A 57,671-nucleotide genomic window follows, 5' to 3' on the forward strand; every position below is an offset into this window, starting at 1 on the left:
GCGGTTTATCTTTTGCTAGCGGGTATGAGCGGCGGCGCTTTGATAGTCGCGATCCTCGTTAAATTTTATAAAAAACAGACCCAAAGCACACCGCTGTTTAAGGCTGCGTCGTTGCTATCTTTCGTAACGATCCTTCTAGGCATGGTTTGTCTGGTAGCCGACCTTGAGAGGCCGCTTCTTTTTTGGAAAATTTTGATTAATTATAATTTCACCTCGGTTATGTCCGTGGGCGTGGCGGCGCTTTGCGTCTATATCCCGCTTACCTTCGTAGCTTGCCTTTATGCGTTTGAAGAGTGCCTTAGAGAGTTTTTGACGCGCAATCTTAGCTTTTTAAAAGGGCTTTTCACGCTCGTAATGAAAATTTTAAACGCGCTTCGCCCGCTACTTCTTGCGCTTACGCTTGTTTTTGCGGTCGCGATCTGCGCCTATACGGGCTTTTTGATCTCGGTTTTAGTTAGATTTCCTATCCTTAATACCGCCGTTTTACCTGCGCTTTTCGTGGCGTCTGGCTTATCGGCAGGCATCGCGGGATCAAGCCTAATAGCCGCGCTTTTCTTTAAAGCCGACCCGCACAGCAGCGATCTAAAAACCTTGCACGCCGCCGAATGGCCGGTTTTGGCGATGGAAATTTTACTAATCGGTATGATTTTCGTCTCGCTCATCACGGGCAGCGACGTGCAAAAAGCCGCCAGCGTCGCCTTTAGCGAAGGCGTTTACGCTCAGCTGTTTTGGCTAGGCGTCGTTGGCGTAGGCTTTTGCGTACCGCTAGTTTTAAATTTCGCACTGGGCAAAAGGGTTGCGCATTCGCCGTTTGCGTTCTACGTTAGCGCGCTTGCTAGCGTGGTCGGAGTATTACTTCTTAGGATGTTTATACTATACGCAGGGCAAACTTACGATATAATAATGTGAAAACCGGGAGAGTAATTTGAGTGTAAATTTACTTAGATTTTTTACCTCTTACAAATTTGCGCTCTGCCTCCTCTTTATCCTCGCCGCGGGTGCCGGCGTCGCAACCTTTTTAGAGAGCATTTACGATACGCAAACGGCTAAAATTTTAGTCTATGAGGCGCGCTGGTACGAGTGCGTCATGAGCGTGCTCGCGCTTTGCTTGCTCGCTATCATCGTAAAAACCAAAATGTGGCGCCGCTTTGGCTCCTTCGTCCTTCATGCGGCATTTATCGTTATCTTTGTCGGCGCGGCTTTGACGCGGTATTTGGGCACCGAGGGCGTATTGCACGTAAGAGAGGGCGAGAGCGAAAACGAGATGGTGAGCGTCAAGCCGTTTTTGCAAATACGCACAAAAGACGCATTTTTCGAGTATCCGCTAAATTTATCCCAAATCGGCGATAATAATTTTAGCTTCACGCAAAGTATAAATTCCAAAAATTTCACCGTCAAATTTGACTCGTATAAACCCGCGCCAAAGGGCGAGCGAGGCACTCTCGTAGTAAAAGCCGGCTTTGAAGGGCAGCGCGAGCAAACTGCTAAAATCCACGGCGGCGCAGGCTGGCTGGGCGAGCCTAGCACGCTAAATTTTGACGGCGAGGAGATAATGCTAACTTGGGGCTCAAAGCTAGTTAGCTTGCCGTTTTCGATAAAGCTTATTAAATTTGAGCTTGAGCGCTATCCAGGCTCGCAAAGCCCGTCCTCCTACTCTAGCGACGTAGAGGCGCTCTCAGACGCGGGCGAGGTTTTAACGAGATATAAAATTTATATGAATCATCCGCTAAATTTACAAGGCTTTAAGCTCTTTCAGTCATCCTACGACGCGGACGAGCAAGGCACGGTGCTAGAGGTTAACCGCGATCCGGGTAAAATTCCTACCTATGTCGGATATTTCTTGCTTTGCGTCGGCGTCATCGGCAACTTTTTTACCAAAAACAGCCGATTCTTAAAGCTCATAAATTTCATCAAAAACAGCCGCTTTTCGCTCATTGCGGCATTTATCGCGCTCGGTTTTTTAAATTTTAACGCAAACGCGGCCGAGCAAAACCAGAGCGAGATCTTAAAAACTTTCGCCGCAAACACCGCCGCTCACGCTAACGGCGAATTTGCAAAGCTTCTCGTACAAGACTACGCGGGTAGGATAAAGCCGCTTAGCACGGAAGCCGGCGAAATCGTAAATAAAATCTCGGGCACGGACTCGCTTTACGGCCTAAGCGCCGAGCAGATCGTGCTTGGGATGAATCTAAATCCCGCGCTGTGGCAAGAGATCAAAATCGTAAAGATAAAAAACGGCGAGATCAAAAAAATGCTAAATTTGAGCGGAGATTACGCGAGCTTTAGGGATGCGTTCGATGCAAACGGCGAGTACAAGCTAGCCGCGCAGGTCGAAGCCGCGAACGGAAAACCGATCTCCAAAAGAGGCACGCTTGATAACGACCTCATCAAATTCGACGAGCGGCTAAACATCGCCTATCTCACGTTTAAGGGCGCGTTTTTTAAATCTATCCCGGCGGCGAACGACCCGCAGCACGCGTGGCTCTCGCCAAACGACGCCTTTAATGACGAAAGGATAAGCATCGACGTAAAAAGCGCGCTAAACGACTATCTTGTTGGTCTACAAGAAGGCATCGCGGATAACGACTGGAGCAAGGCCGACGCGGCGCTATCGGAGTTAAAAAACTACCAGCGAAAGGCCTCGAGCGAAATTTTACCAAGCGTTAGCAGGATTGATGCCGAAGTGTTTTATAACCGCGCTTCAGTGTTTAAAAAGCTCGTTTATTTCTACTGGATTTTGGGCTTTGCCTCGCTTTTGCTGGGGCTTGCTTCGGTATTTTTATCTAGAAAGATTTTACCGCTTGAGCGAGCGATTTTAGCGGCGTTTGCGCTAGGTTTTGCGGTGCATACGGCGGCCTTGGCGCTACGCTGGTACGTCTCGGGGCACGCGCCTTGGAGCGATAGCTATGAGTCAATGATCTACATCGGCTGGTCTGGTATGCTTGCGGGGATGATATTTTTTAGGCGTTCGCTGCTTGCGCTTGCGGCGGCTGCTCTGCTAGCGGGCATCGTGATGCTGGTAGCTCACATGAGCTTCGTAAATCCGCAGATTACCAACCTTGTGCCGGTGCTAAAGTCGTACTGGCTCAGTATCCACGTTTCTGTCATCACGGCTAGCTACGGTTTTCTGGGTCTTGGCTGCGTGCTTGGGCTGATCGCGCTAGGACTCATGGCGTTTAAAAACAAAGCCAACCAAACGCGCCTAAACGAGCAGATCAGATATATCGCGGCGATCGATGAGGCGAGCCTGATTATCGGTATTTGCCTACTGACGCTTGGAAATTTTTTCGGCGGGGTTTGGGCGAACGAGAGCTGGGGGCGCTACTGGGGCTGGGATAGCAAGGAGACGTGGTCGTACGTATCGATCCTGGTTTACGCGATCGCGCTGCATCTGCGCTTTATACTGAAGCTAAATTCGCTATACGTATTTTTGATCGCATCGGTGTTTTCTTACGCTTCGATCGCAATGACTTATTTCGGCGTAAATTTTTACCTAACGGGCATGCACTCTTATGCCAGCGGAGACTTGCCGCCGGTGCATATTAGCGTATATATCGCGCTTGGCTGCATGCTTTTGATAACCGCGCTAGCCTTTAGAGGGCGCGACGTAAAAACGATTTAAAAGGAGAAAAATGTATAAAAAACTACTAACGGCGGCGGTTTTATGCGCTAGCGCAAACGCGGGTTTTATAAAGGAGGGTATGCAAGCTCAGCAAAGCGGCGACCATAAAAAGCTCATAGAAATCTACGAAAAAGCCTGCCGCGAAGAGAACAAGGCTTCGGGCTGCTATAATCTTGCCGTGGTGTATTTTGAAGGTACTGGCGGCGTGGAGAAAAACTACGAAAAATCGATAAATTTATACCAAAAAGCTTGTAACGCCAAATTTGCGCTTGCTTGCAACAACCTAGGCTACATCTACGAAAGCGGCAGCGGAGCGACGCAGGACTTCGCCAAAGCCGCCGCATACTACGAAAAAGCCTGCGAAGATAACGAAGGCTGCACTTCGCTAGGGCTACTTTACGCAAACGGAGCGGGCGTCAAAACCGATATCAAAAAGGCGATCTCGCTCTATACCAAAGCCTGCGACTACGGCGATATGATGGGCTGCAATAACCTAGGCTATCTACACCTTGAAGGCATGGGCGTAGAAAAAGACTACGTCAAAGCAAAAGCCTTTTATGAAAAGGCCTGCGCGGGCGGCGTGGGTATCGGCTGCGACAACCTAGGCTTTTTGTATGCATTCGGCCAAGGTACCGAGCAAGACTACGTCAAAGCTAAAGAATTTTACGAAAAATCCTGCGCTCTAAACTATGACAAAGGCTGCAACAACCTAGCCATAATGTACGCCGAGGGCAAAGGCGTCAAAGCCGACAACGCCAAAGCAAGAGAGCTTTTTAGCAAAAGCTGTGAAAAAGGGTTAAAAATAGCGTGCGAAAACGCGGAGTTTTTAAAATCCATAGCGAAGTAAATTTAAGAAAAAGGAGAAAAGATGAAAATTTTAAAGATATTTTTAGCGCTTACGATGCTTGTTGCAACTGTGACTGCGGTCGATTCGGCGCAAAATACGCAAAAATTAATCAAAGAGAAAAAAGCCGAGCGTATAAGACCGCCCGAGGGCGCGCGCTGCCCTATTTGCGGTATGCTAATCGGTAAAAACCCGCAGTGGGCGACGATGATGAAAACAGATAAAGAGGAGCTTTACTTTGACGGCGTCAAGGACATGATGAAGTATTATTTCGAAAAAGGCAAAAAAGACGATCAAATTTACGTTAGCGACTACTACAAGCTAAACAAAATCGACGCTAGAACCGCCTACTACGTAACCGGCTCAAATGTACTCGGACCTATGGGCAACGAGCTCATACCGTTTGCCAGCGAAGAGGACGCTAAGACCTTCGCCAAAGACCACGGCGGCAAGCAGATAGTCAAATTTGACGAGATCACGACTCTTTTAGTAGAGAGGCTGATGTGAGGCTCATCTGCGTTTTAGCGGGCTTTTTTGCGCTTCTTTACCTTTGTATCGGGGCGCATTACCTAGGTTACGATAGAGCGGGCAAGGAAGCTCAGCTAAATTTGATCCAAAAATCCGTCAAAGACGCGCAAATTTCGACGAATTTTATTTCAAAAGAGTACGGGAAGTTTGTCTATGCCGAGTAAAAATTTTATCGATTACGCAGTTACGCTGCTCTATAAAGACCGCGCCGATCACGCTTTTAGCTTTTTTATATTCGCTTTTATCGTGTTTATCTTAAGTGCGGTTCTTTTTGTCTCAAGCTCTATCCAAAGCGACCTTACGAATTTGACCCGCTCAAAGCCCGAAGTCGTCGTCGAAGCTCTGCGCGCGGGCAAACGCGACTTGATGCACGACGGCTACATCTACGACGTCTCAAAGATCGCGGGCGTAGCTAGCGTAGAGGGCGCAGTCGAGGGAGAGTATTATTTCGCGCAAAAAAGAGTTTGGTTTCACATCGTCGGCAACGAAAATTTAGACGAAAACGAGATGATCGTGGGCGAAGGCGTGAAAAAAGAGATGGCGGAACTTTATTACGAGGACGTTTTTAACTTTTTAACCGAGCAAAAGTTGATCCCGATAAAGATTAACAAAACCGCGCCGCATGAAACGGGCATCGTCTCAAACGACGTCATCTATATGAATCCCGCCACCGCGCGCGAAGTGCTAAGCCTAAAAGAGGGCGAATACACGAGACTCTACATCGAGGTGCCAAACGTCAACGAGATCAGCGAAGTAGCTCTAAAGATCCAAAACGTCTATCCAAACACCGAGGTTACGAGCATCGAGGACACAGTAGCCAAGATAAGGCACCTTTACTACTACAAAGGCGGCATTTTTATGGTGCTTTACGTCGTGGCGATGGTTTCGTTTTTTATCCTGCTGAAAAATCAAATTTCGCTCGCTTACGGCGAGAAGAAAAAGGAGATCGCGATATTGCGCAGTATCGGCTTTAGCGCGAGAAATATCATCGCGCTTAAATTTATCCAAAACATCGTCGTTTCTTTTAGCGCCTATTTGCTAGGCGTCGCGGGAGCGTATCTATACGTGTTTTTATTCGGCGCGCCGTTTTTACGCGATATATTTTTGGGCAGCGAGGTGGCGAATTTTACCGATTTCACGCCGATCATCGACTTTAACATGCTGTTTTTGATCTTCGTTTTTAGCGTGATTCCGTTTTTGGCATTCGTCATCATCCCGTCGTGGCGCATAGCCGTTAGCGACATGAGCGAGGCGGTGAAATGAACGCGATAGAAGTAAAAAATCTCTGTAAAATTTACAATCAAAACAAACCCAACGAATTTCACGCGCTAAAAAATATAAATTTGACGGTAAAAAGCGGCGACCTAGTCATCCTAAAAGGCGTCAGCGGTAGCGGCAAAAGCACGCTGTTAGGAATACTCGGCGCGCTTAGCAAACCAAGCAGCGGCGAAGCGCTGATCAGCGGTCGCAACGTCTCAAAGCTACCAGACATCATGAGCTCAAATTTTAGACATAGAGAGGTCGGGTTTATATTTCAGTCCTTTAACCTTATCGAGGGCCTTAGCGTCTATCAAAACGTACTAGCGCCGCTAAGCCTAACAAGCCTTAAAAAAGCCGAGCTAAATTCGCAAATCGATCGCGCGCTAAATCTCGCCAACATCGCGCACAAAAAAGATCAAATCATCTCAAAGCTAAGCGGCGGCGAGAAGCAGCGATGCGCGATAGCAAGGGCTCTAGCGATGGATCCTAGCGTCATACTAGCCGACGAACCGACGGCAAATTTGGACAAACAAAACTCACTCATATTCATCGAAATGCTGAAAAAATTCAAAGAGCTAAAAAAGACCGTCGTCGTCGCCACGCACGACATTTTGTTTGACGATCTGGACTTCGTGGACGGCTACGTGAGGATGCAAGACGGAGAGATGCTATGAGCGTATTTTTATCCGACGTTGTCATCGCGTTTTTGCTGATCGAGCTTATAATCATTGTTTTAATGGGTATTTCGCAGTATTTCGTCGTGCGCATTATGCGGTTGTGGGACTTTAACTCGACGTCAAATTTACAATACGACCTCGAAAAACGCAACTACCTCGTAAATACGATTTTGTTTTTTGCCGTGGTTTGCAAGATCGTTTTGTTCGTATTTTTCGCGCTATCTCTAAACGAGCTGGCAGACGTAGTGCCGGGTGCCATGTGCTCGGCGGGCGTCATCGGATCAAACGAATTCGGCGGTATTTTGCTACTGCTAAAGCTACTACTCATCTTTGGCTTTGGACTGTGGCTCATTATAAATTCGCTTGATTTAAAGGCGACGAATTTTCCGTATTTAAAACGAAAATACGTCATCTTTACCGCGCTTTTTATCGGCGTTTTGGTCGAATTTGCCGATGAGATTTTGTTTTTTAGCAACGTACCGTTAAAGGTGCCCGTCTTTTGCTGCTCGGTCGTATTTCAGGCGCCAAAACTGCCGTTTGGCTACACGAAGTTAAATTTGGTCATATTTTACTACGCCGTTTTTGCGGTCATTTTGACGCTAAATTTACTCAAACAGACGATGGCGAGCTTTGTTTGCAATCTGCTGTTTTTATTTATCGCATACTACGCGATTACTTATTTTTTCGGGCTTTACGTCTACGAACAGCCAAATCACAAATGCCCGTACTGCATGCTAAAGGGCGAGTATTTTTACGTCGGCTACCTCATCTGGGGTTCGCTGTTTTTGGGTATTTTCTACGGCATATCGGCGTTTTTGGTCGAGCTAATCGTGAAAAAACCTTACGAGCATTTGCTCAAAATTTCATCTTTTTGGCTGATCGTAAATGCTCTTGTTTGTAGCTTTTTCGTCGCTAAATACTACCTTTTGCGAGGAGTTTTACTATGATAAGGCAAATTTTCGCCGCCGTGCTACTCATCGGCGTGGTGGCGCTGCTCGCGTTTTCGGTGGATACTAGCGAGGGCAAGATCGTCGTTCGCCACGGTAACGTAGAAAAAAAGCCGCTAGAAATCGAGCTAAACAAATATCTCTGTTTTGAAAGCAAGGTGCTCATCAGCGACCTAAATAACACAGCTCAGGCGGTGATGCCAAACGGCGACACGTACTTTTTCTACGACATCTCAAACTCGTTTACGTGGCTCATGCGGCAAAAAAATAAAGACGACGTCGTGCTGTGGGTGTATTCGCAAGATACAGGCCGCTATATCCCAGCTAAAGACGCCTGGTACTCGCGCGTGGATATCACTCCGATGGGATACGGCATCGGCGCGTACGAATACCACGTTTACGGCATTAACGATAACTATTTCGAGGACGTTTTGCTCTATGCCGCACGCGGCGAAACGCTGATAAATCCGCTCATTTTTATTTTACTCTCGGAGAATAAAATTTAGGTTTTAGAGCCTGTTTGGCCATTTTACTCTCCGAGAAGCAAATTTCCTCTCCAAAGTAAAAACGGTTAAATTTGAGCGTTATTTGGCGCTTGCGTTAAACTATGTTGGGGGGGGGCAGTTGCTACCGCGCCGCAAATACTCAACAATCAGTCCATTGTATGAAATTTGACGAATATTTTACCGCTACAAGAAAGATGGCCGGTTATAGCAAAGGTTAAAATTTTATATTTGCTAGCTAAATTTGCACGTATCGCCAATTTTTATAAATAATTTTAAAGCGTTTTAGGTGTTTTTGTTAGTTTAGAAATTTGACAAAATATCGCTAACGTTATTTTTCAAAAACCGATATTGATATTCACGAACAAGTGATTTTATAGTACCACAAAATAAAACACGGCTAATTTTGGCCGCGATAATAACTAACAGTAACCCGCCTTATAAAAGGTTAGTATCTAACGTTATTAACCTTCAAAAAATCCCTCAGCGCTTCATATTCGCCGTTTTCAAAGTATCGCCATTTGCCGGGCTTTAGCATACCAAGATCGACACGACCGAAACTAACGCGTTTTAGATCCATTACCTCAAGGTCAAAATAGCCGAAAAAGCGGCGTAGCTCACGGTTTTGTCCCTCGTTTATCACAACTTTTAGCTTTGTAAAACCGCCGCTGGCACCAAAAATTTTATAGTCTAAAAACGGCTTAAATTCCATCGATTTTATCGCGGTTTTAGCATGAGCGCCCTTGGTGGCGTCCGCGGCAAAAAAACCCTCGTTCATCGCCGTTATCACCTCGGGCGTTATCTCGCCTTTTACCTTTAGATAGTATTCGCGCTCTACGTCGCTGTTCATCAGCGCAGTTGCGATCGCCGGAGCATCTGTTAGTAAAAGTAGCCCCTCGCTAGCGTAGTCAAGTCGCCCGATACTAACAAATTTAGCAAACTGTCGGTCCAAACTATCATAGATAGTTTTGCGTCCGCGGTCATCCTTTTTACTAACCAGCTCGCCTTTTTGTTTGTGATAAACGATCACGGTAAATTCTTTTTTTAGCCTCACCATTCGGCCGTTTATCTTTACTTTATCCTCATCGCTAACGCTAGTAGCTAGCTCGCTAACGACGCGGCCGTTTACGCTAACTTTACCCTGCTTTATGAGCTCGTCGGCCTCTCTGCGCGAATAACTAGTGTTATGCGATATAAATTTGTTTAGTCTGCTTTTTTGCATTTTATAGTCCTAAATTTGCAAGGTCATGGATGTGCAAAACGCCTATGGGCACGCCGTTTTCCACGACGGCTAGTAGCTGGATCTTGTAGCGCTCAATGAGCGCTAACGCATCTATCGCTAACATCTCTTTATCATTTAGCTCTTTTGGCTTTAGCGTCGCGTATTTGATCGCGGCATCGTTTAGATCAAAGTCCTCTCTCATCAGCGCCCGTCTAAGGTCTCCGTCGCTTAAAATAGCGTCCAAAACTCCGTCTTTATCCACGATGAGAACGGTGCCGAGTTTGCCGTGCGTCATAGTATCGATCGCCTGCTTTAGGCTCGCATTCCAGCGCACTATCGGTAAATTTTCGCTTCGCATCACGTCTTTTGCCTTTAAAAATAGCCTCTTGCCGAGGCTTCCACCGGGATGAAAATTTGCAAAATCCTCTTTTTTAAATCCGCGCTTTTTCATCAAACAAACGGCTAACGCATCGCCTAAGGCTAACGTTAGCGTCGTCGAGCTAGTCGGCGCGGCGTCCAGCGGGCAGGCCTCCTTGCTAATGTCAAGCTTCACGAACGCGTCGCTAAATTTGCCCAGCGTGCTAAATTTATCCCTAGCCATCGCTACTATCGGTACGCCGAAACGCTGCACGTGAGGCAGGATTTTGGTTAGCTCCTCGCTCTCACCGCTAAAGCTGATAGCTAGCAGCGTGTCGTCCTTACCGATCATACCTAGATCGCCGTGCATCGCCTCGGTCGGATGCATGAAAAAGCTAGGCGTACCCGTACTAGCAAGCGTCGCGGCGATCTTGGCGCCCACGTGTCCGCTCTTGCCCACGCCGGTAACTACGACTTTGCCTTTGGTTTCGTATAAAACCTCGACCGCTTTTTCAAATTCGCCGTCTAAAATCTCGGCATTCCTCGTTAGCTCGTTAGCTTCCGTTTTTAGCACGTTAGCGGCTATTTTGATTGTATCGATCATTTTGCGCCCTTACATCAGGTATATAATCGGCACGATGGTCGGGTATTTTTTGACTTTCCTAAATATATGCTTGCGGATAACTTGGCGGATCTGGCCTTCAAGTATCCTGCCGTCTTTCAAAAGCTCCTCTTTGACGTTGCTTAGATACTGCTCTAGCACGCCTTCCATCTCTTTTCTAAACTCGCCGTCTTGCTTATCGCCAACCAGACCGTAGCTGATGACGCGAGGCTTGTTGATGAGCTTAGCGCCGTGGCGGGAAATTTGCGCGATGATCATCACGACGCCCGCTTCGGCCAAATTTTGCCTGTCAATCACGACGTCGTCTGAAATTTGCTTGTTGATTTGGTTATCGATAAATACCTTGCCCGTTTTTACCGTCTTGGCGCGCTTCATGTATTTTTGGCAAATTTCTATCTGATCGCCGTCGCTCATCAGATAGATGTTTCGCTCGTCCACGCCGCAGGCTACGGCCGTTTCTTTATGCTTTGCGATGTGGTTGTACTCGCCGTGGACGGGAAGGAAAAATTTAGGCTTTATTAGGCGCAGCATCAGTTTTTGCTCCTCCTGTGCGGCGTGACCGCTCACGTGTATCTCGCTAAAGTCCTGATACGCGACGCTAGCACCTGATTTGATGAGGAAATTTAGCACCGTAGAGACACTGCTTTCGTTGCCAGGGATTGCCTTTGAGCTGATGATGATCTGATCGGTCGGCTTTATCTTTATATATTTGTGCTCGTCGGTAGCCATTCGGTATAGCGCGCTCATCGTCTCGCCCTGAGAGCCGGTGGTGACGATCAGCACTTCGTTATCTTTAAATTTACCGACCTCGTTAGCATCGATAAAAATTTTCTTATCGAGCTTGATATAGCCAAGCTCCATCGCCGTGTAGAGGTTGCGCTCCATGCTGCGGCCGATGACGCAGACCTTGCGGTTGTATTTTAGCCCCCAGTCGATCGCCTGATAGACGCGGTGGATGTTGGAGCTAAACGTACTCATTATCACGCGGCCTTTGGCTTTTGAGAAAATCGCATCAAAGGTCTTGCCAACGCTGCTTTCGCTTTTAGTAAAGCCCTCTCGGTAGCTGTTTGTACTATCGCTCATGAGGCACAGTACGCCGCGCTCGCCGTAGTATGCGAGCCTGCCAAGGTCTGTTGGGTAGCCGTCGATCGGCGTATGGTCGATCTTAAAGTCGCCAGTGTGGATAATAGTGCCCGCCTTTGTCGTGATGGCTAGCGCGCTAGCGTCGATGATGGAGTGCGTGATGTGTATCCACTCGACCTCAAAGTCCCCTATCAGATACGGCTTGCGCTTTTCGACCGAGCGGAAAAGCGAACGCTCCTGCTTTAGTCCGTGCTCTTCAAATTTATTATTTATCATACCAAGCGGTAACGGCGTGGCGTAAATCGGAAATTTAAACTCTTTATAAAAGTAGGGCACCGCGCCGATGTGATCCTCGTGTGCGTGCGTGATGACGACGCCTTTTATCTTGTCTTTTATCTTACGTACGTAGTCAAAGTCGGGGATCAGGATATCCACGCCGTGCATACTCTCGCTAGGAAAGCTCATACCGATATCCACGATGATCGCGCTCGTGTCGGTCTCAAATATCGTCATATTTCCGCCGATCTCGCCCAGTCCGCCAAGAGGCGTGACTCGGATCCTGTGATCGGTCGAGTTTAGGTATTTCATCGGCTCGAGGCGTAGTTCGTGGACGGCTTTGTTTGCCTCCATGGCGCTAGCTATATCTTGCTGCCACTGCTCATTTCCGCTTAGCTTGGCGGGTAAATTTTTCTTCGGTTTTCTCTGTTTTTTAGGCTTAGCTTCTGCTGTTTGATTTTCGGCGTTACCGGCTTGCTTGTTAGCGTTTTTATTTTCGCCTTGCGCGCCGTTTTGGGAGTTTTGTTTGCTATTTTTACCGCGATTTTTTTTGCCGTTTTGTTTGTTAGCGTTAGTATGTTCGCCGTTTTGCGCGTGCTGTTCGCCGCCGTCAAAAGGCTCTAAAAAGAAATTATCTATCACGCTTTGACTGGCTTTTTGCTCGCCGTTTTGCGCGCTTTGATCTAAATTTTCTTGTTTATTTTTATTTCTCGGGCGAAATCTGCGTTTTTTATTGCTCTTGCCCTGAGAAACCACCGCTTTTTCTTCGTTCTTGTCGTTCATTATCTTCCTTTAAATTTTTAAATACTTCTAGATAAAGATCGACATTTAGCTCGTGCGGACGGATATTTGCGCTCAAATTTAGCAGACTGAAAATTCGCTCTATTTCAGGCTTTTTATAGCTTGAACTCAAATTTTTCATTAGCGTTTTTCTAGGCGCGCTAAAGGCGATTTTGAGGTAAGCTTTAAATTTTTCGTATTCAAATTTACTCCCAAATATTCCGGTTTCGCCTATTAAATTTTTACTTTTTTGCAGTTTTATAACCGAGGAAGTTACTTTCGGCGGCGGGTTAAAGTAGCTCGCATCCACGTCAAAAAGCAGCTCGCAGCCGCCTTGAAGCGAGGCTAAAATCGCCAAAGAGCTAAAATCTCTATCGCCGCTTTTTGCACTAAATTTGAGCGCGACTTCCTTTTGTATCATCACGACCAGGCCGCGACATTTCTCGTCTTCGATCGCATTTAGGATCATCTTTGTAGCGACGTAGTAGGGCAGGTTTGCCGCTAAAAAATACAGCTCATCACTTAGGCCGTCTTCGCTCCACTGATCCAGCGCGTCTTTGCAAAAAAGTTTCAATCGTCCGTTTTGAATTTCGTTTGCGAATTTTTTCTGCAGCAGCGCAAAAAGCTCGGTGTCTATCTCGTAGCTAGTTACGCCGCAAATCCGCAAAATTCTAAATGTCAAATCACCTAAGCCAGGCCCAATTTCAACGATATTTTGCGTATCTTTGGGAATCGCTTGGATGATTTTGTTTAGCGTCGCTTCGTCGTGTAAAAAATTTTGCCCGAAGCATTTTTTTGCTTTAATATTTTCCATTTTAACTCCGCAGAGTAGCGAAGCCACTCTTTACGGGCGGGAGCAAGCTCCCTGCACCCACCTAAAGCACACCGATGTTTGCGGCATCGGCGTAAATTTACCTTAAATTTCCGCCGATTTTACCCAAAAATATCTTATGTAATGATTAGATAAGTCAAATTTAGCTAAAATAAAGCCAAATTTTAGCTAAAGAAGAGCGATGAACCATTTTGCAAAACGCATAATCCCATGCCTAGACGTCAAAGACGGACGAGTGGTAAAGGGCGTAAATTTCGTAGGTCTTGTGGATGCGGGCGATCCGGTCGAGATAGCCAAACGCTACAACGAGGAGGGCGCGGACGAGCTGTGCTTCCTCGACATCACGGCGTCGCATCTGGGGCGCGATACGATCGTGGATGTCGTAGAGCGGGTCGCGCGCGAGCTTTTTATCCCGCTGACCGTGGGCGGCGGCATACGTACGATCGACGATATCTCGCGCCTGTTAAATGTCGGTTGCGACAAGATTAGCCTTAACTCGGCCGCGATAAAAAATCCAAATTTGATAGACGAAGCGGCGAATAAATTCGGCTCGCAGTGCGTCGTAGTCGCAATCGACGCGAAGAGGACGGGCGAGAGTTATAGGGTTTTTATAAACGGCGGCAGGCTAGATACCGGCAGGGACGCGCTTGCTTGGGCGAAAGAGGCGCAGGAGCGCGGCGCGGGCGAAATTTTACTTACGTCGATGGACTGCGACGGCGTTAAAAGCGGCTTTGAGTTAAATTTGACGCGTATTTTCAGTGCACTTGATATCCCCGTCATCGCAAGCGGCGGCGCGGGTAAAATGGAGCACTTCAAAGACGCATTTTTAGCAGGCGCTGACGCATGCCTAGCGGCGTCGATTTTTCACTTTAGAGAGATCGAGATTAGGGCGCTTAAAACATACCTCAGACAAAACGGTATTGAGGTTAGGCTATGAAATTTGAGCTCAAATTTAGCGCACAAAAGGGCAGGGTGTGATTATTTCAGCGGGACGAAACGAGATATTTCCTTTCGCGCTACCGATGGGCGTAGGGCTAGTGGATACGAGCATAAATTTGACGGCGCTTTTACAAAAGCGAGCTATGGTTGATGGTCGCGGCAGATACGAGCAAAATTTGACGGCTGATAGGCAGCTTGACGGAAGGCTAAATTTGATAGATTCGCCTATTTTGCAAAGCACGAAATCCGCACAAAATCCGGATAAAATTTTAAACGCGTTGCCGAGAGAAATCATTTTTATAGGCTCGGCAGGACTTTATAAATATGGCGAAGTTTTTGAAATTTACGAGAGCTCGGCCGCGGCAAACATCGAGATTTCAAGCCTAGAAAATAAAAGCTATTCGCCGATAAAAAACGAAATCGCTTCTATTGTTCCACGTGGAACATACAAGGTAAATTCATCAAATTTCATCACGACCGATAAAAATTTAGCTCACAAGCTTTTCGATCACGGATATTTTTTAGAAAATATGGAATTTTTTGCCGTACTTAAAGTCGCGCAAAAATTTCAAATCCCCGCTTACGGCATATTCGTAGCGACGAATTTTTGCGACAAAAACGCACATGCCGATTTTATAAAAAACCACGAGCAAGCCAAAAAAGAGCTCGAAAAATACCTAAAACAAAAGGAAATCATTTGAAAAATTTGCTTGATTTTACATTAGACGAGCTAAAAGAACAGCTCTCGCCTCCGTTTCGCGCAAAGCAAATTTTCGAGTGGCTATACAAAAAAAACGCAACGAGTTTTGACGAGATGCTAAATTTGCCGAAGGATCTGCGCGCAAATTTGGCGCAGGAGTTTTACCTCGACCCGCTAAAATGCGTCAAATTCGAGCAGAGTAGCGACGGCTCGATCAAATATCTTTTTGAGCTTAGAGACGGGCTACGGATAGAAAGCGTGCTGCTGCCGATGAAAGAGGAGCTCAGCGATGAAAACGGCGAAGTAGCGCGTCACGCTCGTTATACGATCTGCGTTAGTTCGCAGGTAGGCTGCCGCATGGGCTGTTCGTTTTGCCTAACGGGTAAGAGCGGACTAACGAGAAATCTAACGCCGGGCGAGATCGTAGGGCAAATTTTGTGGATAAAAAGAGAAAATAAAATCCCATACGAACGCCGCGTAAACATCGTATATATGGGTATGGGCGAGCCGCTAGATAACCTAGAAAACGTTAGTAAAGCTATAAAAATTTTAAAAGAAAACGACGGATTAGCTATCGCGCCGCGCCGCCAGACCGTTAGTACGAGCGGGTTAGGCAGCCAGATAAAAAAGCTCGGCGAGATGGATCTGGGCGTGCTGTTAGCGATATCTTTGCACGCCGTTACTAACGAGCTCCGCAGTAAACTGATGCCGATAAATAACGCCTACAAAATCGAGTCCGTTATGGAAGCAGTGAGGGGCTTTCCGATCGATATGCGCAAGCGAGTGATGTTTGAGTATCTCGTCATAAAAGACATGAACGACGGTATAAAAGATGCCAAAAAGCTCGTTTCGCTACTGCACGGTATCAAAGCGAAGGTAAATTTGATCTACTTTAACCCGCACGAAGGCAGCGAATACGGACGCCCGAACACGGCCGATATGGAGGCATTTCAGGCATATTTGCGAGATCACGGCGTGACCTGCACCATCAGACAAAGCAAGGGTCTTGACATCAGCGCGGCGTGCGGTCAGCTAAAAGAGCGCGACAATCAAACAAGCGGCAAAACGCTAGCCAAGACGGCAAAATGACGCTACTTGATATATCCCAGATAGTTTTCGTCTGCGTTGTGGTTTTTGCGGGGCTCGGTCTAATCATAAAGACGGCTTTTTATGACGAACGAAACCGATGAAATAGCATTTTTAAGAGAGCAAATAGACAGAAATAACGACGACTCGTTTTTCGTTTTGCTCTATGATTTTTGCTATTTCGATAAAAAAGTTTTTAAGAAAATCCTAAAAATTTGCCTAGAAACCGAGATAGAAGATAGAAATTTGCGTGCTGAAATTTTAGATATTTTACACTTTACGACCTATTTGATGCTCTGTCATCGCGATAAAAAGGATATGTATAAGATAAAAAATTTCAAAAAAGTCAAGAAAAAATTCGGCGATTATTTTCAGATCGTAAGGCAGATCGGTAGGAAATTTATAACGGAGTAACAATGAACGCGCAAAAAATAATGGACGAAATCGACGTATTTTTAAGCAAATCGCTACTTAAAAAATCAACGATAACCAAAGCACAGATCGTAAATTTCATAGAAACAAAATGGGCGGAAGCAGACAAGGAAAAGTACAAAATCTACGATGCATACATCTACGCGCATCGCATGATAGACGAATACGAAGAGCTGAAAGACTGCGCCAACGTCCTGCGCTGGATCGATGAGATGTATAAGTGCGATAAGGCAAAAGATTGGCCGTCCTACGTGAAGGACTATTATAGGGGCGAGCGCTGTCTAGCCTGCGGTCAAAAAGAAGCGGCGATAAAATATCTGCAAAAAAGCTACGAAGCGGACAGGGACCATGTCTTTGCCGGAGACGAACGCATCGCTAAATTTTTTAAAGATTATCTTGCAAATCCCGAAATTTTGCCTGAATTTATAGAAGAAGAGTATGGTGAAGATGAATTTGACGATTTTGGATTTGAGATAGAACTCGAACATTTCAGTAAAATTTTAGAGCAAGAGGCAAAATTTTATTGCACATTTCTAAACAAAAAAGGCGATGAGGTATACGAGCCAAGCCGCACGCACTCAAATGCAGTTGATTTTTTAAGGCAAAATCAAGAGAAAGTTTTAAACGAAATTCTGACCGAGATTTTCAAGAATTATCCAAAATGGCAAGAAATTTACGACTATCCGAGCAAGACAAAGAATGATTTTATACCAAATATCTGCGCGCCTCACGAGCTTGGCAGGCTTGTGGAGCTACAAAATATCTATATTTTACTTAGTGGCAAAACCGCGAAAATAGGCTTTGAGTTTAGCTGCTCGTGGGATATGGAGCACGGCCTAGGCGTGATGACGCAAGGCGGTAAAGTCCTAAAAATCGGCAGCGGCGAGACGGCATTCGGCTTTTAGCCTTTGGCTATAAATTTGCCCGGCCGCCGCGCGCAAATTGATTTTTACTCGTCAAAGGTTTTATTTTCGTGTGATAAAAGTATATATATAAAAGCCCAATCGGTGCGATAAAAACAGCAAAACTCCAACAAATAAGCATCGTCACGATTTTAGCGACAAGTAGAAAAAGAGCATTTACAAAAAAGACGTTTTTGCTAAATATGAAGCCTATGATACTTTCATAAACAAAGCGAGAATATGGATACAAAAAGGTGTTTGCGATAAAGATAATATAGCTAAAAATTCGCTTATCGCCTCCGTTATACATAAGCGCTATAAACGAAGCCGTAAAGATAGAGTCGAAAAATAGCTGCCGCAGGTAATAAGGCGCGCTAAGTCCGCCGAAAGTCTTTTTAATAAAACTCATGAAAAATATCCTTGAATAAAATTTGCGTGATTCTTCTCTATAAATTTCCGCTTAATCCAATCGGTTGGTGCTAAAGCCCGTTTCCAGCCGTCTAAATTTAACCGCGCGATAACTAACAAGACCAAATTTACTAACGAAATTTACGTTAGTTTATCTTTTGAGCTTTTTATGCGAGCATATCGTGTCTAATCGCAGCTAAATTTTGCGGCATCTTTTGTGCTTGACGCTGTCGCTGGCGAATGTTGCATATCTAAAATTTACCGTTTTTATGCCGCAAGATTTTATAAAACTAGCGAACGGAAAATAAAACACTGATAATAAAAACAGCCTGACAAATCGGTTCAAAATCTATCCGTGCTTTACGAGTTTATAAAATTCTTCTTGCGCATCAAATTTGGATTTTATTTTGTACTCTACGCCGTCAAATTTAAAACTAATTTCATCCGAATGCAGCAGCAACCTCGGCGCGCCGGTCGTTAAAATTCGCTCACTTTCGCTCATCTCTTTATCTAAAATTTTCTCGATTTGCGGTCGCGATAGACCGTAGAGCGGTTCGCCTAAAATCTTATGTTCCACGTGGAACAAATGTAAACGAATTTGATGCTGTCTGCCTGTGAGCGGTACGGCTCGCACCAGAGTCGCATCGATATCGGCAAAATACTCTATCGGCAAAATCTCCGTCACGGCGCTTTTCCCGTCCTCGCAAATTCGCATTCGCATTTTCACGTCGTCATAGTCGTTTGCTAGATCCATATTCGCATCGATACGCAAATTTTCGCTTATTTTGCCGTGTGCGAGCGCGACATAGCTTTTATAAACCTGCCGATTTTCAAAAAGTTTTTTCAAATTTACGACCGCATTTTTATCTTTACCCACGACGATGAGTCCGCTCGTTTCGAAGTCTAGACGGTGCGCGACCGAGGCTTCACGACCGTAGAGCGACCAAATTTCGTCATTTAACGAGTACTCGCAGTGCCTACCGCTTGGGTGACTGAGCACGCCGCTAGGTTTATCAAAAACCGCAAATTTATCGCACTCAAAAATCGGCTTTAGTCCGCGCGGACTCGTTTCGTACTCTATCAGACAAATTTCGCCGCTTAGCAAGGCATTTTTCTCACTGACGACCGCGCCGTCGCAGATAAGCCTACCTTTGTCGATTAGGCGCTGGGCTTCGCGCATTTTATAGCCGTTTTGCAATAAAATATCATACGCTTTTTGCCCTTTTGCATGCGTGATAAATTTATGAATATAAGGCAATTTTCACTCTTTAAATCTAAAATTTAAGGGCAAATTTAGCGGATACTAACCGCGATTTCAGCCCAGTTTTTATATAATCTTTCCTTAAAAAATTATACAAAAATTCACATAAAAAAGGCTAAAAATGGTAGAGAGATATTCGCGCGAGCAAATGGCGCAAAAGTGGGATATGCAGGCAAAATACGGTGCATGGCTGGAGGTCGAAAAGGCCGCGGTTAAGGCGTGGAATAAGCTGGGCTTTATCAGCGATGCGGACTGCGAGAGAATTTGTAAAAACGCAAAATTTGACGTAGCACGCATCGACGAGATCGAAAAGACGACCAAGCACGACGTGATCGCATTTCTAACGAGCGTGAGCGAGAGTCTGGGCGAGGAGAGCCGCTTCGTGCACTACGGCATGACTAGCTCAGATTGCATCGACACCGCCGTCGCGCTTCAGATCAAAAGTAGCATGGAGCTCATTATCGAGGACGTAAAAGACCTAATGAGCGCGATCAAAACCAGAGCGCAGGAGCACAAAAACACGATGATGGTCGGTCGCAGTCACGGCATCCACGGCGAGCCGATCACCTTCGGGCTCGTGCTTGCGGTGTGGTACGACGAGGTGGCGCGCGCGCTAAAGCTGCTACAAGACGCCAAAGAGGTCGCCGCCTATGGCAAACTAAGCGGCGCGATGGGAAACTTCGCTCACGCGCCGCTAGAGTTTGAAGAGCTAACCTGCGCCGAGCTTGGTCTAAAACCTGCTCCCGCGTCAAATCAAGTCATCCAGCGCGATCGCTACGCCCACGTCATCAGCGCGATCGCCGTGCTAGCCGCCACCTGCGAAAAGATCGCCGTCGCCGTGCGTCACTTCCAAAGGACGGAAGTTTACGAGGCCGAGGAGTACTTTAGTCCAGGTCAAAAGGGCTCCAGCGCGATGCCGCACAAGCGCAATCCCGTGCTTAGCGAAAATATCACCGGCCTTTGCAGGATGCTGCGCTCATACGTGACGCCTGCGCTCGAAAACGTCGCGCTCTGGCACGAACGCGACATCAGCCACAGCTCGGTCGAGCGATTTATCCTGCCTGATGCTTTCATTACGGCCGATTTCATGCTCGCGCGCATTACGAATTTGATCGCAAATTTGGTAGTTTATCCGGAAAATATGATGAAAAATCTAAATTTAACGGGCGGACTCGTCTTTTCTCAGCGCGTGCTTCTACAGCTTCCGCAGCGCGGGATTTCGCGCGAGGATGCATACAAAATCGTACAGCGCAACGCGATGAAGGTTTGGGCTGATCTACAGGAGGGCAAAAAAGCGATAAACGAAAACGGCGAGAGCCTGTTTTTGCAAAATTTGCTCGCCGACGAGGAGCTGCGCGCAAGCCTAGGCGAGGTCGAGATAAAAGAGTGCTTTGATTATGCGTATTACGCCAGGCACGTGGATGGGATCTTCGCGAGAGTATTCGGAAAGCAGGGCGAAATTTAATGAAAGTACTAAAACGAAACGGGCGCACGGAAGAGCTTGACGTAAGCAAGATCAAAAAATACACAAGCGAGGCGGTTGCGGGGCTAGCAAACGTGAGCCTAAGCGAGCTTGAGGTGGATGCGAAAATTCAATTTCGCGATATGATAACGACCGAGGAGATACAGCAAACCCTCATAAAAACAGCCGTCGAAAAGATCGACATCGATCGCCCAAACTGGACCTTCGTCGCGGCGAGGCTGTTTTTATACGACCTTTATCACAAGGTCACGGGCTTTAGCGGCTACAACCACCTACGCGACTATCTGCAAAAGGGCGAAAAAGCGGGCCGTATCATCCCGGGGCTAAAAGAAAAATACGACCTGGACGATCTAAACGACTACATCAGGCCCGAGCGCGACTTACAGTTTGCATATCTAGGCATCAAGACGCTATACGACCGCTACCTGATCAAAGACCGCAGCGGTGCGCCGATAGAGCTACCGCAGCAGATGTTTATGGCGATCGCGATGTTCCTCGCGCAAAACGAGCTAGACTGTCAAGGCTGGGCGAAGAAATTTTACGACCTCATATCTAAATTTGAAGTCATGCTCGCCACTCCGACGCTCTCAAACGCCCGCACGACGCGCCATCAGCTAAGCTCTTGCTACGTGGGAAGCACGCCCGATAATATCGAGGGGATTTTCGATAGCTATAAAGAGATGGCTCTTCTTAGCAAATTTGGCGGCGGTATCGGCTGGGACTGGTGCAAGGTGCGCGCTATGGGCGGTAGCATCGACGGACATAAAAACGCAGCCGGCGGCATCATCCCGTTTCTAAAAGTCACGAACGACATCGCCGTCGCCGTCGATCAGCTAGGCACGAGAAAGGGCGCGATAGCCGTCTACGTCGAGCCGTGGCACATGGACGTGAGCGACTTCCTGGATCTGCGCAAAAACTCGGGCGAAGAGCGCCGTAGAGCGCATGAGCTATTCCCTGCGCTTTGGATAAACGACCTTTTCATGAAACGCGTCAAAGAAAACGCGCGCTGGAGCCTATTTGACCCGGCAGAGGTCGCCGATCTGTGCGATCTATACGGCGATGAGTTCGAGGCTCGATACATAGCATACGAAAACGACGAAAAGATCCAAAAAAACGTCGTCATGGCAAAGGAACTGTGGAAGAAAATTTTAACTAGCTATTTTGAATCGGGCATGCCGTTTTTGTGCTTTAAAGATAACGCAAACAAAGCCAATCCAAACGACCACGACGGCATAATCAGAAGCTCAAATTTATGCACCGAAATTTTCCAAAATACGCAACCAAACTATTACAAGATCAAGATCACGTTTGATAACGGCTCCGAGCGGTTATTTGACGAAGAAGAAGACGTCACCGTCGATAGCGGCATAACCAAAAAAGCCAAAAAACTAAGCGCGCTAGATAGCATCGGCGGCGAGCAAATTTTCATCGTCGAAAAAGAAAGCGTCGAGGGCAAAACCGCCGTGTGCAACCTCGCGAGTATAAATTTAAGCAAAATCAACAAAAAAGAGGACATCGAGCGCGTCGTGCCGATCGCCGTACGCATGCTAGATAACGTCATCGATCTAAATTTCTACCCGCACAAAAAGGTCAAACACACCAACCTAGCCTCCCGCTCGATCGGCCTTGGCGTTATGGGCGAGGCGCAGATGCTAGCCGAACGCGGCGTGAAATGGGGCAGCTACGAGCACCTAGCGCTGATCGATAGCGTGATGGAAAATATCAGCTACAACGCCATCTACGCCAGCTCAAATTTGGCGGTAGAAAAGGGCGTGTATCCGCTTTTTGAAGGCTCGAAGTGGAGCAGGGGAGTGATGCCTATCGACACGGCAAACGCAAACGCCAAAGCGCTTCTAAACGATAGAGGCGGGCTATTTGACGAGAACGCCTGCGACTGGAGTAAACTACGCGAAAAGGTCAAAAAAGACGGCATGCGAAACGGCTACCTGATGGCGATTGCGCCGACATCGAGTATCAGCATACTAGTTGGCACCACGCAGACGATCGAGCCCGTATATAAGCGCAAGTGGTTCGAGCACAACCTAAGCGGCATGATACCAAACGTCGTGCCAAATCTCAGCCCTGAGACGTGGCAGTTCTACACGCCTGCCTATGAGCTAGATCAGCGCGTACTCGTGCGTGCCGGCGCCATCCGCCAAAAGTGGATCGACCAGGGACAGAGCCTAAATATTTTCATGAGCCTAGACAAAGCTAGCGGCGGATATCTGAGCGAAATTTACACGCTCGCGTGGGAGCTGGGACTAAAATCGACCTACTATCTACGCTCCGAAAGCCCTGATAGCGAAAAACTAAACAACGTAGCCGATCGCTCGATCGAGTGCGAGGGGTGTCAGTAAAATTTATGAATCCTACTTTTACTAATTATAGTGAGCCGGAGTTTGAAGTAATTACTGATGAGTGTTTGTCTTGTAATGGAGATATTATAGATAAACACTATTTTTTAATAATAGCAAATGATTATGAAAGCTATAGATGGAGATACGATAAATTCATTGATTTTTTACTTGATTATATTTCGGATAATGCTCTTAGCGCAAGGGAAAGAGAAGCTTGCATTAATAAACCTCGCAGCATGCTTAGACAATCAGTTAGAAATCTAAGAACTGTTCAAAAAAATCAACAAGACGAAATAGATGAAAAAGGTGGTGAAATTGGTGAAATTTTATTATACGGCATAATGAAAAAATACTATAACGCTCTTCCGGTTGTTCCAAAGATTTTTTATAAACAGAATAAAAATGATTATGCAAAAGGCGCCGATAGTGTGCATATTGTAATTGAAGATAACGACAAATTTAGTCTATGGCTCGGAGAATCTAAATTTTACAAGAATATAGATGACGCGATAAGCAATGCTGTTAAATCAGTAAACAATGGATTACAAGACGATAAACTAAAGAAAGAAAAAAGTATAATTACAAATATAAGCGATTTGGATGAGTTATTAAAAGATAATACAAATTTACTAAAACAAATTAAGACCAAGCTTAATGACAATAGATCACTGGATGAATTAAAACCATTTTTGCATATTCCAATATTTTTGTTATATGAGTGTAGCTTAACTAAACAAAATAAGGAATTTAATAAGGAGTATCAGGACAAGATAATTGAAAATACCAAAAAAGATACTAAAGAAATATATAAGCGCCTAAAAGATGATCTAAAAAATATATCATATATTGATAGAATATATTTCCATATAATATTTTTTCCAATCCCAGATAAAAATAAGATAATAGAAGATGTAAATAAATCTATGGAAGGTTTTTAATGACTGAAGAAAATATTTTTGACAGGTGTGCTAGAATATTTCAAATAAATAATGAAACAGAACAAAGAAATGAGACTATTAAATTACTCAATGAAATAGACCAAAGCCAATATATGCCAATCGTAAATCACTTAATAAGAGAGGTGGGGCTTTATCCATATATGCAATATGATAATTGTAAATGGTTTGATAAAATCTTAATAAATAGTTTCACAATAAATATAGGAGAAAAAGAACCTGTTACTCTACACTTAAAACAATCAGAAATTTTAAAACAACTCATAGAAGGTAACGATTTGATACTAAGCGCACCAACTAGTTTTGGCAAAAGCTTTATAATCGATGCACTAATAAATTTAAAAAAACCAGATAATGTTTTAATCATAGTTCCGACCATTTCACTTATGGATGAGACAAGGAGAAGACTTAACAAATTTAGTAAACAATACAATATTATCACAACATCAAACGCAGATATTAAAGATAAAAATATTTTTATATTTCCACAAGAAAGAGCTATCGGATATATCGATAAAATTAAGGAAATCGGATTAGATTTATTTATAGTCGATGAGTTTTATAAGATTTTATCTAATGACAATAGAGCATTAACTCTAAAAATAGCTATATCAAAGCTATCAAAAATTTCTAAACAAAAGTACTATTTATGTCCAAATATAAGCAAAATAAATCTTTCACTATTTGGAATTAACAGAATGAAATATGTAAAATTAGATTTCAATACTGTGTTTTTAAATATAACAAAGGAAATATGCAAAAGTAAAAAAAATAAGAATAATCAAGTATTAAATATTATCAACAATAATAAAAATAAACAAAACTTGATTTATGTAAATCAGCCGAGTACAGCAGATAAAATAGCAACATTTTTATCAAGTGGTTTCAAAAAGAGCGATTCTGAAATTCTGCAAAACTATAAGGAATGGTTGACCAAAAATTATTTTAAGGATTGGCCTTTGGCCGATAGTGTATCAAAGGGCATTTGTATACACTATGGAAAAATACATAGAACAATTACTCAAATGAATGTTAAATTATTTAATGAAAATCAAATATTCACTACAATATGTACCTCATCCTTAATAGAAGGTGTAAACACAAGTGCTGAAAATTTAATAATTTATAGCAACAAGATTGATCGAAAAGATCCATTTGATAACTTTACTTATAAAAATATTATTGGTAGAAGTGGTAGAATGTTTAAATACTTTATCGGCAATGTATATATTTTAGAAGATACACCAAAAGAAGAAGAAAAGAATTTAGAATTATCTCCAATTGTCGACGATATCTTTAAAATGGATGAAGAGTTACAAATTACGGAAGAGTTAAAGACCAAAGCAAATAAAATTAAAGATGAAATTTATAATTGTGTAAAGGACAAAAATAAAGTAGACTTAATATTAAAACTTATTAAATCTGGAAAAATAAACTCAAATATGGATGATATTATTGATATTTTAAATAAGTTAATTCATTTGGATCCCAATGCTTTTAAGTATTTACGAACTAATGATATATCACGATGGAGCGCTTTTAAACATTTTATGGGTAAGAAACACTATGTCAATTTTGAACATATCAAAATTATAATACAAAGCTGGAAAAAGACAATACCCGAGCTTATAAGGGAGCTTAAGATTGACAATATTTCAAAATATTTTGAACTAGAAAATAAAGTAACATATGAGTTATCGTCATATTTCTCTGATATTAATGAACTACAAAAAATTATATTTAGTGAGCAAAATATTGATATTTCAGATTTTGTAAATAGACTTTCCAGTCTTTTTATGCCGGCAAAAGTTTTGCAACTAGAAGAATATGGATTACCAAGAATGATTTCCAAAAAAATTAGTAACCTTAAATTGCTACCTATTGATAATAATGAAATCACAATAACCGAACTTTTAGACCATTTTAGATATACTGGTAAGGAAAAATTAACAAACAAACTAATAGAAGCTAAGTTATTAGAACCTTTCGATCAAAACTTCATAGATTATTTTTATGATGGTATTATGATTATGCAATAGAGGTTAAAATTTGAGATAAAATCCATTACTTTCTAAGTAAAATTTAAATTCAAGTCCAGGGTTTTACTGTTTTTAAAATATAAATTTTATAGATTTACAAAAAGACCGCTCTTGCGGCCTTTAAATTTCGCGGCTTACATACAACCGCAACCGCAACCTCCGCTTGATTTTATCGCGTCAAACACCGCGTCGTAGTTTGGTTCGTCCGTGATCTCGGGAACGATTTGTTTGTGGATGATGACGCCGTCTTTGATGACGAAAACGGCTCTGGCTAAAAGCCCGGCAAGCGGCCCTTCGCCGATGATTATGCCGTATTTTTCGCCAAATTCTCTAGCTCTAAAGTCGCTGCCGACTTTTAGGTTTTTGATCCCCTCCGTAGAGCAAAATCTACCCATCGCAAACGGCAAATCCATCGAAATCACGCTTAGCTTGATCGCCTGTTTCGCGGCCATTTTTTCGTTAAATTTACGCGTTTCCGTCGCACAAACGCCCGTATCTAGCGACGGAACGGCCACTAGTATCTCGATGCCGTTGTTGCCGCCGACTTTAAACCCGCCTAGATCCTGCCCGACTAGCGTGACTTCTGGCGCATATGAACCCACGAATACCTCTTCGCCTTTTAGCGCGACGTCTGCGCCGTGAAATTTGACTTTTGTCATGTTTTTCCTTTGTTTTAAATTTAATCGTAACGCAGATATTACCATACTTTTAACAACGGCTGAAAAACAAAAAATCGCGTAAAATTTAAGACGGCAGTTATCTATAAAGTGCTATACTATTTGACATCAATTATCAAGGAGTGACAAATGAGCGACAAAGAAATCCTAGCTTCGCTTGAAGCAAAACGCACGAAATGCGTCATTTACACCCGCGTAATGGGCTACCACCGCCCTGTAGAGAGCTTTAACCTCGGTAAAAAAGGCGAGCACAAAGAGCGCGTCAAATTTTGCGAACGCAAAGCCTAACCTAACCGCGAGTAAAACGTGAAAGATGCTGATTTTCCGCTTTACTCGCTCACTCCATTTACGACCCTAGACTACCCCGACAAAACGGCCTGTATAGCGTGGTTTGCAGGCTGCAACATGCGCTGTGCCTACTGCTACAACGTCCCTATCGTCACGGGCGAAGGACAGATCAGCCGCGCCGAGTTTATCAAATTTTTAGACAAGCGCAAAGGTAAGCTTAGCGGCGTGGTTTTTAGCGGCGGCGAATGCACGCTTAGCCCGGCGTTTTTGCCGCTAGCTCGTGAAGTAAAGCCGCGCGGCTTTTCGCTCAAAGTTGATACTAACGGCTCAAATTTGACCGCGATTGGGCAGGCTATCTCGCTAAATTTAATCGACTATATCGCGCTTGATTTTAAAGCGACGAAGGAAAAATTTCTCAAGGTTGCGGGCTCAAATTTGTATAAAAATTTCTTGCAAACGCTTGAGTTTTTGTTGCAAACCGGCTTTAAATTTGAGGTTAGAACGACGGTGCATGCGGACTTGCTAGACGAGGCCGATATCTCTGCTATGAGCGGGATTTTGTACGAGCACGGATACAGAGGCGTTTATTACCTGCAAAATTTCCTAGACACGGGTGAAAATTTCGGAAATTTGACGCAGGAAAAGGCTAAATTTGATCCAAATTTGATACGCTCGAATTTAGAAATAGGGCTTAGAAATTTTTAGTAAATTTAGTCAAATTTGACTTGCAAAAACGGTAAATTTTTATTTCCAGTTGTGATATTTACTGATTTTAATAAACATCACGATCTTTTTTAGCTCGGGCACGTCGCTTAGAGCCTGTACTTTTACGCTATACTCGCCTTTTTTAAGCTCTGCTCGGAGCAAAACTTTATCGTGCGTAAAGCCTCCGTTTGGAGCGCTGTACCATGAAGTCGCGCCGTATTTTGACAGATCAAAGGTCTCGGTTAGGGCGCTTAAATTTTGTTTTAGCTCGTTCACCTCGCCGCCTTTTATGTAGTTTATTTTGCGGTTTTGTAGAGATTTGAGCATAACTTTTAGCAATATTTTTTCGCCCGTACAGGCCACTTTTTCCTCTTCGCTCGTGCCCATGGGCTTCAGGGACGCCTTGCGTCGTATAACCGTAGTAGCCGGCTAGCTTAGCGGCTGTAGACTTCTCGCAAAATCACTTCGTAAACTCGTCGCTGCCGTATCCCGGGAAGGCCTCCTCGCTGAGCTTTTCTTCCTCTTTTTGCTTTTGCGGATCTTGCGCGTAGATGAAACTTATCTCGTAGATACCTGCTTTTTTGACGGTAAATTTATATCGGTCGCGCTGCCGGCCTCAGGCATGCCAACCCTTTGTAAACGCCGTCATCAAGCGTATCACCTCCCAAAAACCAGATCCATAATAAAAAAACACCACTAAAAAGCAGCAAAAATAAGCAAAATTTAATTCAAATTTGACGTTTTATCTGTTTGGCGCGTAGGTTTTTACCTCGTATAGCAAGAAATCATACACGCGCTGCTGCACGAGACCTTCGTATTCGTCGGCGTCGATGAGCCTGCGTAGGTGCTCGAAGTCAATCTTTAGCGCGTAGTTTTTGTTCGCTCTGATAGCCTGATCAATCGCTAAGAGCAAGCTATCAAGCGTCATCGGGTCTTTGCGTTTGATACGGGAGACATACTCTCTGGTGGTTTCGATAAGTACGCGTTTGCGGTTCTCGTCGCTACCGTAAATTTCGCTCGAGATATCGTATAAATTTGCAAAATCGTCCTCTTCGGGATTGAGTTTGGCCGAGATGATAGCCGCAAAGATCTTCGCGCGAAACTCCAGCGAGCGGTGGTGATAGACCAAAAACTCCCTAAACAACGACAAAAATTTACATTTTATATCAAATCCCATGTTGCCGCCTAAAATATATTTAAGTAAAATTTGAGTAAAATCGCTCTTGCCCTTTCTTAGACCTGTGCAATGTCTCTTCTAGGCACCGCTTCAGGGTGGGAACACAGCAGAGCACTTAGGCTAGGCGTGTGCCGCAGTCATCTGAGAGAGGGTTTTTAAACCTGTAAAAGCGAAAAATGCTCCTTAAAATCATCGCAAACTTTTAAAAAATTCACTCCGTCCAAGCTCTGATTTTTCTGAAAGAATTTATCCATATTATTAAAGCCTTCGGTTAGTTCGTTTGACTTCACACCGTAGCTGATCGAGATCCCCGCTTCGAAAAACGCCGCGAGTTTATCGCAAATTTTAAGCGCTTTGCCGTCGATGGCGTTAAATTTATCCTCGTTTACATTCTCCATCGTACCCTCGTGATGTAGAGGCTTTTTCTCACAAATTCTATTTTCAAACTCGTTTTTGATAAATTTGCCGCCTTCCATACGGATACCGAGGATATAGCTAAACTCGTCTCTAAAATTTTCAGGCACGAAAGGCAAAATTTTCTCGTCTATCAGGCGCATTTCGTATTCGCTGATTATCTCGTTTAGTCCTTCGATACCGTATTTTACGGGGCTAATGATATCGCGCGTTAGCGACTCTGGCAGATCGTGAAAGAGTGCGCAAAAGAAGTTATTTTCTAGTCTCGTTTTGCAGGCCTTAACCTCAAGCGAGTAAAAATAACTCAAAATCGCCACGACCAACATGTGGCCTAGAACCGCCGTTTCAGGGATGCGCGGCGTCTGCGCCCAGCGCTTTTGAAAGCGCAGTCTACCGGCTAGATCGACTAGCTTGGCCAGCTTTTGATTCATCACGATTTTGCGCACGCCTATTAACTCGTAATAATCCTCCAGCTCCTCCTCCACGCGCGCTTTTAGCTCGTCTATGTCACTTAAAAATTTGCTCGTTTGATAAACGATCGAAAACTCCCAGCGCGTCGCGAGATAGCTAGCGGCCTTTAGGATCAGGCGCTCTTTGGCGTGAGCTTTATCTTTGTGCGTGAGATAGCGGCGCATACGATCTAAAAATTTACCGCCTTCGACGTCCTTTACGAGCCCTTCTAGTATCCCAAGTACCCAGGCGTTTATCTGCTCGTTTTTGGTTTTTTGCATCTGATGAAACACGTCCGGGCGTATATCCGTGACCACGACGCGCGCGAGAAACTCGAAAATACCCGCCTCTATGATGTAGTTCATATCGGCATTATGCTCGAGTTTTGCGATGAAATACGCGATGATAAATTTATGCGCCTGCTTATCAAGCTCGACTAAATTCGTCATCTTCGGATAGTCGTTCCAGCGCGAGATAGACGCGGCTTTAAAGATGTGTTCGATTAGCTGCGCGCTTATCATTTATCGTCCGATTTTTTCACGACGCGAGCACGCTTTTCGCCGGCAAATTCAGGCTTTTTAAAGCCCTCTTTATTGCCCGTTCTTCGCGGTTTGTCGTCAAATTTATCTTTGCTCGCGCGAGGTTTTTTATCGCCGGTTTTTACGTCTCTTTTACCAGTTCCGAAACTCTTACCACGAGAGCCGTCTTTGCTAAATTTAGACTCGCGTGCTCCGTAACCGCCTATACCAAAACTTCGATCGCCATCTCGCGTAAATTTCTCAAATTTTGGTGCTTCAAAGCTTTGTTCTTGCGTTTTTTTGATTATCTCGTCCGAGCAAATTTCGATTACGGTATGGACGTTGCCGCGCGGATTAAAGTCGCCTGTGATCTTCATCCATTTTGGCGCTAGCTTTCGCTCTAAAACGCCGTAAATTTCGTTTATGCTATCTTCGTGACTGATGTTACGCGTCATAAAACTGTTGATGTAGAGTTTGATTGCTTTTAACTCGACCACGAATTTAGCCGGCACGTATTCAAGATAAATCGTCGCAAAATCAGGATACCCCGAGCGCGGACATAAGCAACAAAACTCCGGCAGAGTGATTTTTATCTTATAGTCGCGTTCGTGCTTGTTTTCCCAGATTTCCAGGTCTTTTTCTACGTCAAATTCGCTTATTATTTTCTCGCCGTATTTTGGCTCTACGACCTCGTTTTCTTGCATTTTTTTCCTTTAAATTTCTTTTGGCTTTTCTATAAAAAAGCCCTGCGCGAAGTCGGTCTGATAGCGCTCCACGACGTTAAAGAACTCCTCGTTCTCCACAAATCTCACAATAGTCTTCACGCCTAATCTTTTTGCGGTTAAATTTAGATTTTCAAACAGAGTTTTAAATTTGTCGTTTTTGATATTTTTGTTAAATTCTATGTCGTAGATAACAAAATCTATCGGCAAAAATTTAAAATACTCAAATCCGGCATTATTACCGCCGAATTTATTTAGCGCGAAGCGAAAACCTAGATTTTTATACTCCGTTAAGATTTCTTTAAATCTATTTATCTCGTCATACACTAGCTTCTCACAAAACTCGAAAATAACGCGATTTGGATCGATCTTTCCCATCTGTGCGAACTCTTTTATAAAATTTATAAATTTTATATTTCTAAGCGAGACGGATGAAATTTCGATCATAAGCGGATCGTTATCTTTAAATTTAATTTCGGATAATTTTTTAATAATATTTATATCAAAAAGTACCTCGTAGCCGTTTTTATTTGCTATATTTTGTACTTTTCGCTTTGAGACTAGGCCTTGCATATCGGTATAAATTTTGATCAAAACGTTTTTTAAATTTTGTCCGAAGCGAAGGCTTTTAACGAGTTGGGTTTGAAAAATAAATCTTTGCATATCGATGCAGTTGCAGACGTCTTTTTCAAGGTCGTCGGTAACGTCTACTTTATCCTCGCTATCTTCTTCGTTTAGCTTTTGGATGAGATAAGAGACCGTATTTTTAAGGCTTGCGGAGTGGTTTATATCTACGGCGTCAAATTTAATCTTTAACTCGATGTTATAAATCCCGTCGTTTAAAAGAGTCTTCTCAAAAACGCTTAAAAGATGGAGTAACTCGGTATTTTTACTCTCGCAAAAGATCAAAAAATACTCGTTTGAATATCTGCCGATAAGCGTATTCTTAGAGACTTTTTCGTTTAGAAATTTTTCTAGTCGCTCGACTAATCGTTTTAACAAAATATCGGTGCTTACAAAGCTATAACGCTCGTTTAGATCGTTTAAATTTTCGATCTTTAGCATTACCGCATTACCGCCACTCTTTCCTTTAAATTTAGAAGCCTGTTTTGAAAGTAGGCGTAAAATTTCATCTCTACTAAAGGCCTTGGTTATCTGATCTAACGTGCTTGTTTGAAAGCTTTGATAAATTTTATAAACCGTAAAATAAACCTGACACAAAACTAAAATCGTGATCAAAATAATGTCGTCGGCTTCAAATTTAACCTCATCTTTTTTAATAAAAATATAAACTAAAATGATAATACTAAAAAAAAGTATCGAAGATACTTCAAGTGCGGTTTTAAACCGATGGGATCTCTCTTTTAGTTCTGATTTTAGCATCTCACACGTCCAAATGTTTCACGTCTTTTGCGTGCTCTTGTATGTAGTTTCTTCTAGGTTCTACCTCGTCGCCCATGAAGAGATTAAACGTATCCGAGGCACTTATAGCATCGTTTATGTTTATTTTTAGTAAGCGGCGGTTTTCCGGATTCATCGTAGTTTCCCATAGCTGCTCGGGGTTCATCTCGCCAAGACCTTTATAGCGCTGGATATAAGCGCCTTTTTTGGCATTTTTTTCTATCTCCTCTAGCACGTCTATCACGTCGCCTTTTAGCTCGATGCCGCGCTCTTTTATCTTTTGACTGATATAAAGCGCTTCTTCGTAAAGCGGATTTGTAAATAAATTTTCATTTACTAAAAGCTCTTCTAGGCCGCTTTCGGTTTGTACGTAAATTCGCGCCTCTTCTTCGCTGACGTATGAGTTTAGGATATTATGCTCCTGCGCTTCCAGATAATTTTTCAAAATTTCAAAAATTTCACCGTAACTTTTTGAAACGATATCTGGATTTTCGATCATATATCTAACTGCAGAAATCACGCTAAATCGCTTTTCAAGCTCTTTTAATACGCTTCTATAAGCCGCGACTATCTTTAAAAAGTCTATGAGATCAGCGTTTCCGATACCTTCAAACTCGACTCCTTCGATGCCGGTTTCGATTAAAAATTCATTGAGCGCTTTTTCGTCTTTTAGATAAATTTCTTTTTTACCCTTTTTATAACGGTAAAGCGGCGGCTGGGCTAGATAGATGTGGCCGTTTTCCACGACTTTGTGTAAAAATCTAAAGAAAAAAGTTAAAAGCAGCGTCTGGATGTGGCTACCGTCGACGTCGGCATCGGTCATGATGATGATCTTGTGGTAGCGAAGCCTCTCTGCGTCAAATTCGTCGCCGATACCACAACCTAGCGCGGTTATCATATTTTTTATTTCGTCTGATTTTAAAATTTTATCTAAGCGCGATTTTTCGACGTTTAAAATTTTACCTTTTAACGGCAAAATCGCCTGAAATACTCTATCGCGTCCTTGTTTGGCCGAACCGCCAGCAGAATCGCCCTCCACCAGATAAAGTTCGCTGATAACTGGATCTTTGCTTTGGCAGTCGGCTAGTTTACCGGGTAGAGTTCCTATGCTTAGACCCTCTTTTTTACGCGTTAGATCGCGAGCTTTTTTGGCAGCTTCGCGTCCGCGCGCCGCCATCAGCGCTTTTTCCATTATCGCGCGAGCTTCGATCGGATTTTCTTCAAAATACTTGCTAAGCACCTCAAAAACCATCTTTTGAACGATCGGCTTTACGTAGCTTGAGCCTAGTTTTCCTTTCGTTTGGCCTTCAAACTGCGGTTCCGGCACCTTTACGCTGATAACTGCGATTAGACCTTCGCGGATATCTTCGCCGGTGATTTTCGTGTCTTTTTCGCGAGCTGCGGCGTTTGCTGCGATATAGTTTGTTATCACGCGAGTTAGACCCGCGCGAAATCCCGCCTCGTGCGTACCGCCGTCAGGGGTTTTGATATTATTTACGAAGCTTAGTAAATTTTCGCTATAAGTATCGTTGTACATTAGCGCAAAATCGACTAAAACGTCCTCTTCGCCGCCGCTAAAAGATACCGCTTTGCTTACGGCTTCGTTTTTATTCATATCCGTTACAAAGCTCTCAAGTCCGCCCTCGTAGTGAAAGCTCTCGCTTCTACCGTTTCTTTGATCTTTAAAATTTATCGTGATTTTCGGATTTAGATAGGCTAGTTCGCGAAAACGTTTAGTTAAAATTTCATCGTTAAATTCCGTAACCTCAAAAATGCTGTCATCCGGCCAAAACTCTACCTGAGTTCCAGTTCTATTCGTAGTTTTTATAACTTCTAGGTCGCTTTGAGGGATACCTTTTGAAAATTCTTGTCTATATAGTTTGCCGTCGCGTTTGATATTTACGACCAGTTTTTTAGAAAGGGCGTTTACGACGCTAACTCCGACGCCGTGCAGACCGCCTGAAACCTTATAAGTATCTTTATCAAATTTACCGCCCGCGTGAAGTACGGTTAAAACGACAGTCGCTGCTGAAATTTTCTCAGTTGGGTGCATATCTACCGGTATACCGCGTCCGTTATCGGTGATGATAGCAGAGCCTTCGCGCGTTAGTTCTACGTCTATCGTATCACAGTAGCCCGCCATCGCTTCGTCTATGGAGTTATCGACGACCTCGTAGATCATGTGGTGTAGGCCGCTTACGTTAGTGTCGCCAATGTACATACCGGGGCGTTTTCTAACCGCTTCTAGCCCTTTTAAAACTTTAATATTTTCCGCGCCGTAATTTTGCTGCATTATTTACCTTTTTATTTTTATAAATTTATCGGCATGATTACCGTTTTTAGCTCGTTTGAGCTAACCGTGAAGGCTAAATTCGAGTCGTTAAATCCAAATTCGAAATATTCCTCTTCGATATTTTGCAAGAAATCAAGCAAATATCTATTTTTTACGCCGACGTAAATTTCGCTTTCAAGCCCCGTTGCAAAATCAATCGAAGTTTTAGCTTCAGAATTATCCTCTACTATGCTTTCAAAACTTACCGTTTGCGGGGCAAATATTATTTTGGTACTTTCAGACATGATAGAGACGGTTTTTATACCTTCTATCATTTTATCTCTGCTTAATCTTAGACGTTTTTTTATCTCTTGCGGGATTACTCTATTATAATCCGGAAATTTACCGTTAATCAGCTTCGTAAAAAATTCGAAATTCGAGCTTTGAGCGATAAGAGTCGTATCGTCGTAGTAAATTTCTATTTTATCGAAAAATAGTTTTTGAATTTCGCCGATTGCTTTTTTCGGGATTATTAGCGAAAATTCACTCTGTGTAGGGGTTTCTAGTCTAAAGACGCTTAGCCTTTTAGTATCGGTTCCTACTATGTTTATGTAGTTTTGCTTTATGTCGATAAATGCGCCGTTTAGCTCAAATTTTGGATTATTATTATCGATACTAGGGAATATTTTTTTTAGACTTCGACCTAGCATGACAGCATCGACTTCAAATTTATTTTTATTTTCTACAGTAGGAAAATTCGGAAAATCTTCAAATTTATACATAGGAAGTTTGTATTTTGAGTTTTTTTGCTTTATATAGAGATAGTTATTTAACGTCTCTAACGTAACTTCTTCGTCTTTTAGACTTCTTATGATATCAAGCAGTTTTTTACCGTTTGCGGTTGCGTTTCCTTCGTCCATGATTTTGACGTTTGAGAGTTTATAGGCTAGACCGATTTCGTGATCGGTTGCTTTGACGTTTAAAATACCGTCTTTAGCTGCTATAAATATATGCGAAGTTATAGCGCTTAAATCTCTTTTTTCTAAATAAGGATTAGCATTGTTTATTACGCTTTCTAGAGCGTTTTTGTTAATTGCGACTTTCATTTTTTTCCTTTTGTTTTTAAATTTCTTTTAGTAGCATTAGTAGGGGACGTGAAAATGTTAATATCCTTTTTTAGTCCCGTAGATAGGTATTTTGCGGCGTTAATAAAATATTGATTTTTTTCACTTTTATTCACGTTTTTACTCTTTGGTTAAAATTTTATTTTTTAGTTCTTCGACGCGAACTTTAAAATATTCGTTCGTTTCGATTAGTTCGTTTATTTTTTTGATGCTGTGGCTTACGGCCGAGTGATCTTTCATGTTGAAAAACTGCGCGATCTGCGGCATCGAGTTTGGCGTCAAATTTTTAGCCAGATATATCACGATGCGTCTGGCCTCGACGATATTTTTTGAGCGCGATTTACTTTTCATGTCGCTAGGTTTTATATTTAGCTCTTTACTCACGGTTTCTACGATGCTCTCTAAATTTATATTTTCGCGTTTTTCTTTTATCTGATCGCGCAGGATATTTTTAGCAAATTCTAGCGTGATTTCCTGCCTCATCAGCCTTGCGTAAGCGTTTAAATTTATTATCGCGCTTTCGATTTCTCGGATGTTATCGCCCATGTTTGTAGCGATGTAGTTTATGACGTCGGTACCAAGATAAATTTTATCAAATTCGCATTTTTTATTGATAATTGCGATTTTAGTATCAAGTTCTGGCGGCGTGATATCGGCGATGATACCCCATTCAAAACGCGTCCTTAGCCTATCTTCAAAGCCTTTTAGCAACTTTGGTTGGCGGTCTGAGGTCATCACGATTTGGCCGTTTTTGGCGTGAATCTCGTTAAACGTATGAAAAAATTCCTCTTGGATTTTATCCGTTTTTCCTAAAAACTGCACGTCGTCGATGAGTAAAACGTCGCAGTTTCGGTACTTTTCGCGAAATCGCTCCATCGAGTGGTTGTTGAGATTATACGTAAAATCCGTGATAAACTGCTCGCTCGTGACGCAAATAACCATTTTTCCGCCGTTTAGACAAAAATTTCCGACCGATTGTAAAAGGTGAGTCTTGCCAAGTCCCGTCGGGCCGTAGATGAAAAGAGGATTGTAAATCTTACCCGGCTGCTCGGAGACGGCTTTTGCGCTTAAAAAAGCAAATTGATTCGAGTCGCCGACGACGAAATTTTCAAAAGTGTAGCTTGGATTTAGCAGACTGCTTTGCGCTTTTATCTCTTTGACGTCCACTTTTTTGGCCGGTTTGCTTGTGGTTTTGGTCGGGGCTTGGACTTCGACGACCGGTTTTTGCCCGGTTTTTACTTCAAAAAGATGAGCGATTTTAGCGGCGTATTTGGTCTGGATAAATTTGGCGATAATCTCGTTTGGCGCGTTAAATACGACGTTCGTCGAATTTGAGCTTTTTTCGTTAAATTTAAGCTGCTTGATGTAGCATTCAAATTCCGACGGTAAAATTTCTTTGGAAAGAAGCTCCAAAACCTCGTTTGCGACCAAATTTTTGCCTTTAAGATTGATTCGCTAGATTTTATCTTAAATTTGTTAAAATGGCGTTGAAATTCGTTTTTTCACGGTGTGAAAAAAGCGTGAAAAACTATTGAAAAGGACGAGATGAAAATTTTAGGAATCGATCCTGGATCGCGAAACTGCGGCTATGCGATCGTCGAAAAGACGCCCGTGAAAACTGTTTTGATCGAGGCGGGACTAATCAAAATAAAACCGAATTCTTTGCAGTATCAAATCACCGAACTTTGCGAGGGACTTGACCTAATTTTTAAAAATCATAAATTTGACGAAGTGGCGATCGAGGACATATTTTTCGCTTATAATCCAAAAACGGTTTTGAAGCTCGCGCAGTTTCGAGGGGCGCTCAGTCTTAAAATTTTGCAGCTTCACGGAGATTTTGCCGAGTATACGCCGCTTCAGGTTAAAAAAACCGTCACAGGCAAAGCCAAGGCCGATAAAGAGCAGGTGGCCTTTATGGTTAAAAAAATCCTCGGTATCACGAAGGAGATCAAGCCTCTTGACATCACCGATGCCATCGCTATAGCGCTAACGCATGCGAATAATTTGCGGCTGAAGGGTTAGTTTTTAGCTAAGCTTATTAAAATTCGCGCTGAAATTTAGTTTATTTCGCAGCGTAATCGGTTAAATTTTGATGCTAAAATCCGGCGTAAATTTAATAAATTTTACTCCGCTAGCCCCAAAGTCCGCAGCTCGCTTAGGCCGTCTACTATGGGCTTTCTAAATTTTTTAGGACGCGATGTCGGTACGGTTAGCACGATGTCCTCTCGGCCGTCCTCTAAAAAATCTTTTAGATACGCCGTCACATAGCTAAATTTACTCTTAAACTCCTCGCTAAGCTGATTTAGAGAGTGAAATTTATCTCGTCTTACGACAAACTGCGTTGAAGTATCAAGCACGAAAAGCCGCGCGGGGATGCCGTCATAATCAAAGCTAGAAAGCCTTGCCTCGCTGATATCAAGCGCCCATTCGGCACGGCCGTAAAACTCTTGCCTAAAAGCGTCTATTTTGAGCTGGAGTTCTGGATTTTTATGCGTCATAAATCCGCATTTATTTATGCGAAACGAGGTGATTTTGCCCTTGATTTTGACGCGGCAAAAGAGCACGGAGTCCAGTATGCCGTAGTCGTTAAAGCAAGTATTTTCAAGCAAAACGTCCTTCCAAACGCAAGGACCGAAAAAACAAGACCTAAAAGTACACCCGATAAAATTTACCCCGCTTATCGTCTGCGGATTTGTAAGATCGTTATCAAGCCCTATGTCGCAGTTCATAAACTCTATGTTTTTAAAGACCAGCCTGCCTCCATTTTTCTTTTGCGCGCTTTTGTCGTCTGCAAAATCAATCAAACGGTCTTCAGCTAGATTTACCGCCGAATTTTCGCATGGGCTTGCTAACTCGTTTATTAACTGAGCTAAATTTCGCTTGAAAAATTTTTGATTTTGGATTATTTTCATCGTTTTTATTTCATCGCTTATTTTTGTCGCAAAAGGCGTTAAATTTGAGCTAAAAGTATAAATTAAACGCCTTAAAAGCTACCAAATTTAGCTAAAATCGCTAAAGTCGGGCTTATTCGTCCTTTTTCTCGTCCTCTTTTTTGCCGATCTTTTCTTTGGCGTTTTTTATGAGATTTTCGGCGGCTTTGTAGAGCTTCTCGCCTAGTTCTTTTGATTTTGATTTGAGATTTTCGCCGATCTCGCTCGCATTTATGGCGCTTAGCTTCTCCTGCGTTCGTTTTTCAAAGTCGCCGATATCTTTTTTGAGCGCTTCGAGGCGTTCTTTGGCGTTAAAATTTTCTTTAAATTTATCGCCGGCTTGAGTTACTTCGCGCTTTAGCTCCTCAAATTTTGCTCCCGCAAGGCTCGCGAATTTATCGATATTTTCGTTAAATTTTAGCTCTTCTAGCTGAAGCTCGATCTGGCGGGAAACGTCGTTTTGTAGGCGCTTAAATTTAGCCAAGTAGCTATCTACCGACTCGTCTAGGATTTCGTTTATCACGGCAGCAGAGGGCTCCTGCGAGCGCGCCATATCGCGCAGCATCGCTACGAACCTCTCCTCGAGCCTTATAAATTCTTTAGCTTCGCCTAGCAGCGCCTGACCGTCCGGGGCAAATTTGATCTCCTCGATAAACTTCTCCGTCCTTTTGCCAAGCGCCTCTTTTACGCCGCCGATAGCGCCGCTTATTAGCTCTTTGGCAAATGCCTGATCGACGTCAGCTATCTCGCACGCCGCCTCGCAGACCGTCCTTGCGATCTCCAGGATGCGCTCTTTGCTCGCTTCGCCCTCGTTTATCGCGCTAAGCACGACGTTTTTGGCGATTTGCTCCACCGTATCTTTCACGTCGTCGCCCTTTTCGATGGCGGTTAGAAACGCCGCTTCGGTAGTTTCTTTTAGGATTCCCAACATTTGCAGCTCGCAGAGCATCTTTTCGTCTATCGCGGTTAAAATTTCGTCCTTATCCGCCAGGTCGCTGCTTTTGATGAAATTTTCCATATTTTCAAGCAGCGCGCGAACGTCGTTTTTGATCTCGTCTTTTTGCGCGTAAATTTGCCGCTCGATCTGCTCTTTTTCGTAGATTAGGCGGTGGATGTACTGCTCTTTTGCCTCGCTGAGCGCGTCTCCTGCGCTTTGGATGAGGTTGGCGACGTTTTGGCGGTTTAGCAGATCCTCGCTCTTTAGCGCCTCGCAAATTTGCTCAAACTCTTTAGCTAGAGCCGCGTTTGCGTCGCCGTTTTTTGCGCTTTTGATGCTTTTTCTAAACTCACTTAGCGCAAATTCCCTGATCAAAACGGAAATTTGCGGGTCGTTTTTGTTCTCTTTTATGGCTTGGGTGAAGACTAAATTTTGCATGAAAGTCCTTATAGTACGTATTTACAAACGCGTCTTAGCGCAGAAAAAATTTCTAACCGCTCCTGGTTAGAATTAACTAAAACGCTTAGATTGTAGCTTTTGTATTTGCCCTCTTTGCTCGATTTTGACGGCGCTATCTTGTGTTGCCTCTCGCCTACGACGCCCTGCGCGATAGCTTCGGCATTTTCGTTTTCAAGCACGATGATTTTGTATTCCCAGAAATTTGGGTACGAGATTTCGGGTTCTTTATTTAGATCGCACGTAGTCGCCACTTTTTCCTCCGCTCTTGCTTTCTAGCGCGATATCTGTTATCTGCATGGTTTTATCTATCGCTTTTATCATGTCGTAGATCGTTAGTAGCCCGACGCTAACGCCCGTTAGCGCCTCCATCTCGACGCCGGTTTTGCCGTCTATCTTGACGCTAACGGTTAGCTTGTAGGCGCAGGTATCGGTTAGCTCCTCGATGTCGCAGTTTATGCCGCTGATTAGCAGCGGGTGGCACATCGGGATGAGTTCGCTCGTCTTTTTTGCGCCCATTATCGCGCCCACGACGGCGGTTTGCAGGACCGGACCTTTTTTGCCGGTGTTGTTTTTAATTGCGTCAAAGGCTTCGCGCGACATTTTTATGATGCCGCTTGCTACGGCTATGCGCGTAGTTACGCCCTTGTCGCTTACGTCGACCATTTTGGGGCGGTTGTTTTCGTCTATGTGAGTTAGCATTTTCGTCCTTTCGCCTGAAACGCTAAATTTGCTTAAATTTGAGCTAGGCGGAGTAAATTTATGAGAAGGATTATAACTAAAAAAGCTTAATGAATAAGACAAAAACGCCTCGGCAGGGGGAGCCGAGGCGCCGTTACAAAAAGGAGGTTTTCTTGTCGGACGCGCAAATCATACCAAAAAGGTCTAAATTTTATCCCAATTTTTCGTAAATATATTATTCCCTACTTTTCGCATAGGCTAGAGCGCCCGATTTTAGGCGTTTTAGTCCCTCCAGCACGCGCGATCTTTGGGTTGCGATATTGAGGCGCAAGAAGCATTTTTCCGCGCCTCTGTACGCGTTGCCGTCGTTTAGCCAAAGACCCGCTTTTTGGCGTAAAAATTTATGAAAATCGCTCGCATCGTCGCAAATTTCGCGGCAGTCAAGCCAGAGTAGATACGTGGCGTCCTGCTCTACAAGCCTGATCTGCGGCAGTTCGTTTTGCAAAAACTCGCTCACGATTTTGCGGTTTTGCTCTACGTATTCGCGCATCTGCTCGAGCCACGCTTCGCCTCGCTCAAACGCCGCGATCGCCGCGATACAAGAAAACGCATTGCCCTCGCCGACCTCGTCGTCGTTGATGGCTTTTGCCATTTTGGCGCGCAGTTTTGGGTTTGGCACTACGGCGACGGAGCTTTGCAAGCCGGCGATGTTAAAGGCTTTAGTAGGCGAAACGCAGGTAATCGAGATGTTTTTGCAAGTCTCGCTCGCGCGGATAAAGGGCACGTAGCTTTTGCCCGGGCTCGTTATGTCGCAGTGGATTTCGTCAGATATCACCAAAACGCCGTGTTTAGCGCATAGTTCGCCGATTTTGGCTAGCTTCTCTACGCTCCAAATTTTACCGACGGGATTGTGCGGGTTGCATAGGATAAACATCGTCGTTAGCGGGTCGGCGAGCTTTTCTTCGAGGTCTGCAAAGTCTATATCGTAGCCGCGCCCGTCGTACGCTAGCTCGTTTGTAAGCGCGATCCTGCCGTTATTTTCGATACTGCGATAAAAGACGTGATAGACGGGACTTTGGATCACGATTTTATCGCCCACGCTCGTAAATTTGCGCACGGCGGAGCTAATTATCGGGATCACGCCCGTGCAAAAAATTAGCCAATTTGGGTCAAATTTGACGTCGTGACGCCTACTCCACCACGAGCAAACGGCATCGTTCCACTCCCGCGGCACGTAGGAGTAACCAAAAACTCCGTTGTCTAGCCGCTTTTGCAGCGCTTCTAAAATTTCGGGCGCGACCTTAAAATCCATATCCGCCACCCACATCGGCAGCTCGCCCTCGTTTGTTCTCCACTTTGACGAGTACGTCCCGCCTCGCTCCACCGGCGCGTCAAAATCGTATTTCATTTGCTCTCCTTGCGTGATTTTTGCGGATATTTTAGCAAATTTGGCGGATAAAATTTGAAATTTTGCTACATTTTTTAGCAAAGTCGATTTTTAATGCAATATTTTTTATAATTGCATTAAAAATTTAGCAAATTTAAGGATAAAAATGCTCACGATAACCTCACGTTTGCCGAGCGCAAATTTAAAAATTTCAAAGGCATTACCTCAGCTCATCCAGGGCTACATCTACCGCTATCTGCCAAGTGCCGAGCACGAGGGATACAGGCATGAGCCCAGTGGTAAAATTTTTAAACGAACGAATTTTGATTTTCGTTTAAATGGCTCAAATTTGCGGATTAGATTTACCTCTTACGAGCCGGAATTTGAAAAAACAATCGCGCTTGCCGTGCTAAAAGATGGGTTAAATTTAGGCGAGCTTTGCTTGTGCGATACGACGGTGGCGGTTAGCGAGCACAGAACTACGCAAAGCGAAGCGGTGCTGCAAGGCTGCGTAGCATGCGCGGTAAGCGGACTTTTGGGGCATAAAATTTATCTGCAACCGCAAGACTCCAGGCATCTTGAGATGATGAAAACGAACGCCTTGCAAAAATTTGAAACTCTTACCGGACGCAGATACGACGGCAAATTTGAGCTAAATTTACTCTGGCAAAATTTGCAAAATCCATTTAATTTTTATTACGGAAATAACCGCTCGCCAGTTCAGGCTTGGCAAGCAAAATGGAAAATTTGCGCACAGCCCGAGCTCATAAATTTGATCCTTGATGTTGGCATCGGAAGCGGATGTATGAACTGCGGAGCGGGGTTTTTAGAGACGATATAGATAAGCCTCGCACAACCGCTTTGACTCGGTTAAATTTATAAAGCCGTTTTATGCTAAATTTAACGAAAGCGGCTTGATTTATTTCGCAAAAATCTTTATAATACGGCTCAAATTCGACCCAAAGGATAAGCTTAATGCTTTGCCCCATGTTTAAGACTCTTTAATCTTAACAAAAAAACAGCTAAATTTTTAAACAATTTCACGTTTTTAAACACTAATACAAATTTATTTCTATCGCCGCGAAGAGCGCATTGTAATTGCATTTTTAAAAACAAAGCCAAACAGTGCCTAAAATTCGGGCGAAATTTATTTAGCAGGGTTTTTTATAAATTTTATTTTAGCCTGCGAAAAAGCGGTTGCCACCCGCCTTTCACTTGCGCTCTCTTGGACGATTTTGACGGAGGCTTAAATTTGCTCCCGGCGGCAGGCTACGTGCCTAGCCTTGGTCGCAAATTCGGGCGCCAACCGCCAAACTCGCCTCAAGATAACGCAATTAAAATTTAAATCTAAAAATCATAAAAATTTAAAAATAAGGAAAAAGAGAATGATCAAATCTTACGTTACGGGTTTCCCGCGAATCGGAGAAAAAAGAGAGCTAAAACGCGCGCTAGAAGGTCTTTGGAGTAAAAAAGAGGGTTTTAGCGAGGAGAATTTGCTGAGCGTCGCTAAAACGCTAAGAAATAGACACTGGCAATACCAAAAAGACGCTGAAATTTCGGCTATCAGCGTAAACGATTTTTCGCTTTACGATTTGATGCTAGACGCCATCGTGGCATTTGGCGCGGTGCCGCCTAGATTTGCGAATTTAAGCGGATTAGAGCAGTATTTCGCCTGCGCTCGTGGCAACGAAAAAGGCGTGGCGATGGAGATGACTAAGTGGTTTAACACGAACTACCACTACATCGTGCCCGAACTTAGCGCCCAGACGACCTTTAAGCTTGACGCGTCGAAAATCATTAACGAATACGAAGAGGCAAAGGCCGCCGGCGTAAAAGGCAAGATAAATTTAATCGGCCCTATCACGTTTTTGGCGCTTTCAAAGACCACCGACGGCAGCTGCGCGCTTTGTCATTTAGACGCGCTAACGGCGCAATACGTCAAGCTTTTAGAGCAAATTTCAAAGCTAGACGGCGAAATCATAGTTCAGTTAGACGAGCCGATATTCGTAACTAGCAAGGGCGATGCGCTAACGGATAAAATCGCGCCCGTCTACGAGAAGCTAACCGCGGCCGCAGGCAACGTAAAAATCGTGTTTATGACCTATTTCGAACACGCGCTAAAAGCCGTGGACGAAGCGCTAAAAACTAAAATTTACGGCATCGGGCTTGATTTTGTTTACGGCGAGAAAAATATCGATGCTCTGCCTGCTATCGCAAACTCGAACGTGAAGCTTTTCGCCGGAGTCGTAAACGGCAGAAACGTGTGGAAAAGCAACATCGACGAGCGCGTAAATTTCGTCAAACAAATAGCGCAAAAACTAGGCGGCAAGGACTTTTACGTAGGATCTAGCTGCTCGCTGCTCCACGTGCCTTTTACTCTAAAATACGAAGAAAAGCTAAATCCCGAGGTCAAAAGCTGGCTAAGTTTCGCCGTTGAAAAGCTAAGCGAAATCGCAATCATCGCAAAGCTCGCAAACGGCGCGGCTCTAAACGAAAACGAAGCCAAAATTTACGCCGAAAATAAAGCCAGCGCGAACTCCCGCGCAAATTCGGCTCTCATCCACGATGCCGCCGTCCAGGCTCGCGTCGCGAATTTAACCAAATTCGAGCGCGAAGAGAAGTTTGAAGACCGCATCAAAATCCAGCACGAAGCCCTAAACTACGGCGTCTTACCGACTACGACGATAGGTAGTTTCCCGCAGACGGTAGAGCTTCGCGTTTTGCGCCAAAATTTCAAAAAAGGCGAGATCAGCGAGCAGCAGTATAACGACGGTATCAAAAAATACATCGACGAGTGCGTGAAATTTCAAGAAGACGTCGGACTTGACGTACTAGTCCACGGCGAGCCGGAGAGAAACGATATGGTCGAGTATTTCGGCGAGCAGATCAAAGGCTACGCGTTTAGCGAAAACGGCTGGGTGCAAAGCTACGGCAGCCGCTGCGTGAAGCCGCCTTTGCTTTTCGGCGACGTGAGCCGTCCAAAAGCGATGACGGTCGAGTGGATATCCTACGCGCAAAGCCGCACGAAAAAGATAATGAAAGGCATGCTAACGGGCCCGGTAACTATCCTAAACTGGAGCTTCGTACGCGACGATAAACCGCGAGCCGATATCGCTAAGCAGCTTGCTCTATGCATCTACGACGAGATCGCCGATCTGCAAGACGCGGGCATAAAAGTCATCCAAGTAGACGAAGCCGCGTTTAAAGAGGGCTATCCGCTACGCGACGAAAACATCGGCGCATACGAGAAATTTTCGGTTGATTGCTTTAAGCTCTCCGTCGCTTCGGCTCGTGCGCAGACGCAGATCCACACTCATATGTGCTACTCGGAGTTTAACGACATCATCAAGACCATCGAGGCGATGGACGCCGACGTTATCAGTATCGAGACGGCTCGCAGCGGCAACGAACTGCTAAAAATCTTTAAATCCGTGGGCTACAAACAAGAAGTAGGCCCGGGCATCTACGATATCCACAGTCCGCGCGTGCCAAGCATCGACGAGATGGTCGCGCAGATCAGAGCGCTACTAGAAGTGTTGCCTAAAGAACAACTCTGGATCAACCCGGACTGCGGCCTAAAAACCCGCAAATGGGAAGAGGTCGAGCCGAGCCTAAAAAATCTCGTACAAGCCGTCAAAATCGTGCGAAATTCGTAAATTTAGAGCTTCGCTCAAATCCCGTCGCCTTTTGCTATCTAGTAAACGGGCGGCGGTTTAAATTTAGCGGCTTTGTGTTAGGTTGATTTTGCTTTTTTTGACGCGACCAAGCTCGGTTTTGCGGCTAAATCGCTAGCTAAATTTAGACGCCTTTTTTGGACGCTATCTTGCAAGCGGCGCAAACTCGGCGCGGGTTAAATTAGGCTTAAAATTTGCAAAATAAAGCTCGTAGCAAAGCAAACTAAGTTTTCTTTCGCGCATAAGCGTAAATTTAGCCGCAAACGCCGCGTTTTCTACATATTAAATTTGGAAATTTCATGCTAAAAGAAAAAATTTTAAATAAAGAAAAAAATCTTTTGCTCTATGCTTTGACGCCGCCCAAGGCCGAATTCGAGGAGACCAAGCTGCGCGAGATAGCAGACCGCTGGACGGCGCGCATAGAGAGCCTAAACGCCGACGGACTCGTGCTTTACGAGGTTCAAGACGAAAGCGATAGAAGCGATGCGCAAAGGACTTTCGAGTTTAGCGGGACGCTAAGCCCGCAAAGCTACTACGTAAACTACCTAAAAGTCGCGACGCCGAGCGTTTTTTACCGCGTGGCGGGCGGATACGACGAGAGCGAGTTTCGCGCGGCTTTGGCGGCTCAGAGTGCGGATTTATGCGTGCTCGTCGGAGCTACGTCTAGCGCGCAAAAAACAAGGCTGGATTTGACTCGCGCCTACGAGATCGCGGGCGAATTTGAAAATTTAGCCTCAGGCGGCGTATGCATCGCCGAGCGCCACGGCAAAAAGGGCGATGAGCCGCAGCGAATGCTGGAAAAAATCCGCCTAGGGGCTAAATTTTTCGTCTCGCAGGCGATTTTCGACGCGGATTTAGCGCGCAAATTTTTAGAAGACTGCGCGGCGGCCGAGATTAGCGAGCCGATATTTCTCACGTTTTCGACCGCGGGCAATCCAAAAACGCTGGAATTTATAAAGTGGCTGGGCGTGAGCGTGCCGCAAAGCGTCGAAAGTAGGCTAAATGCGAGTGCCGATTATCTAGCGCAAAGCTGCGAAATCATCAAAGAAATTTGGAGCGAGCTTAAAAGCTTCGGCGATAAAAACGGGCTAAATTTAAGCGCAAACGTCGAAAGCGTGATGGCAAAACGCGCCGAGATCGAAGCGAGCTTAGAGCTAGCCCGCGAGTTTAGGCTGCTTTAAGGCAAGCGGTAAATTCGGGCGAAAAATCGCACCGCAAAGCAAATTTTACCTTTGCGCGGCTTTGGTTAAATTTAGATGGTTTTGCCAAAAGCTTAAAATCTGCAAGCGCTAAATTTAAAGAAGCGAAATTTGGGCGTAAAATCGCAGATAAAGCCAGAAAATACGCAAACGGCGCAGGGCGTCAATTCGCTTTTGCGCTAGCTTGAAATTTAGCCGCTCTTGCTAAAAACTAAAATTTTACGGGACGCTAAATTTAAGCGGCGTTTAGATAAATTTATTCGATTTGCTCGCGGATCGGTTAAATTTACGCCTGACGGTCGTTTGCGAAAATTACGCCAAAGAGTAAAAACAGAATCTAAATTTAAACGAAAGGAACGCTAGGCGAGGCAAATGCTTGCGGGTCGGTTAAATTTGCGCGTAAATCGGGGCGATAAAATACGAGAGGCGAGCGTTAAATTTTGCGCTCAAAGCAAGGTAAAAAGTGGCTTAAAGCTCGATGAACGCGGAGACGGCTAAAACGCTAAACTGCGGGCGGCGCGAATTTAAACGAAAGCGCAAGAGAAAGCGGCAAATTTTAAAAAACGCGAGACTAAAAACCGCGTAAATTTAATAAAAAGCAAGACGAAAAGCCGTAAAATTTAAGCTCGAAGGTTAGATTAAAATTTAGCCGCCTTGCCTAAAATCAATCGCCACGGCGAAATTTAGCCGCATTTAACGGCTTTGGTTTGCGAGTCGCAAGCCGTAAAAAGCCGCCAAACCGCGCAAAGGAGTTAAAACGGAGACTTTATTTACCTTTATTTTCGTCGGCGCATTCGTAGCGCTTTTTGCACTTCCCGCGGCTTCTAATCTTTTTGCGGCTTTGGGCGAAAAACCCGCCTCAAATTCGCCCGCGAGCGAGCTTTCGCTGGGGCTAAAAGAGCTAGAAAACGAGCGCGTAATTTTGGTCGCCGCTACCAAAAAAGCAAATTTGATCGGCCTTGGTGCTGGCATTTGCGCGGGCGCTGCGATAACGTATCTTTTAGACGCGATTTTCGGCGCTGCGATAGGCGCGCTTGTTTATACTTTTACGGCGATGCTTATCACCGCATCAAAAAGGCGCGAATTTAGGGCGAATTTTAAGCGCCAAATCATAGAAAAGATCGTAAAAAAGCACGGATTAAATTACGATAAAGACCGCGGGCTGGGGCTTGATGATTTTTTTACGATTTACGATTGCAGGGTCGATGAGTGGAACAGCGAGGATCTCATAAGCGGCGATATAGATGGCGTACGCGTCAAATTTAGCGACTTTTACGCGGCTAAAAAGGTGAAAAAGAAAAATAGCACCGAGACGGTCGTGCTATTTTGGGGCGTGCTTTTTAAGGCGGATTTTAATAAAAAGCTAAGCGCCGTAACGCAAATCGCATACGCGGGTTCGCGAAATTTAGCCATCTACGGGCAGAAAGCAAATATGGACGACTTGAGATTTGAAGAGAGGTTTAACGTCTATACGACCGATCAAATCGGCGCTAGATACGTCCTTACGCCCGCGCTTATGGAGAGATTTCGCGAGCTTTGCGAGAGATTTGGCTGCCCCGTAAACGCCGTTTTTAAGGACGGTCAAATCTTTATCGCCGTCGAGACCCGGCGCGACGACTTCGAGCCGCAGCTTGGCAAATCGCTAGCGGATGAAGCGACGCTAATCGCCTATGAAAGCGAGATAGAAAGCTTTACGCAGATAGTAAAAGAGCTAAATTTAAACCGCAAAATTTGGTAGCGCGGCAAGCGGTGCGCAAACGAAAACGAAAGGGAAAAATGTTTGAACTAAATAACGAGCAAAGGGCGTATTTCGGGCTTGATGCAGTGCAACAGAGCTGGGAGCGGGTAGAGTTTGCCGGAGATAGATTTAGACATGCTAGCGTGCTGTATTTTGAGGGCGACGTCATCAAAAAGCACGTGGTTTCCACAGACGAGCTTTATGCGGAATACAGCTACGACGAGGCGACTAAGGGGCGCGAGATATTGCTGCCTAAAACCGCAAAGGGCAAGGAGGCAAAGCTAACGCCCGCAAATTTTGAAAAGCGCACGCCCCTTGGAGTCTATTTATACTCTAATAAATACAGCCTGCGAATCGCTAGCTTTGCCTCGCAGACCACGTTTTACGACAGCGTATGGGAGAGCGGACACGGACGCAAGATGGATTTTAGAAGCGAGATAGAGCGCTTTATCGCGCAGTCGGACTCGGATCACGTGCGTAAGATCGAGGAGTTTAAGAAAGCTGGCCGTAAAAATATCAAATTTAAAAGCGGGGATTTTTTCCGTTTTAAGCTTGACCGCAACCGCTACGGCTTTGGCAGGGTGATTTTAGACGGGCATAAACTGCGAAAAAGCGGCCTTTTATCGGAAGGCCACGCGATGTTAGGCTTTATGGGAAAACCCGTTTTTGTCGAGCTTTTTGCGTATGCGTCGCAGGGCGAAGCAAGCGTGGGCGAGCTGATGTCGCGCCCTAGGCTGCCTGTGGACGTGATGTTTGACAACGCGCTTTTCTACGGCGAATTTGAAATTTTCGCGCATGAAAAGATTGATGTCTCGCAGCTTGATTTTCCGATGAGTTTTCACGTTAGCCCCGCGCGGACGTATTTGCAGTGGGGATTTATAGAGATCTGCTCAGACGAGCAAAGCGTGATGAAGGCTGCTTCGCGCGAACTAAAAGAGCTGATAGAAGAAAATAATTTTAAATTTAACGGCATCGGTTTTAGTCCGCGATACGCGCAGTTTGAGATTGCTGAAATTTTGCGCGGCGAGGAGCTTGCCTACCAAACAAACGACCTAAGAGACCCCGAGATCGGCTGGGCGAGGCAGGAGCTGATGCGCATTTTCGGACTCGATCCGGCTAAAAGCTACTTTGAGAACGCGCAAAGGCTAGGCGTTAAGACGGTTTTGGAGCCGTAAAGCTTGCGTTAGATGATATCAAGGATGGCCATTATAACTTCTTGATTTTCTATTTTGACGGTAGTACTTTTTCTTTTTTCGTCTTCGATAGCGTTTTTAATGATATCCGGAAGCGAGCCGTATTCAAAGCTTTTTAGGATTTTTACTTTTCTTAAAAATCCTATATCCGCCTCGCCGAAGAACGGAATGTCTTTTTTCGTATTAATAATATCGTCCTTAACGACTTGAACGAAATATACTTCGTTGCCAAATTGCTTCGTTAGCGGTATCATCAAAATATCGCCGTCGCGCATATCAAAAACGAAGTGCCTTATGTTATTTACGGTTATCTGATTGTAGCTCCAATCTTTATAAGCTTTATCCATGTACTCTCTGATGCATTTATCTTTGTTCTCTACGGTATCGTTTATGTTGATTTTATCCGCAGAAAACTCGCCCGCAAAATCGCTATAACCGGTTCCTACAAAGCCCATTTTAGCCATGATGTTTAGGCAATCCCGTTCGTTTAGCCTATCATTAGCCGGGTTAATTTTATGTTGAAAAAACTGCATTTCGTCTCCTTGGGTTAAATTTAGAATAAGCGTAATTTTAGCCAAAGTTAGTTTAAAATATAATTGGATTTATATTTAGCTCGGCATTGGCGCCGTAAAATCATGTTACGGTACAAAAAGAGTAAATTTAAGATAATTCTGGATAGATTAAATTTAAAAAATGCGTAGTCGCGCTTCTACTTTTTTAGCAAACCTTGTTCAAGGTAATTTACTATAAAATTTTAAAATTTCGTCGTAGCACAGATGAAACTCGCAGCCGAAAGCGGAGATTTTTCTATCTGCATGAAAGTGCCCGAAGTACCATTTCTCGGGCTTCGCAAGCTCAAAAATCCGCTCTAACATATCCGTAGTCGGATCGTAAATCGCTCCGCCGCCTAAAAACAGATCGCTAAGCGCAGACATCAAAAAAGTAGGCGCCGTGTGGCTTAGCACTGCGTCTATCTTGCCGCCCGCGCTCTTAAAACGAGCTAGATTGCTAAGCGCGAAATTTAGCTCGCTCTGGCTTGGGATTTCGGCGTCCCAGTAGTTTACGTTTAGCCTGCGCCAAGCCCTGTCGATACTAAACGCCCCGCCGAAAGCTAGAAAATTTCGCCCGTCTATCTCGTAAATTTCGCCGCGCCTAAGCCAAAATAAATTCTCCCCTCCGACGCCTACCTTGCCGCCGAATTTTTCCTCGGTCGGCAGGCCGTAGAGCAGGTCGAAATTTTCGTGGTTACCGTCGATAAAAAGTAGCGTATACGGCAGTCTGCCCAGCCGCTCTCTAACGAGCCGCTCGTTTGGCGTATCGCTAAAAAATAGACCAAAATCCCCAAGCACGACCACGTAGTCCTCGCGCGTAAAATTTTGGCTCAAAAAGGCCTTGTTCGTGATTTTGTGAAGCTCAGCGCTTCCGTGCGTATCGCCGCAAAGGTATATCATTTTTTCTCTTTTTGATTTAAATTTTAGCGCGATTTTAGCTAAATTCGGGCGAAATTTAACTTTGCGGTAGATGAAGTCAAAAATCGCCGTCTTGTTTGCTGCAAATCCTGCGCAATCGTTTGCGTCTTTGTTGTGCGGTCTTTGCAGGCGCGCTAAATTTAGCAAATGCAAGCCGCGTTTAATAAACTTGGCGCAACCGTCGGACGGTTTGGAGCTTTTGCGCGCTTGTAGTGTTTTGCCTGAGATTGGAGCGGTTAAGTCGTTAAATTTAAGAGCGACTTGCAAAAAAGCGGTAGCCCGGTTCGTAAAATCAAAATTTAGTTTAGCAATTTGCGTTATTTTGCGATTTTGTCGCAAAATTTAGCCGTTTTATTCAAATTTAGCGCGCCTTTGGCTACCGTTTAAGCTACGGCGTTTGCAACCTACTTGCTTTGATGCTTAGCACGTTGCAGCCTAAGATAAAGCTTAAGTCTCTGCGGTATTTACGGCGAGCAATTTTGCGTTGCTTCTATCATGGTTTCGGCGCCGTTTTTTGGCTTTACTAGCCAAATTTCGGCTTGATTTAGCGTAGATTCGGCTGATACGGCAAATTTGCATGTTTTTAATTTTTTCGTACGGCGCAAGCATGGAGACGGCCTAACTTTCTGGCGGACTTAGCCCGGCCGCCGGCTTGCTTTTTATTGTAAGGTTTGTGGGGGTTAGAGCGCAGATGCTTTAGCGCTTGTTAGAGGCTTTTATCCGTCTTCTAGGTACCCAGATCTAAAGACGGATTTTAGCCGGCGCAAATTTATACTTTTTGTACTATTTTTCGCAGTCTTTTGCAGTTAGCTCTACTTTACTGAAAAGTGCGCCGCTTGGTAAACGATAGTTCATCACGATACTTTTTGCTTTTTGTAGTAGCATAAGGGTATTTTTATCAGAGCAGAATTCTTCCGTCAAAAGCTCTTTCATGCTAGACGCAAATTCTTTTTCATATTCGTCCGAGATGGTTTCCCAGTCTATGTTTTTCGAATTTTTAAAGACGTATTCGTAGGCGATTACCTCGTCTTTGCAGCTTACTTCGGTAGCCTTTATGTTTTCGTCTTCCATTTGATTTAACGCTGATTTGCCGCCGATGACGGCTAGTCTTAGATACGGACTACACTCCGCGCCAGCCAGAGCTAGTACAAGAGCGCAAATGAGACAAATTTTTCTCATCTTTTTGGCGTTACCAGCATATTTACGTAGCGACCTTCTAGTAGCGGCTCTTTATCGCGGTCGGAGACGTCTTTTACCATCTCCCAGACTTTTTGTAGCATCGCGACGCCCGCTTCTGGATTGCTCATCTCGCGACCTTTTAGAAATACGCGAAATTTGACGTGTTTGCCGTCCTCTAGAAACTCAAGCGCATGCTTGACTTTGTAGTTGATGTCGTTTTGAGCGATTTTGACGGAGAGTTTGATCTCTTTGACTTCGATAGTTTTTTGCTTTTTCTTGGCCTCTTTTTGCTTTTTTTCCTGCTGGTAGCGGAATTTGCCGTAGTCCATTATTTTGCAAACGGGAGGTTTGGCATCAGGTGCGATTAGCACTAAATCAAGCCCCATTTTCTCGGCTATTTTCAAGGCCTCTACTTTTGGGATGACGCCGTATGCGGTGCCGTCGTCTCCCACGCATCTTACTTCGCTCGCTCTGATATCTTCGTTGAGCAACACTTCGTTTTCTTTAGCCAATTAGTTTTTTCCTTTAAGTTGAAATTTGTTGATTATATCCAAAAATATTGTGTTTTTATTGTATTTTTCGTAGAAATTTATTGCGCTGTGACAATTTTTGCAGATTTTGGTAAAAGCCAGGCTTAGCATAAAGCCGTGCCTAGCTCAAATTTAGCGGATTTTAGTCCGTATTTCAAAAACTTACCTCGGCGAGTTTTGATTTTAGAAGCCCTACGAATTCGTCCAGCTTCATATCTTTTTGTTCTCTAGTCGTGCGGTCGCGCAGAGCGATGGCGCTATTTGTCACTTCGTTGTCGCCAAGTACGGCTATCATCGGCACGCGCTGTTTTTCTGCGGTGCGGATGCGTTTGTTTAGACTCTCGTTTTTGCTTGCGATTTCGCTGTCTACGCCGATTTTGCGTAGCTCTTTGGCGACGGTTTTAGCGTAGTCTAGGTGCGCGTCGCTAATCGGCACGATGACTACTTGCGTCGGAGCGATGAAAAACGGCAGCTCGCCGCCGGTGTGCTCGATCAAAATGCCGATAAACCTCTCAAAGCTTCCCAGTAGCGCGCGGTGTAGCATGACGGGTTGCTGGCGTTCGTTATTTGCGTCGATGTAGCCCAGATCAAAGCGCTCAGGCAGGTTAAAATCGACCTGGATCGTGCCGCACTGCCATTTTCGCTTCAATGCATCGGTGATTTTGATGTCGATTTTTGGACCGTAGAATGCGCCGCCGCCCTCGTCGATACCGTATTTAAAGCCGTTTTCATCAAGCGCTTCTTTTAGAGCTTTTGTCGCCGTTTCCCAAATTTCGTCCCCGCCGATAGCTTTTGCAGGCTTGGTCGAAATCTCCATCTCGTAGTGGAAGCCGAAATTTTCCATTATTTTGCCGGCAAATTTTAAAATTTCTAAGATATTTTCTTTGATTTGGCTTGGCATACAAAAGATGTGCGAGTCGTCCTGGGCAAATTCGCGCACTCTAAAAAGTCCGTGTAAAACGCCGCTTTTTTCGTGGCGATGCACGACGCCGTATTCGAAAAATTTAAGCGGCAAATCGCGGTACGAGCGGATGTCTGACTGATAGACCTTGATGTGACCGACGCAGTTCATCGGCTTTATGCCGTATTCTGCCTCGTCGATCGTCGTAAAGTACATATTTTCTTTATAGTTTGCGTAGTGGCCGCTCTTTTTCCACACGTCGGCTTTTAGTAGCTCAGGACCTCTAACCGGCTCGTAGCCTCGGTCGCGGTGTGCTTTATATAAAATTTGCTCGAGTTTGGAGCGTAAACGTCCGCCGTTTGGTAGCCAGATCGGTAGGCCGCCGCCGACCTCTTCGTCGAAGGTAAATAACTTCATCTCCACGCCAAGCTTCCTGTGGTCGCGTTTTTTGGCCTCTTCGATGATGCGGATGTGCTCTTTTAGACTCTCTTTGTCGGCAAATGCCGTGCCGTAGATGCGGTTTATCATCTCGCGCGTTTCGTCGCCGCCCAGATACGCGCCGGCTACACGCGTTAGTTTAAAAAATCTTAAAAATTTGGTATTTGGCAAGTGCGGTCCGCGGCACAAATCCTCGAAATTTCCCTGCTTGTAGCTGCTGACTTCGCCTTCTGGGATGCGTTTTAGCACCTCTTGTTTTAGCTCGTCGTCTTTAAATTTATCGCTCATAAAGGCTTTTGTGGAGCTTGCTTTGACGATGTCAAGTTTAGCTTCAGCGAGTTCTTTCATCTTGGCCTCTATCGCCGCTAGATCTTCGTCGCTAAGCTTGCTGTTGGCATCATCAACCTTAAAATCATAATAAAATCCGTCCTCGACGTTTGGTCCGACGAAAAATTTAGCCTGCGGATAAAGCTCTTTGATCGCCTGCGCCATGAGGTGCGCACAGGAGTGCCTGATGACGTTTAGCGCGTCGGGGGAGTTGTCAAAATAAATCGGTTCTGCGGCGTTTTCTCGCCCGTTGATACTCTGAGTATCGACTATGTTTCCATCCAGTTTGTATGCGATGATATCGCTCATTTTGCGTCCTTTTTATCGAAACATCTTTCTTACGCTGAAAGAATTGGGCTTGATTTTAGCCAAATTGTTTTTAAGCTTTACTTAATGTTTTATTTGATTTGGGTTTAAACGGCGGTCAAATTTGAGTTTTGAATATAACAAAATATATTGATTAAATTTTAAATATTGCCAAATCGGTAATATTCTCAATATAATTTATTATATTTTAAGAAAACTATCACTAATATTTCATCGAATGAATCATGCATTTATCTCGTCTTTGCATTGTTTTGATTCATTTTTCTCCCAAATTGCGCAAAGGAGTGGTTGCCTTTGCGCCTTGATCATTGAAATTTTACTTCAAGAAAAAACATAATATACTTTTAGCTTTAGTAGGCAAATTTGACGAAAATTTAGCGTTTGGATTTACGGCGCGAAAGATAAAGCAAATTTGAAAATTTGAATCCGAAAGAAGCGAAATGGTGGCCCCGAATGGACTCGAACCATCGACCACTACCATGTCAAGGTAGTGCTCTACCAACTGAGCTACGGGACCGAACTGCGAATAAATTAAAAAATGTAAATTTATCTAAAATTACATTGAAGTTTGCTTAAATTTTAGATTTATCTGAAGTTTTGAAATGAAATTCGGCTAAAAGATCCCTTTTGAAATTTAAGGCAAATAAATATAAGTTACATAAAAATTATATTTTAAATAAAAATAATCAAAAAAATTAAAATAATTTTCGTAAAAAAATTAGGAAAAATCATAAAATGTTTCAAATTTTCCCTAAATTTAGGGATTTATAAAATAGAACAAATTTTTAATAAAACTCATAGTAAACTCACGATATTATAACTATAATGCTATTACGATATTTCATCCAAAGGAGGACGTATGCAAGAGCAAATGTCAAGACGCGATTTGTTAAAGCTAGGTATGGCGGGTGCGGGCGCGCTCGCGCTAGGTGCGGTAAATGCGCAAGCAAGCGCGCTAAACGCAAAAGACGTCAAATTTGACGAAGAGTGGGACGTAATCATCATCGGCTCGGGCTTTGCGGGGCTTGCGGCGGGCTTAAAAGCCGCGCAAAAAGGCAATAAGGTCTTAATTCTGGAAAAAATGGGCCGTATCGGCGGAAACTCCGTCATCAACGGCGGCGGTATGAGCGTACCGATGAACCCCGTGCAGGAAAAAACGGGTATCAAGGATAGCAAAGAGCTATTTATGAACGACTGCTTAAAGGCTGGACTTGGCATCAACCACCCCGAGCTTTTAAGCACGCTAGCAGACCGCGGCCTAGACGCGTTTAAATTCCTCGTAGATAACGGCGTACAGTTTAAGATGGATCACTGCGCGCACTTCGGCGGACACAGCGTCGCGCGCTCGATGCTAACCACAAACGATAGCGGCTCAGGCTATATCCAACCGATGCTTGAAAAATTCGAAGCGCTAAAAGACAAAGGCTGCGAGCTTCGCCGCCGCGCCAAATTTGACGACTTCGTGCTAGACGACAGTGGCCGAGTCGTGGGCGTAACGATCAGAGAAGAGTACAGGTTTGACGATAAGCTTTACAGCGACGACCTAGAAAACACGAGCGGCACGAAAAAGACGCTAAAAGCGAACAAGGGCGTCGTTTTGGCAGCCGGTGGATTTTGCCGCGATAAAATTTTCCGCAAGCTGCAAGACCCGCGCATCCCAGACGACGTCGATAGCACGAACCATCCGGGAGCCACCGCGGGCGCGCTGCTAAAAGCATTTGAGATCGGCGCGTATCCGGTGCAGGTAGACTGGATCCAGTTTGGTCCGTGGGCAAGCCCCGATGAGAAGGGTTTTGGCACCGCTCCGATCCTAACTCAGCAAGGCACGTTTAAATACGGTATCGCCGTGGACGTGCGCACGGGCAAGCGCTTTATGAACGAGCTAGCCGACCGCAAAACGCGCGCGGACGCGGAGTTTAAAATTTTACGCGAGGATCCAAAAGCCTATCCGATAACATTCGCCGATACCAAAACGGCGTTTAAAGACCTAAGCGAAGAGGTCGTGCAAAAGGGCATGGCAAGCGGCAAACTAGTGGGCGAGTGCGCTACGCTGGATGATATCGCTAAAAAATACGGCGTGCCTGCGGACGCGCTAAAAGAAACCGTCAAGAAGTATAACGAAGGCGTCAAGGCCAAAAAAGACGAATTCGGCAAACAAGAAAGCGCGCTAAGCGAGATCAACGAAGCAGGACCGTTCTACGTCATCCGCCTATCGCCAAAGCCTCACCATACCATGGGCGGCCTAAAGATCAATGCCAAAGCCGAGGTCATATCAAGCAAGACGAATAAACCGATCCCAGGCCTCTTTGCCGCAGGCGAGATCACCGGCGGTACGCACGGCGCGAGCAGGTTAGGCACGGTTGCGATAACGGACTGCATAGTTTTCGGAATGATAGCCGGAGAAAATATCTAAATTTGATAAAACGAAGTTCTCGCGAGTT

At 44.4% G+C, this 57,671-nt stretch carries 53 protein-coding genes, 1 tRNA gene and 1 other RNA gene; 29 read left to right on the forward strand and 26 right to left on the reverse strand.

Features of this window, described 5'->3' with window-relative positions; all coding sequences use genetic code 11:
- The 9 genes from nrfD to Q0218_RS02140 all read left to right on the forward strand — a co-directional run.
- On the forward strand, positions 1-909 hold a 909-nt coding region (nrfD, locus tag Q0218_RS02100; RefSeq protein ID WP_297965798.1), incomplete at its 5' end, for an NrfD/PsrC family molybdoenzyme membrane anchor subunit.
- Between the two features lie 16 nt (positions 910-925).
- A complete protein-coding gene (gene ccsA / locus Q0218_RS02105; RefSeq protein ID WP_297965800.1) occupies positions 926-3,622 on the forward strand; it encodes a cytochrome c biogenesis protein CcsA in 2,697 nt (898 codons plus the stop codon).
- Between the two features lie 10 nt (positions 3,623-3,632).
- Positions 3,633-4,469: a tetratricopeptide repeat protein gene (locus Q0218_RS02110; RefSeq protein ID WP_297965802.1), complete on the forward strand. Its 837-nt coding sequence runs from the start codon at positions 3,633-3,635 to the stop codon at positions 4,467-4,469.
- Between the two features lie 21 nt (positions 4,470-4,490).
- Positions 4,491-4,973: a nitrous oxide reductase accessory protein NosL gene (locus Q0218_RS02115; RefSeq protein WP_297965804.1), complete on the forward strand. Its 483-nt coding sequence runs from the start codon at positions 4,491-4,493 to the stop codon at positions 4,971-4,973.
- Positions 4,970-5,158, forward strand: coding sequence for a hypothetical protein (locus tag Q0218_RS02120; protein ID WP_185898224.1), 189 nt, complete (start codon positions 4,970-4,972; stop codon positions 5,156-5,158). The genes Q0218_RS02115 and Q0218_RS02120 overlap by 4 nt, the downstream gene beginning before the upstream one ends.
- Positions 5,148-6,257 carry an FtsX-like permease family protein gene (locus Q0218_RS02125; RefSeq protein WP_297965807.1) on the forward strand — a complete coding sequence of 370 codons (1,110 nt, stop codon included), beginning with the start codon at positions 5,148-5,150 and terminating at the stop codon, positions 6,255-6,257. Before Q0218_RS02120 ends, Q0218_RS02125 begins: the two co-directional genes overlap by 11 nt.
- Positions 6,254-6,928, forward strand: coding sequence for an ABC transporter ATP-binding protein (locus Q0218_RS02130; protein ID WP_297965809.1), 675 nt, complete (start codon positions 6,254-6,256; stop codon positions 6,926-6,928). The genes Q0218_RS02125 and Q0218_RS02130 overlap by 4 nt, the downstream gene beginning before the upstream one ends.
- Positions 6,925-7,878, forward strand: a complete 954-nt coding sequence (locus tag Q0218_RS02135; RefSeq protein WP_297965811.1) for a hypothetical protein — start codon at positions 6,925-6,927, stop codon at positions 7,876-7,878. Before Q0218_RS02130 ends, Q0218_RS02135 begins: the two co-directional genes overlap by 4 nt.
- Positions 7,875-8,384: a hypothetical protein gene (locus Q0218_RS02140; RefSeq protein WP_297965813.1), complete on the forward strand. Its 510-nt coding sequence runs from the start codon at positions 7,875-7,877 to the stop codon at positions 8,382-8,384. Before Q0218_RS02135 ends, Q0218_RS02140 begins: the two co-directional genes overlap by 4 nt.
- A 445-nt stretch (positions 8,385-8,829) precedes the next feature.
- Here the strand turns inward: Q0218_RS02140 and Q0218_RS02145 are convergent, their stop codons facing one another.
- The 4 genes from Q0218_RS02145 to rsmA are packed head-to-tail and all read right to left on the reverse strand — an operon-like array spanning position 8,830 to position 13,535.
- A complete protein-coding gene (locus Q0218_RS02145; RefSeq protein ID WP_297965814.1) occupies positions 8,830-9,603 on the reverse strand; it encodes a pseudouridine synthase in 774 nt (257 codons plus the stop codon).
- A gap of 1 nt (position 9,604) precedes the next feature.
- Complete coding sequence (locus Q0218_RS02150) at positions 9,605-10,564, reverse strand: KpsF/GutQ family sugar-phosphate isomerase (RefSeq protein ID WP_297965816.1); 960 nt, start codon at positions 10,562-10,564, stop codon at positions 9,605-9,607.
- A 9-nt stretch (positions 10,565-10,573) separates the two neighbouring features.
- Positions 10,574-12,724: a ribonuclease J gene (locus tag Q0218_RS02155; protein ID WP_297965818.1), complete on the reverse strand. Its 2,151-nt coding sequence runs from the start codon at positions 12,722-12,724 to the stop codon at positions 10,574-10,576.
- Positions 12,672-13,535 carry a 16S rRNA (adenine(1518)-N(6)/adenine(1519)-N(6))-dimethyltransferase RsmA gene (rsmA, locus tag Q0218_RS02160; RefSeq protein WP_297965820.1) on the reverse strand — a complete coding sequence of 288 codons (864 nt, stop codon included), beginning with the start codon at positions 13,533-13,535 and terminating at the stop codon, positions 12,672-12,674. The genes Q0218_RS02155 and rsmA overlap by 53 nt, the downstream gene beginning before the upstream one ends.
- 199 nt (positions 13,536-13,734) lie before the next feature.
- Here rsmA and hisF point away from each other — a divergent pair, with 199 nt between their 5' ends.
- The 6 genes from hisF to Q0218_RS02190 are packed head-to-tail and all read left to right on the forward strand — an operon-like array spanning position 13,735 to position 17,615.
- Positions 13,735-14,490: an imidazole glycerol phosphate synthase subunit HisF gene (gene hisF, locus Q0218_RS02165; RefSeq protein WP_297965822.1), complete on the forward strand. Its 756-nt coding sequence runs from the start codon at positions 13,735-13,737 to the stop codon at positions 14,488-14,490.
- Between the two features lie 37 nt (positions 14,491-14,527).
- Entirely contained in the window at positions 14,528-15,193 is a 666-nt protein-coding gene (locus Q0218_RS02170; RefSeq protein ID WP_297965824.1) for a purine-nucleoside phosphorylase, read from the forward strand.
- A complete protein-coding gene (gene rlmN / locus Q0218_RS02175; protein WP_297965826.1) occupies positions 15,190-16,281 on the forward strand; it encodes a 23S rRNA (adenine(2503)-C(2))-methyltransferase RlmN in 1,092 nt (363 codons plus the stop codon). Before Q0218_RS02170 ends, rlmN begins: the two co-directional genes overlap by 4 nt.
- Complete coding sequence (bcsF, locus tag Q0218_RS02180) at positions 16,278-16,382, forward strand: cellulose biosynthesis protein BcsF (protein ID WP_297965828.1); 105 nt, start codon at positions 16,278-16,280, stop codon at positions 16,380-16,382. The genes rlmN and bcsF overlap by 4 nt, the downstream gene beginning before the upstream one ends.
- The gene (locus tag Q0218_RS02185) at positions 16,363-16,692 is read left to right on the forward strand and encodes a hypothetical protein (RefSeq protein WP_297965830.1); all 330 of its coding nucleotides are present in this window, start codon (positions 16,363-16,365) and stop codon (positions 16,690-16,692) included. The genes bcsF and Q0218_RS02185 overlap by 20 nt, the downstream gene beginning before the upstream one ends.
- A gap of 2 nt (positions 16,693-16,694) precedes the next feature.
- Positions 16,695-17,615 (forward strand): hypothetical protein, encoded by a 921-nt coding sequence (locus Q0218_RS02190; protein WP_297965832.1) that lies wholly within the window; start codon positions 16,695-16,697, stop codon positions 17,613-17,615.
- A 7-nt stretch (positions 17,616-17,622) separates the two neighbouring features.
- Here the strand turns inward: Q0218_RS02190 and Q0218_RS02195 are convergent, their stop codons facing one another.
- Positions 17,623-18,021 carry a hypothetical protein gene (locus Q0218_RS02195; protein ID WP_297965833.1) on the reverse strand — a complete coding sequence of 133 codons (399 nt, stop codon included), beginning with the start codon at positions 18,019-18,021 and terminating at the stop codon, positions 17,623-17,625.
- Positions 18,022-18,369: 348 nt separating this feature from the next.
- Positions 18,370-19,278: an RluA family pseudouridine synthase gene (locus Q0218_RS02200; RefSeq protein WP_297965835.1), complete on the reverse strand. Its 909-nt coding sequence runs from the start codon at positions 19,276-19,278 to the stop codon at positions 18,370-18,372.
- A 124-nt stretch (positions 19,279-19,402) separates the two neighbouring features.
- Between Q0218_RS02200 and purB the strand changes: the two genes are divergently transcribed.
- Genes purB through Q0218_RS02220 form a run of 4 tightly spaced genes read left to right on the forward strand, consistent with a single transcriptional unit; the run spans position 19,403 to position 26,116 of the window.
- A complete protein-coding gene (gene purB / locus Q0218_RS02205; protein WP_297965836.1) occupies positions 19,403-20,746 on the forward strand; it encodes an adenylosuccinate lyase in 1,344 nt (447 codons plus the stop codon).
- On the forward strand, positions 20,746-23,121 hold the full coding sequence (locus Q0218_RS02210) for a ribonucleoside-diphosphate reductase subunit alpha (protein WP_297965838.1): 2,376 nt from the start codon (positions 20,746-20,748) through the stop codon (positions 23,119-23,121). The genes purB and Q0218_RS02210 overlap by 1 nt, the downstream gene beginning before the upstream one ends.
- Before the next feature lie 5 nt (positions 23,122-23,126).
- A complete protein-coding gene (locus Q0218_RS02215) occupies positions 23,127-24,059 on the forward strand; it encodes a DUF1837 domain-containing protein (protein ID WP_297965840.1) in 933 nt (310 codons plus the stop codon).
- Positions 24,059-26,116, forward strand: coding sequence for a DEAD/DEAH box helicase (locus Q0218_RS02220; protein ID WP_297965841.1), 2,058 nt, complete (start codon positions 24,059-24,061; stop codon positions 26,114-26,116). The genes Q0218_RS02215 and Q0218_RS02220 overlap by 1 nt, the downstream gene beginning before the upstream one ends.
- Before the next feature lie 134 nt (positions 26,117-26,250).
- Here the strand turns inward: Q0218_RS02220 and tpx are convergent, their stop codons facing one another.
- Complete coding sequence (tpx, locus tag Q0218_RS02225; protein WP_297965843.1) at positions 26,251-26,775, reverse strand: thiol peroxidase; 525 nt, start codon at positions 26,773-26,775, stop codon at positions 26,251-26,253.
- Between the two features lie 147 nt (positions 26,776-26,922).
- Between tpx and nrdD the strand changes: the two genes are divergently transcribed.
- Both nrdD and Q0218_RS02235 read left to right on the forward strand, forming a co-directional pair.
- Entirely contained in the window at positions 26,923-27,081 is a 159-nt protein-coding gene (gene nrdD, locus Q0218_RS02230; RefSeq protein WP_297965845.1) for an anaerobic ribonucleoside-triphosphate reductase, read from the forward strand.
- Positions 27,082-27,099: 18 nt separating this feature from the next.
- The gene (locus Q0218_RS02235; protein WP_297965847.1) at positions 27,100-27,786 is read left to right on the forward strand and encodes an anaerobic ribonucleoside-triphosphate reductase activating protein; all 687 of its coding nucleotides are present in this window, start codon (positions 27,100-27,102) and stop codon (positions 27,784-27,786) included.
- Between the two features lie 39 nt (positions 27,787-27,825).
- On the opposite strand, the gene Q0218_RS02240 is transcribed toward Q0218_RS02235, so the two are convergent.
- Both Q0218_RS02240 and Q0218_RS02245 read right to left on the reverse strand, forming a co-directional pair.
- Positions 27,826-28,173: a hypothetical protein gene (locus tag Q0218_RS02240; RefSeq protein ID WP_297965849.1), complete on the reverse strand. Its 348-nt coding sequence runs from the start codon at positions 28,171-28,173 to the stop codon at positions 27,826-27,828.
- 355 nt (positions 28,174-28,528) lie between these two features.
- Complete coding sequence (locus Q0218_RS02245; protein ID WP_295145050.1) at positions 28,529-28,963, reverse strand: hypothetical protein; 435 nt, start codon at positions 28,961-28,963, stop codon at positions 28,529-28,531.
- 53 nt (positions 28,964-29,016) lie between these two features.
- Between Q0218_RS02245 and ffs the strand changes: the two genes are divergently transcribed.
- An RNA gene (ffs, locus tag Q0218_RS02250) (signal recognition particle sRNA small type) lies at positions 29,017-29,114 on the forward strand.
- A 4-nt stretch (positions 29,115-29,118) separates the two neighbouring features.
- Here the strand turns inward: ffs and Q0218_RS02255 are convergent.
- From Q0218_RS02255 to dnaA, 6 genes are all read right to left on the reverse strand, one after another.
- The gene (locus Q0218_RS02255) at positions 29,119-30,348 is read right to left on the reverse strand and encodes an HD domain-containing protein (RefSeq protein WP_297965851.1); all 1,230 of its coding nucleotides are present in this window, start codon (positions 30,346-30,348) and stop codon (positions 29,119-29,121) included.
- Entirely contained in the window at positions 30,345-31,049 is a 705-nt protein-coding gene (queF, locus tag Q0218_RS02260) for a preQ(1) synthase (protein ID WP_297965854.1), read from the reverse strand. Before queF ends, Q0218_RS02255 begins: the two co-directional genes overlap by 4 nt.
- Before the next feature lie 9 nt (positions 31,050-31,058).
- Positions 31,059-32,450, reverse strand: coding sequence for an EAL domain-containing protein (locus tag Q0218_RS02265; protein ID WP_297965856.1), 1,392 nt, complete (start codon positions 32,448-32,450; stop codon positions 31,059-31,061).
- Between the two features lies 1 nt (position 32,451).
- On the reverse strand, positions 32,452-34,761 hold the full coding sequence (gene gyrB, locus Q0218_RS02270) for a DNA topoisomerase (ATP-hydrolyzing) subunit B (RefSeq protein WP_297965858.1): 2,310 nt from the start codon (positions 34,759-34,761) through the stop codon (positions 32,452-32,454).
- A gap of 17 nt (positions 34,762-34,778) precedes the next feature.
- Positions 34,779-35,846, reverse strand: coding sequence for a DNA polymerase III subunit beta (gene dnaN / locus Q0218_RS02275; RefSeq protein ID WP_297965860.1), 1,068 nt, complete (start codon positions 35,844-35,846; stop codon positions 34,779-34,781).
- A gap of 138 nt (positions 35,847-35,984) precedes the next feature.
- Positions 35,985-37,295 (reverse strand): chromosomal replication initiator protein DnaA, encoded by a 1,311-nt coding sequence (gene dnaA, locus Q0218_RS02280; protein ID WP_295145035.1) that lies wholly within the window; start codon positions 37,293-37,295, stop codon positions 35,985-35,987.
- A 114-nt stretch (positions 37,296-37,409) separates the two neighbouring features.
- Here dnaA and ruvC point away from each other — a divergent pair, with 114 nt between their 5' ends.
- Positions 37,410-37,886 (forward strand): crossover junction endodeoxyribonuclease RuvC, encoded by a 477-nt coding sequence (gene ruvC, locus Q0218_RS02285; RefSeq protein WP_297965862.1) that lies wholly within the window; start codon positions 37,410-37,412, stop codon positions 37,884-37,886.
- 101 nt (positions 37,887-37,987) lie between these two features.
- On the opposite strand, the gene Q0218_RS02290 is transcribed toward ruvC, so the two are convergent.
- From Q0218_RS02290 to Q0218_RS02310, 5 genes are all read right to left on the reverse strand, one after another.
- The gene (locus tag Q0218_RS02290) at positions 37,988-38,776 is read right to left on the reverse strand and encodes a hypothetical protein (protein WP_297965863.1); all 789 of its coding nucleotides are present in this window, start codon (positions 38,774-38,776) and stop codon (positions 37,988-37,990) included.
- A 112-nt stretch (positions 38,777-38,888) separates the two neighbouring features.
- Positions 38,889-40,169, reverse strand: coding sequence for a hypothetical protein (locus Q0218_RS02295; protein ID WP_297965865.1), 1,281 nt, complete (start codon positions 40,167-40,169; stop codon positions 38,889-38,891).
- A gap of 8 nt (positions 40,170-40,177) precedes the next feature.
- The gene (locus tag Q0218_RS02300; RefSeq protein ID WP_297965867.1) at positions 40,178-40,441 is read right to left on the reverse strand and encodes a DUF493 domain-containing protein; all 264 of its coding nucleotides are present in this window, start codon (positions 40,439-40,441) and stop codon (positions 40,178-40,180) included.
- Positions 40,416-40,889 carry a cyclic pyranopterin monophosphate synthase MoaC gene (gene moaC / locus Q0218_RS02305; RefSeq protein ID WP_297965935.1) on the reverse strand — a complete coding sequence of 158 codons (474 nt, stop codon included), beginning with the start codon at positions 40,887-40,889 and terminating at the stop codon, positions 40,416-40,418. The genes Q0218_RS02300 and moaC overlap by 26 nt, the downstream gene beginning before the upstream one ends.
- A gap of 214 nt (positions 40,890-41,103) precedes the next feature.
- A complete protein-coding gene (locus tag Q0218_RS02310; RefSeq protein WP_297965869.1) occupies positions 41,104-42,276 on the reverse strand; it encodes a MalY/PatB family protein in 1,173 nt (390 codons plus the stop codon).
- 145 nt (positions 42,277-42,421) lie between these two features.
- Between Q0218_RS02310 and Q0218_RS02315 the strand changes: the two genes are divergently transcribed.
- From Q0218_RS02315 to Q0218_RS02335, 5 genes are all read left to right on the forward strand, one after another.
- Positions 42,422-43,096 carry a CRISPR-associated endoribonuclease Cas6 gene (locus Q0218_RS02315; RefSeq protein ID WP_297965871.1) on the forward strand — a complete coding sequence of 225 codons (675 nt, stop codon included), beginning with the start codon at positions 42,422-42,424 and terminating at the stop codon, positions 43,094-43,096.
- A 544-nt stretch (positions 43,097-43,640) separates the two neighbouring features.
- Complete coding sequence (gene metE, locus Q0218_RS02320; protein ID WP_297965873.1) at positions 43,641-45,911, forward strand: 5-methyltetrahydropteroyltriglutamate--homocysteine S-methyltransferase; 2,271 nt, start codon at positions 43,641-43,643, stop codon at positions 45,909-45,911.
- A 317-nt stretch (positions 45,912-46,228) separates the two neighbouring features.
- Complete coding sequence (locus Q0218_RS02325) at positions 46,229-47,110, forward strand: methylenetetrahydrofolate reductase (RefSeq protein ID WP_297965875.1); 882 nt, start codon at positions 46,229-46,231, stop codon at positions 47,108-47,110.
- An 859-nt stretch (positions 47,111-47,969) separates the two neighbouring features.
- Positions 47,970-48,866 (forward strand): DUF3137 domain-containing protein, encoded by an 897-nt coding sequence (locus Q0218_RS02330; protein ID WP_297965877.1) that lies wholly within the window; start codon positions 47,970-47,972, stop codon positions 48,864-48,866.
- A gap of 38 nt (positions 48,867-48,904) precedes the next feature.
- Positions 48,905-50,041 (forward strand): Imm26 family immunity protein, encoded by a 1,137-nt coding sequence (locus Q0218_RS02335; protein ID WP_297965879.1) that lies wholly within the window; start codon positions 48,905-48,907, stop codon positions 50,039-50,041.
- A gap of 8 nt (positions 50,042-50,049) precedes the next feature.
- Here Q0218_RS02335 and Q0218_RS02340 read toward each other — a convergent pair whose 3' ends face one another.
- The 6 genes from Q0218_RS02340 to Q0218_RS02365 all read right to left on the reverse strand — a co-directional run bounded on the left by Q0218_RS02340 (position 50,050) and on the right by Q0218_RS02365 (position 55,747).
- Positions 50,050-50,592: a hypothetical protein gene (locus Q0218_RS02340; RefSeq protein WP_297965881.1), complete on the reverse strand. Its 543-nt coding sequence runs from the start codon at positions 50,590-50,592 to the stop codon at positions 50,050-50,052.
- Between the two features lie 198 nt (positions 50,593-50,790).
- Positions 50,791-51,675, reverse strand: a complete 885-nt coding sequence (locus Q0218_RS02345) for a metallophosphoesterase (RefSeq protein WP_297965883.1) — start codon at positions 51,673-51,675, stop codon at positions 50,791-50,793.
- A gap of 636 nt (positions 51,676-52,311) precedes the next feature.
- A complete protein-coding gene (locus Q0218_RS02350; protein ID WP_297965885.1) occupies positions 52,312-52,707 on the reverse strand; it encodes a polyphosphate kinase in 396 nt (131 codons plus the stop codon).
- Complete coding sequence (infC, locus tag Q0218_RS02355) at positions 52,704-53,219, reverse strand: translation initiation factor IF-3 (RefSeq protein ID WP_297965887.1); 516 nt, start codon at positions 53,217-53,219, stop codon at positions 52,704-52,706. The genes Q0218_RS02350 and infC overlap by 4 nt, the downstream gene beginning before the upstream one ends.
- A 172-nt stretch (positions 53,220-53,391) precedes the next feature.
- Positions 53,392-55,212 (reverse strand): threonine--tRNA ligase, encoded by a 1,821-nt coding sequence (gene thrS, locus Q0218_RS02360; protein WP_297965889.1) that lies wholly within the window; start codon positions 55,210-55,212, stop codon positions 53,392-53,394.
- Between the two features lie 459 nt (positions 55,213-55,671).
- Positions 55,672-55,747: transfer RNA gene (locus Q0218_RS02365), tRNA-Val, on the reverse strand.
- A gap of 342 nt (positions 55,748-56,089) precedes the next feature.
- On the opposite strand from Q0218_RS02365, the gene Q0218_RS02370 reads away from it, so the two are divergent.
- Positions 56,090-57,643 (forward strand): flavocytochrome c, encoded by a 1,554-nt coding sequence (locus tag Q0218_RS02370; protein WP_297965891.1) that lies wholly within the window; start codon positions 56,090-56,092, stop codon positions 57,641-57,643.
- Positions 57,644-57,671: the final 28 nt, after the last annotated feature.

Origin of the sequence: uncultured Campylobacter sp. (assembly GCF_938039245.1) — a bacterium.
GTDB lineage: Bacteria > Campylobacterota > Campylobacteria > Campylobacterales > Campylobacteraceae > Campylobacter_A.

Coding starts and splice junctions, on each gene's coding strand:
- gyrB (WP_297965858.1), bottom strand. CDS start 34,761: ATGCAGCAAAATTACGGCGCGGAAAATATTAAAGTTTTAAAAGGGCTA.
- Q0218_RS02130 (WP_297965809.1), top strand. CDS start 6,254: ATGAACGCGATAGAAGTAAAAAATCTCTGTAAAATTTACAATCAAAAC.
- queF (WP_297965854.1), bottom strand. CDS start 31,049: ATGCAAGAAAACGAGGTCGTAGAGCCAAAATACGGCGAGAAAATAATA.
- Q0218_RS02150 (WP_297965816.1), bottom strand. CDS start 10,564: ATGATCGATACAATCAAAATAGCCGCTAACGTGCTAAAAACGGAAGCT.
- bcsF (WP_297965828.1), top strand. CDS start 16,278: ATGACGCTACTTGATATATCCCAGATAGTTTTCGTCTGCGTTGTGGTT.
- Q0218_RS02190 (WP_297965832.1), top strand. CDS start 16,695: ATGAACGCGCAAAAAATAATGGACGAAATCGACGTATTTTTAAGCAAA.
- Q0218_RS02240 (WP_297965849.1), bottom strand. CDS start 28,173: ATGGGCACGAGCGAAGAGGAAAAAGTGGCCTGTACGGGCGAAAAAATA.
- Q0218_RS02290 (WP_297965863.1), bottom strand. CDS start 38,776: ATGAAAATAATCCAAAATCAAAAATTTTTCAAGCGAAATTTAGCTCAG.
- Q0218_RS02115 (WP_297965804.1), top strand. CDS start 4,491: ATGAAAATTTTAAAGATATTTTTAGCGCTTACGATGCTTGTTGCAACT.
- Q0218_RS02220 (WP_297965841.1), top strand. CDS start 24,059: ATGACTGAAGAAAATATTTTTGACAGGTGTGCTAGAATATTTCAAATA.
- Q0218_RS02295 (WP_297965865.1), bottom strand. CDS start 40,169: ATGCAAAATTTAGTCTTCACCCAAGCCATAAAAGAGAACAAAAACGAC.
- Q0218_RS02310 (WP_297965869.1), bottom strand. CDS start 42,276: ATGAAATACGATTTTGACGCGCCGGTGGAGCGAGGCGGGACGTACTCG.
- Q0218_RS02140 (WP_297965813.1), top strand. CDS start 7,875: ATGATAAGGCAAATTTTCGCCGCCGTGCTACTCATCGGCGTGGTGGCG.
- Q0218_RS02155 (WP_297965818.1), bottom strand. CDS start 12,724: ATGAACGACAAGAACGAAGAAAAAGCGGTGGTTTCTCAGGGCAAGAGC.
- ruvC (WP_297965862.1), top strand. CDS start 37,410: ATGAAAATTTTAGGAATCGATCCTGGATCGCGAAACTGCGGCTATGCG.
- Q0218_RS02215 (WP_297965840.1), top strand. CDS start 23,127: ATGAATCCTACTTTTACTAATTATAGTGAGCCGGAGTTTGAAGTAATT.
- Q0218_RS02125 (WP_297965807.1), top strand. CDS start 5,148: ATGCCGAGTAAAAATTTTATCGATTACGCAGTTACGCTGCTCTATAAA.
- Q0218_RS02335 (WP_297965879.1), top strand. CDS start 48,905: ATGTTTGAACTAAATAACGAGCAAAGGGCGTATTTCGGGCTTGATGCA.
- hisF (WP_297965822.1), top strand. CDS start 13,735: ATGAACCATTTTGCAAAACGCATAATCCCATGCCTAGACGTCAAAGAC.
- Q0218_RS02370 (WP_297965891.1), top strand. CDS start 56,090: ATGCAAGAGCAAATGTCAAGACGCGATTTGTTAAAGCTAGGTATGGCG.
- Q0218_RS02325 (WP_297965875.1), top strand. CDS start 46,229: ATGCTAAAAGAAAAAATTTTAAATAAAGAAAAAAATCTTTTGCTCTAT.
- Q0218_RS02210 (WP_297965838.1), top strand. CDS start 20,746: ATGAAAGTACTAAAACGAAACGGGCGCACGGAAGAGCTTGACGTAAGC.
- dnaN (WP_297965860.1), bottom strand. CDS start 35,846: ATGAAAGTCGCAATTAACAAAAACGCTCTAGAAAGCGTAATAAACAAT.
- Q0218_RS02255 (WP_297965851.1), bottom strand. CDS start 30,348: ATGATAAGCGCGCAGCTAATCGAACACATCTTTAAAGCCGCGTCTATC.
- metE (WP_297965873.1), top strand. CDS start 43,641: ATGATCAAATCTTACGTTACGGGTTTCCCGCGAATCGGAGAAAAAAGA.
- Q0218_RS02135 (WP_297965811.1), top strand. CDS start 6,925: ATGAGCGTATTTTTATCCGACGTTGTCATCGCGTTTTTGCTGATCGAG.
- purB (WP_297965836.1), top strand. CDS start 19,403: ATGGTAGAGAGATATTCGCGCGAGCAAATGGCGCAAAAGTGGGATATG.
- Q0218_RS02145 (WP_297965814.1), bottom strand. CDS start 9,603: ATGCAAAAAAGCAGACTAAACAAATTTATATCGCATAACACTAGTTAT.
- tpx (WP_297965843.1), bottom strand. CDS start 26,775: ATGACAAAAGTCAAATTTCACGGCGCAGACGTCGCGCTAAAAGGCGAA.
- Q0218_RS02350 (WP_297965885.1), bottom strand. CDS start 52,707: ATGAGAAAAATTTGTCTCATTTGCGCTCTTGTACTAGCTCTGGCTGGC.
- nrdD (WP_297965845.1), top strand. CDS start 26,923: ATGAGCGACAAAGAAATCCTAGCTTCGCTTGAAGCAAAACGCACGAAA.
- thrS (WP_297965889.1), bottom strand. CDS start 55,212: ATGAGCGATATCATCGCATACAAACTGGATGGAAACATAGTCGATACT.
- Q0218_RS02265 (WP_297965856.1), bottom strand. CDS start 32,450: ATGCTAAAATCAGAACTAAAAGAGAGATCCCATCGGTTTAAAACCGCA.
- Q0218_RS02185 (WP_297965830.1), top strand. CDS start 16,363: ATGACGAACGAAACCGATGAAATAGCATTTTTAAGAGAGCAAATAGAC.
- Q0218_RS02245 (WP_295145050.1), bottom strand. CDS start 28,963: ATGGGATTTGATATAAAATGTAAATTTTTGTCGTTGTTTAGGGAGTTT.
- moaC (WP_297965935.1), bottom strand. CDS start 40,889: ATGCTAACTCACATAGACGAAAACAACCGCCCCAAAATGGTCGACGTA.
- rsmA (WP_297965820.1), bottom strand. CDS start 13,535: ATGGAAAATATTAAAGCAAAAAAATGCTTCGGGCAAAATTTTTTACAC.
- Q0218_RS02195 (WP_297965833.1), bottom strand. CDS start 18,021: ATGAGTTTTATTAAAAAGACTTTCGGCGGACTTAGCGCGCCTTATTAC.
- Q0218_RS02110 (WP_297965802.1), top strand. CDS start 3,633: ATGTATAAAAAACTACTAACGGCGGCGGTTTTATGCGCTAGCGCAAAC.
- Q0218_RS02315 (WP_297965871.1), top strand. CDS start 42,422: ATGCTCACGATAACCTCACGTTTGCCGAGCGCAAATTTAAAAATTTCA.
- Q0218_RS02340 (WP_297965881.1), bottom strand. CDS start 50,592: ATGCAGTTTTTTCAACATAAAATTAACCCGGCTAATGATAGGCTAAAC.